Origin of the sequence: Microcoleus sp. D2_18a_B4 (genome assembly GCF_036702475.1) — a bacterium.
Lineage (GTDB): Bacteria > Cyanobacteriota > Cyanobacteriia > Cyanobacteriales > Microcoleaceae > Microcoleus.
Genome location: NZ_JAUBTL010000001.1, coordinates 236,716 through 294,386, shown reverse-complemented (window position 1 = coordinate 294,386; position 57,671 = coordinate 236,716). Strand labels below are relative to the sequence as shown.

Below are 57,671 nucleotides of genomic sequence, written 5' to 3'. Positions count from 1 at the left end.
CTGTAAACCGGAACGAGGAAAAACGGACTAAGGGTCAAGGGGATGTCGAACCCCGACGTAGGCTGGACGAGCAGCGGAACTCCCTGAGTTCGGGTAGGACAGACCGTAATTGGTCGCTCGGTGTTCAGAAAACATGAACTGGAGTAGAGAATGATTAGACACAGCAATAACGCTAGTGAATCCTGGAGAACGTTGCCGTGACTTATTCCGCCGTGACTTATTCCGCCTACAAAAGCGAGTGTTCAAAGCTATTCGAGAGGGCGACAGGCGGAGAGCAGCTTCACTTCAGAAGCTGATTCTTAAATCCACCGCAGCGAGGCTAAGGGCAATACGCCAAGTCACGCAGCTCAATGCTGGAAAAAAGACTGCCGGAATTGATGGTAAGGCTTCCCTCTCATTCGAGGATAGATTCGCTTTGAGTGAACAACTCAAACAATCAGTTAACAATTGGAAGCACTCAAAACTACGAGAGATACCCATCCCTAAGAAAGATGGTAAGACTCGTATTCTGAAAGTCCCCACCATTGCGGACAGAGCATGGCAATGCCTTGTTAAATACGCACTGGAACCAGCACACGAGGCAACTTTCCATGCGAGGAGTTATGGATTTAGGGCAGGCAGATCGGCACACGACGCGCAGAAATATCTGTTCGACAATCTGAATTCCAGAGTAAATGGGATAGAAAAGCGGGTCATAGAACTCGATATCGAAAAGTGCTTCGACAGGATAAGCCACAAATCAATTATGGAACGGCTCATTGCCCCAACGGGTATAAAGCTCGGAATCTTCCGATGCCTCAAAGCAGGAGTCAACCCAGAATTCCCCGAACAGGGTACACCTCAAGGGGGTGTGGTGAGTCCCCTACTTGCCAACATTGCGTTGAATGGGATAGAGGACATACACCCATCAGTTCGTTATGCGGACGACATGGTTAGCGCGACACGATGTCGCATGTTGTGAGTGAGGAGGTGACTTCTCTAGGTTAGTGTCCAAACCTATCCTCAATCTCCAAGGGCATCACTGGTAACGGTGGGGTCTTTTGCAAGGAGGTAACGTCTAAGGAGCGTCCAAGCCATTTGGACAAACCGGGCAAGAGGAAGACTGAATGGGTGAACGCAAGTGAATCTCTGATGAGGCTGCGTGACGTCTGGTCATCGAAATATGGCTGATACGGTGATGAAGCCCACATTCCGCACCCTCAACTGGCACACACACAGTTGGGGTGGGAAGGAAGAGTCGATGGGTCGGTGAGATTTGAGTAATAAATACTCAGAAAGCCGTGTGACGATCGCGATTTGTGGTCAATTTTGAAAAATACAGCCGACGGAAGTGCTTCTGTGAAAGATCGTTGGAGATTAAGTGCGCGCCACAACAACCAACCTGTGTCGCTCGAAAGCTTGGTAAAACGATTCAGGATGAAAATGTGCGATCGTGTAAATGAACAACAAAAACCAGTCGTCCCCTGTGCAGCGCTGGGGATAAAAATAGTCTAAACTCAGGTAGCAAACAACTCGCTCGAACTCAAGAAGCCCGTGCATCAAGCAACTGAGATAACCGTCTCTAACCTCGACCATCTTGGTCTGATAGCAGGTCTAGTTGATGAAATAGGAATTGTCCAAAAAATCAACGAGTTAATAGGGGAACAACCGGGTGAGATTGTCAGTCCGGGTCAGGCAGTCAAAGCGATGATTATCAATGGGTTAGGGCACGTTTGGGCTCCATTATACTTATTTCCCAAATTTTTTGAAGGCAAAGCAATCGAACATTTAATGGGTGAAGGTATTCAAGCATCACACCTTAACGAATACCGCTTAGGTAGAGTATTAGACAAGCTATATTTAGTAGGAAGGAGCCAAATATTTACTACTATCGCCGCTTCCGCAGCTCAAAAATTTGAGATCGATACAGGGACAGCCCATTTAGATTCAAGTTCCTTTCACCTGCATGGCAAATACGAATCAGAGCTAGCATCTGTATCTGTTATCGAGTCAGAAACGGCACTCGATCGCGGAGATCGCGATTCCACTAAACCTGTGTCATCGGCCGTGCCAATTAAGATTACCTACGGCTACTCCCGCGACCACAGGCCCGACTTAAAACAATTCATTTTAGATTTAATTTGTAGTAGGGATGGAGATGTACCACTATTTTTACGGGTGCGTTCGGGAAATGAATCAGATCGTGCCGTATTCACATCAATTTGTCAGGAGTTTAAACAACAGTTAAATCTGGACAGTTTAATGGTTGCTTCGGGTGCATTATATTGAGCCCCAAATTTCTCCATTTTAACCAATTTAAGATGATTAACTCGCGTACCGTTGAGCCTAAAACAAGCGCAGCAACTGGTATTTCAGTTAAATGAAACAGAATTTAACTCTAGTTCTGTGACGGGATATACTTGGTCAGAACACAAAAGTAATTATGGTGGAATTACACAAAGATGGTTAGTAGTAGAGAGCAGTTTACGTCGTGATGCCGACCCACGTAAATTAGAAAAAAAACTCAAAAAAGCTGAAATTGAGGGTCAGAAAAAGTTGCGAGAGTTGTCAAATATTGAATTTGCTTGTGACACCGATGCCTTGTCAGCAGCCCGTCGTTTATCTACAGAAGTAAAATATCATAATTTCACCCAAATTAGTAGCAGACAATCGACAGCAAAATCCGATGCTAATTCGACCATATCTGACATTTATAGCTCTAAGTTAATATTTAAAGTTCAAGCACAACTAGAATTAGATGAAGCGTGCGGTAGCCAAGGCAACAAAAGCTAGTGGTAGATTTATCTTAGCTACTAATGTGCTGGAGGCATCACAATTAAATCCTGATGAAATGATTGTAAAATTTAAGGAACAGCAGTCGGCAGAGAGAGGGTTTGGGTTTTTGAAAGACCCCTTATTTTTTACGGATAGCGTGTTTCTAAAGTCGCCGGAAAGAATCGAGGCTTTAACTTTGATAATGGGTTTGTGTTTGTTGGTTTATACTTTAGGTCAAAGGTTACTCCGGCAAAACTTGCAACTCACTAATAAAACCATAAAAAATCAGTTGGGTAAAGGAACCAATCGACCTACTTTGCGCTCGATATTCAAAATTATTCAATCGATTCATGCCGTTTTTATTCAAGTAATTCAACAAGTTTCTAAGTTGACATCCGAACGGTTAGCTATCTTAAATTTGTTGCCAGTCACCTGTCGGTTTTATTATTTATTGTTGTGAAATGAAGTCGATTATTGATTGGTAAAACTGACTTACATTTAAATAATTGTTGATTCAGCAGTGATGTATTATTGTCATAATGCAGGCGATATGCTGGAAATTAATAGTTGTTAATGGTCTGATTTTTGACGTTTTATGGGTTAAGAAGATTTAATTTATGCCCTCACGTCAATTTTTAGGAATTCCTAACTGGGTGATGATCTCGTTGCATAGATTTTTGGGTGTTTTTACTCACGCTCTATCTCAGATGATTCACTTTTTCCCCCTCAATCCGCCGGTAGTGCCAGTTGGGGGTGCGGAATGTGGGTTGTAATTCTCGCCTTTACTTTTTACACAAGTCTATCATATCTTTAAAAAAATGGTATTAGATATTATCGATCGCCTAACGGCTGCTGGCAATTTACAAGCCAATTTAATGAACCGAGGAGATGCAATTGAAGCATTAAAAATTACTAGAGGAAGTTTAGTCTGTGCTTTGAAAACAGAGAGAATTCTCAGGGAAAATCAGCAATTTATCGGTCGCCGTTACGAGTTATTTGCTAATATTGAAAGTAATTTGGCTGCTTTGATGGCGGTGGATGTGAGCGATCGGGCGACTGAATACGGGCGGTTGCTGAATGAGGCTTTGGAAATTGGGATGAGCGTACACAAAGAGGTAAGAAAGTTACAAAATGGGCGTTAGAGTTGCTGGAGAGTTCGTGGTTTATAGTAAAAATAGTAACTTCTATATTGCACCATGCTCAAGAACAGGCAAGATGCCTGTTCCACAAAGAGTGAATTTTCTTGTGGGAGTAGGTTTGGGCATCCTGCCCGCCCCTGAAACGCTTATTGAAAATGGTGCAATATAGAAGTTACTACAATTTTTTTGCCACCGGAAATTTCAATCCTCAAAAATATCCAACTGTTCGCCCTCCGACTCTTTTTTACCATTTTTTTTAACACCTTTCCGCAGCCCGATCGCAATTTTGCTATGTTTCTCAATCTGCTTCATCACCTGTCTCGCCCTGTCAATCACCGACGGCGGTAAACCAGCTAATCTGCCCGCTTCAATTCCGTAAGATTTGTCAGCACCTCCCGGCTGAACTTGGTGCAAAAATACGATTTGATCCGGCAATTCTTTCACTGTCACCTGATAATTTGCGACATTATCCAAAATAGAAGCTAACTCATTCAATTCGTGATAGTGAGTCGCAAAAATTGTCCGCGCCCGAATCTCGCTTGCTAAATATTCTGCCACAGACCAAGCAATCGACAGTCCGTCAAAGGTTGCCGTTCCCCTGCCAATTTCATCTAGTAAAACCAATGATTGCGGCGTCGCGTGATTGAGAATATTTGCAGTTTCGTTCATTTCCACCATAAAGGTAGATTGACCGGTTGCCAAATCATCTACTGCGCCGACGCGGGTAAAAATGCGATCGCAAATTCCCAAACTCGCAGCTTTCGCCGGCACAAAACTGCCCATCTGCGCCATTAACTGGATCAAACCCACCTGCCGCAAATAACAACTCTTGCCGCTAGCATTCGGCCCGGTTAAAATAATTAAATCTGGGCGGTTTAGCGATTCTTCCCGACCCAAAAAAGCAGAATTAGGTACAAAAAATCCCGGCGGCAAAGACTTTTCCACCACCGGATGACAACCTTCAATAATTTTAATTTCCCGACTTTCTGTCATAGTCGGGCGGCAGTAATTCTGGTAAACTGCTACTTCTGCCAAACCGCACAAAACATCTGCCGCCGCCACGGCGCGGGAAACGTTGCGAATAATTTCGGCGTGTTCTCCTACCTCCGATCGCACTTTAGCAAAAATATCGTATTCCAATTGATTTAAATCTTCCCGCGCTGTCAGAATTCGGACTTCTCTTTCTTTTAATTCTTCAGTGCTATAACGTTCTTCATTGGTGAGAGTTTGCTTGCGGGTGTAGTCCTTCGGCACTTGGTCTACTTTCGATTTGGTAATGCTGATGTAATAGCCAAAAGCTTTATTGTAGCCTACTTTTAAATTAGAAATTCCCGTGCGTTTTCTCTCGGTTGCTTCTAAATTTGCAATCCATTCTTGGTCGGCTGATGCAGTGTGGCGCATTTCATCTAGCATGGGATTGATTCCCGATCGAATCAAACCTCCTTCTTTTAAATGAATCGGCGGTTCGTCAACTAAATGAGCGTGAATTTTACTTGCTAATTCTTCTAAAAGTGGCGGTACATTTTGCAGCGCTTTCAAATAGGGCGAGCGCCCTTGGGCTGCGATCGAAGCTAATTCCGGCAGTTTCGAGAGAGAATCAGCTAAAGCGACCAAATCCCGCGCGCTAGCGGTTCCCGAACCGGCGCGGCCTGTCAGTCTTTCGATGTCGTAAATTTGGCGCAGCAACTGCTGCAAATCTTGGCGCAGACCGTTATTTTCTACTAATTCTTGAATCGTGTCGTGTCGGGCGCAAATGCCTTTAATGTTGAGCAAAGGTTGCAGCACCCAGCGGCGCAAAGCGCGGCCTCCCATTGCGGTGCTGGTTTTGTCTATAGCCCACAGCAGCGAACCGTGAAAAACCCCATCTCTCACTGTTTGAGTAATTTCGAGATTGCGGCGGGTTTGGTAGTCGAGTATGAGAAAATCGGTGAGAGTGTAAGTGTGTAGTCTTTGCAAAGAAACTGCTTTTTCCTTTTGAGTTTCTTCGAGATATTGCAGCAAACCGCCGGCGGCACGCACTGCGAGGGAAAGGTGGCCGCATCCCATACCTTCAAGCGATCGCACTTTGAACTTTTGCAGGATTCTCTGTTTTGCTTCGGACAAAGTAAACGGAATTTGCGATCGCAAAGAATAGCAAAACGAATTCGGCAAACAATCGGGCAAATGCTCGGATTTCTCTCCGGGCCTCAACATAGTCACCAAATCCGGCGCATTAGTCGGTACCAAGACTTCCGAAGGCTGCAAGCGCAGCAATTCTAGGGTTAATTGTTCTAAACTGTCTGCTTGGGTAGTGACGAATTCTCCCGTAGAAATATCTGTATAAGCCAATCCCCAATGTTCCCCAGCGATGACGACTGCTGCTAAAAAATTATTTTGTCTGGGTTTGAGCATTCCGTCATCAGTCAGAGTTCCGGGAGTGAGAATGCGGGTAATTTCTCGCTTGACTTGGCGGCCTTCTTTCGCAGCTATCGAGGCATCTTCTACTTGGTCGCAAACTACTACAGCATAGCCTTTTTCTACTAACATTGATGTGTAGCGGTCGAGTGCGTGGTGCGGCACTCCTGTCATCGGCACTCTGCCAATTTCTTTGCCGCTTTCTTTGCTAGTACAAACAAGTTCTAATTCCTGCGAAATAGTAACTGCATCTTGGAAAAAACACTCAAAAAAATCTCCGACTCGAAACAATAAAAGTGCGTGGGGATACTGTTCTTTCACTTCCACATACCGCTGCATCATCGGCGTCAGCTTGGTGAATTCTAGTAGGCGGTGGTCGGCATTGCGGATGTTGGGTTGATGGGGGTCTGTTGGGGTAGATGCAGTGTAAGGCATAAAAGGCGATCGATAAATTTTAATCTTTAACAACTTTAGCGCAAGCTCGGCTTTTAGCTCTAACTAATATACAATATTTGACGATTAATCCTCCTTAAGCAGGGTGCGTGATTCTCAATATTGGGGAACAGTGTTGAGCTATACAAAAGTCACGCACCCTACTTAATAATCGATAAACCCGCTTTTAGTTGAGAAGTTTTAGGTCGCTACTTATCTAATGTGAGTGAGGACACCGCTTTAGTGAGATTAAGCGCGAAAATTTTATTAATTGTGAGAGGGGAGCGATCGGCGATCGACAAAAACAATCTCATCCATCTCGCTGTTAGCTGTTATGGCAGAAGGAAGAAGCAAGAAGGAAGAAGGAAGGATTTCAGCAATTAAGAACGTCCTAACCGTCGGGCGTGGTTGCTATAAATGTTGGTGGTTAACAGAACAAGGTGAAATCTCCCGCACTTTAGTTGGAGGATAAACTTTACATTTTTGTTATTGAAAACAGCCGGAAGATAGATTTATAAATTATACCTCGGATAGAGAGAGAATATATTTTATATGCTTAAAATTAAAACATCCAAGCAGGTAATTTATCGGCGTAGTAAATTTAAGATTTAGAATCAAAAATCTGCTAGCTAGTAGTTAACTAGAGGAAAAAAAATAATGAAAGCTCTTTGCTGGCACGGAGCAAATGATGTGCGAGTTGATAATGTACCAGACCCAACAATTATCAACCCGCGCGATGCGATAGTTAAAATCACGTCTACAGCAATCTGCGGCTCAGATTTGCACCTCTACAACGGCTTGATCCCGACAATGCAATCGGGCGACATCATGGGCCACGAATTCATGGGGGAAGTAGTCGAACTCGGCAGCGAAGTCAAGAACTTAAAAAAGGGCGATCGCATTGTCATTCCTTTTACTATTTCTTGCGGCAGTTGCTTCTTTTGCAACCGCGATTTGTGGTCGCTGTGCGACAACTCCAACCCCAATGCAGGATTGGCTGAAAAAATCTACGGCCATTCGCCGGCTGGACTGTTTGGCTTCTCCCATTTAACGGGCGGCTATGCAGGAGGTCAAGCAGAATACGCGCGGGTTCCGTTTGCAGATGTCGGCCCTTTAAAAATTCCCGACGGACTTTCGGACGAACAAGTATTGTTCCTCACCGATATCTTTCCTACGGGTTACATGGCGGCCGAAAACTGTGACATTCAGCCGGGGGATACGGTAGCCGTTTGGGGATGCGGCCCAGTCGGACAATTTGCGATCAGAAGCGCGTTTATGCTGGGGGCCGATCGAGTAATTGCGATCGACCGCGTACCGGAACGCTTGCAAATGGCGGCTGCGGCCAAAGCTGAAATCATCAACTACGAAGAAATGGACGCTGGGGAAGCCGTCACCGAAATGACGGGGGGACGCGGGCCCGACTCCTGCATCGACGCGGTGGGGATGGAAGCCCACGGCACCGGTCTCGACGCTTTGTACGACAAAGCTAAGCAAGCCGTGCGGTTGGAGAGCGATCGACCCACTGCCCTGCGACAAGTGATAGTAGCTTGCCGCAAAGGCGGCACAGTCTCAATTCCCGGCGTTTACGGCGGCTTTGTTGACAAAGTGCCCCTAGGTGCAGCTTTCAACAAAGGCTTGACCCTGAAAATGGGACAAACGCACGTTCACCGCTATTTGCGGCCTTTGCTCGATCGCGTTCAAAAAGGCGAAATTGACCCGTCATTCGTAATTACGCACCGAATGAAATTGGATGAAGCGCCCCACGCCTACGAGATTTTCCTAAACAAAAAAGACAACTGCATCAAAGTTGTCCTCAAACCCTAACTCGCATTCAATTGACAAGGAGAAACTATGCTTTTACAAGAAAAAGAATCAGGCGACTTGATTGAAATCCTCGATGTAGATGCTTTAATCAGCCCTACAAAAAATGAAGTGCCGGGAAAAAATCAAGCTGGTCAAGAAGAGCAAGAGACAGCAACTTTTCCAAAAAGTAATTTAGTCTTTCCTTCCGGTGAAACTTTGCCGCGCTGTTGGACTGAGGAAAATTATCAAACTCATTGATTCTTCTGATTCTTCCCATCCCCTTTAACAAGGGGGGAGGGGAAGCTAGGGGTAGGAACAGGGCACATAGGTGTCAATTTAACCCGAAAAATCGCTCTGAGACTGAAGTCCCTGTCTAAAGGTTCGTAGTGGGGACTTCCGTATCCGATTGACTAATTAAATAATTGTGGACTAAAGTTTTTACTACCAAATAGTTTTTTGGAATAAGTCTAATAACTAACAACAAATAAGTTATGCAATTGCAAGCAGTAATTCTCGACATTGACGGTACTCTGACGCTCAGCAATGACGCCCACGCTCAAGCTTGGGTAGAGGCATTTGCGGCTTACGGCTACGAGGTGCCGTTCGAGAAAGTTCGCCCGCTAATTGGCATGGGAGGCGACAAAGTTATACCCCAAATGGTATCAGGACTTTCCGACGAAGCAGGCGACGGGAAAAAGATTGCACAGCGGCGCAAAGAACTGATTATTAACCGCTTTAGTCCCGAACTTTCTCCAACCCCCGGTTCGCGCGATTTGCTGTTAAAAATGCAGCAAGAAGGATTGCGGCTAATTATTGCTACTTCAGCTACCACCGAAGAACTTTCCGGTTTGCTGAAAGCTGCACAAGTTGACGATTTATTGGATCAAGCGCAAGCGGCGACATCGAGTGATGCGGAAGCTTCTAAACCGGAACCGGATATTGTGGAAGCTGCTTTGAGCAAATTGCAGATGGAAGCGAGTCAGACTGTGATGTTAGCTGATACTCCTTACGATATCGAAGCTGCGGGCAAGTGTGGGGTGCCAGTAATTGCTTTTCGGTGCGGAGGTTTCGATGATGCTTCGCTGGCAAATGCTGCGGCAATTTACGATCACCCTGCTGATTTGTTGGCGCATTATGACGATTCTATTTTAGGGAAAAAAAATTAGTAGCGCGTTGAAGTAAGATGGCTAACTGCGGGGAATCGCCCCTAAAGTAACCTAATCGGTTACGATCCGATCGACTTGATGCGCTTCTGTGATGTCTGGAATATCCAGCCGCGCAGCTAATTTGCGAATGACTGCTTCCGGTACTGTTGCTGTGCGCGATCGATTCCGCTGCAATATTTCTTCTAGAGGTACTTCTAAATAAACAATGCGAATGCGCGCTTGGTAAGCAGCAAAAAAATTAATTAATTGCTGCCGCATTTGTTTAGTGGTATTCGTGGCGTTCCACACAAAAGAACGCCCCTCATTCATGTATTCGCGCGCTCTTTGTTTGGCGGCTGTCACCACATTTCCTGGGGTTTCGTCGGGAGGGACATTCATCTCTTTTCGCAGTGCATCCAGCGAGATTACTGGCAAATTTGGGAGATTTTTCCGAATCCAATAATCTTTACCGCTTGCGGGCAAGCCAGACATCAAAATTACTTCGCATTTAGTGTCGTCAAATGCTTCGTAATCCGGGTTTCCATTCTCTTTGCGGAAGTAGATAAATCGGCTGTGTGCTGAGGGGAATTGTCGGGGAGAATCCAAACAATTATTTTCTTGACAAAACTCCCGAAATAGTTGTATTTTATCGAGTAATTCTTGTTTGTCGGCGCAGTGGCGGCCGCGCACGTCTGCTTCGGCTAAAAGTGCGAGGAAATCGCAGCGGACAACTTGACTAACTTTAATTACAGACTGCTGCGGGTTGGCTTTGTCGATCAGCCAGATGGGTAAACTGCCGAATTGGACGATCGCCACCACTGTTTCGCGAATCTCAAACTGCACGGGCGGCTCGAATTGAGATAAAATTTGTCTGACCATTCTCGCACCTTGGCGGGCGTGACCTTTTGAGCTAATTCTGCCGTCGGCTTCTATTTTTGTAAAGGCTGGTTTGGCGACATCGTGCAGCAAAGCGGCGGCAAAAAGTATCGATCGTTCTTTTTCGGGAAGTTGCCGCCAATTCGGGGAAGATATTAATGCTTCGCAGACCATTCTGGTATGAATTAAAACGTCTCCTTCAGCGTGATAAATCGGGTCTTGCTGACAGCCTTTTAAGTTTTGAATCCAATCGAAATGATTTTGAATGCTGTCCCAATCCAGAAACCAATCGGGCGGTTCGGGACAAAAGGGAAAAGTCCAAGGCGGCGCTAACAGTGTATTCATAACTTTACTTGTTGGATTTGACTGAAGAACTCATCAGTCCTATGGAAGAGGACTTTAGCTTTGAGTCAGGGGTTTAAACCCCTGCCGGACTTCGGGAAAGAGCGTGGAAAGTTGACGCCAAGGGTCGGCATTTCTTACTTTACTCACATCTTGCACCATTCTCAATTACTTGTTTAGGAACAGGCTTTTCGGCCTGTTCCACAATAAAACTCATTCTTTGTGGAACGGGCCGGAGAGCCCGTTCTTGACAATGGTGCAAGATATTAGGAACAGGCTTTTCGGCCTGTTCCACAATAAAACTCATTCTTTGTGGAACGGGCCGGAGAGCCCGTTCTTGACAAATGGTGCAAGATATCTCTTTACAAACTAAAATTAAATAAATCTGCACCTGGACGCAGAATATTGGGTACAATTGGGCGATTGAGCCAATGTCCGTCGGCGTTTTTAATCGCTGTTAAAAAACTGGCACGCACGTATTTGTAACGCGCCTTGACAATTCCGTCTTCCTCTACTTTAATATACAAACCTTCCATAATATCGCTCTTGTCAGTCTCTTTCAAGCATCGTTCTTCATCTAATCCCAATTCCCCGCAGTACAAACGCAAGCTTTCCAAATGTCCCGGTTGAATAAAATTAGATTTTCCCATAAACTGCATCATGTGCTTGGGCGATTTCAGCACTCCAGAAAACAGCACGGGAACCGACACTAACGGCAGTCCTGTTAACAACTTCTGGCGGGATTCTGTACTCAAAAATTGACTGGTTTCTAAGTCCAGCACGTCGTATTCCATAAAATAGTGCGGCAAAAAATCATAAAAAACAGTGTGTTTCGCATAAAGCCATTCGCCGTAAAGAATGTAGCGATTTCCCAGCACTTCTCCCAGGGCTCCGCTGAGACTGAAAGCCCACTGTTTGAATAAGTTAAAATGTTTTTCCCTCGGCCCGCCGGTGAGATAGTGGCCGCGACTTTGCAGCAGCATTTGTCCATCTGGTGCGAAGCTGATGCCTGTATTAGCGCCGTCTACCTTTTCTTCAATCACTGTCGGGCGATCGATCACAGCGCTAAATGGCACGCTGTCGAGGTCTTCATCACCCGGTTGGAAACGCGAACCTTCGATGTGATAAGTTCGAGGATATTTAACAATTTTGACCATCAGCCAATCCCTTTGAGATTTGAGACTTTAGAGGCGACCCAATCTATTTAACCATTATAATGGAATTATCACAAAGGAGCGTGTAAGTTGAAAACTCAAAATTTCCAAAGCATATCATCAGCAATCGCTGGGATTCTCTTAGTAGGCGCGCTACTCATCGGCTTAAACTCTTTTGTCGTCATCAATCCAGGTGAAGCAGGGGTGGTTAGCGTTTTAGGAAAAGCCACAGATGGAGCATTGTTAGAGGGGTTTCATCTCAGACCCCCGTTGATCTCCAAGGTAGATGTGTACGATGTAACAGTGCAAAAGTTTGAAGTTCCCGCCCAGAGTGCTACTAAAGACCTTCAGGATTTAAATGCCAGTTTTGCGATCAACTTTCGCCTCGATCCTGCGAGAATAGTTGATGTCCGAAGGACTCAAGGAACTTTGGAGAATATAGTCTCAAAAATTATTGCTCCTCAGACGCAAGAAGCATTTAAAACAGCGGCTGCACTGAGAACCGCCGAACAATCTATTACTCAAAGAAGTGAACTGAAGCGAGACTTTGATACTGCCTTAAAAGAAAGGCTATCAAAGTATGATGTAATCGTGCTCGATACGAGCGTTGTTAACATTCGATTCTCCACAGATTTTGCGAAAGCGGTTGAGGAGAAACAGGTTGCTGAACAGCGGGCGCAAAGGGCTGTTTATGTGGCTCAGGAAGCAGAACAGCAGGCTCAAGCTGACATTAACCGCGCTCAAGGTAGGGCTGAAGCTCAAAGACTTTTGGCTGAAACTTTGAAGGCTCAGGGCGGCGATTTAGTGCTGCAAAAAGAGGCGATCGAAGCTTGGAGAAGCGGCGGCGCTCAGATGCCAAAAGTGCTGGTGATGGGCAGCGGTTCGAGTCGGGTTCCTTTCATTTTTAATATGAACGATATTCAGGAAGAACCCGATCGCCCGCAAGTGACCAACGATTAAAATATGGCTGAGGGTAACAAACCCGGTGTCTGGGAAAATATGGGCTTTGCTAACCAGAAATCTCGGAATAAACCGGGTTTCCTCAGAAAGCGCACATAAGTCTTATGAGAGTTGCCGGAATATGCTACACTTCTGAAAGCCACAATATAACGACAGTTTGAAACCTGTCGTTATAAAAGCGAAGTCCGCAATTAACACGCAGGCAACACACTCATTTTAGGAAGCAAGGAAAAATCATGACCCGCGCTATAATGGAAACCGACAAAGGCACAATCAATTTGGAATTGTTTGATGCGGATGCGCCTAACACAGTGAAGAATTTTGTTGACTTGGCCGAAAAAGGTTTTTACGATGGATTGGCTTTTCACCGAGTCATTCCTAACTTTATGATTCAAGGTGGCTGTCCAAAAGGCAATGGAACGGGCGGCCCCGGCTACAAAATCAAGTGTGAAATCAACTCGAACAAACATTTGGCAGGAACTTTATCGATGGCTCACGCAGGTAAAGATACGGGTGGTAGCCAATTCTTTATTTGCCATTCTCCCCAGTCTCATCTAGATGGAGTTCACACAACTTTTGGCAAAACTGAGGATATGTCTGTCGTCAATGCTATCCGCCAAGGTGACAAGATTATTTCGCTCAAAATTGAGCATTAATTTTCTCTAATTAGTTGCGTTTGTAGTAAGGACTTTAGTCCTTATTGCAAACAAAACTTGTGAAAGTTAAGAGTTTTAAAATCTACAATTTATGACCAATAATTTCTTGATGGTACCCGCCACGTGATTTATCCGTGGAATCAATCCCAAATCCAAAATCCTTGCATCCCCAAGCCCCCGGATTTATCCGTGGTGTCAATCTAAAATCTAAAATCTAAAATCTAAAATCGAATGACTGTTATAAATGATTCTGCTGTGGTGGCTGAGTTAACTGAACTATATTTAAAATACGAAAAAGCTCTTTGTACGAATGATATTGAAACTCTCGATAATTTGTTCTGGGATGCGCCGGAAGTTGTGCGGTTTGGGGTGACGGAGAACCTGTACGGGAGCGATGAGGTGAGGGCTTTTCGCAAAGGGCGATCGCCTGTAAATGTCGATCGAGAAATCTTCAACCTCAAAGTCGTGACTTTCGATGCAGACACGGCGGCTGTGACGCTGGAATTCCGCCGTGCGATCGATGGAGTAGTGCGGCTGGGGCGGCAGAGTCAGATGTGGCGCAAGTTTCCTCAAGGGTGGAAGATTGTTTCCGCTCACGTTTCTTTTTTGCCGGTGTAGATGTTAAAGGTAAGGAAACAATAATTGTCTAAAGCAGGCGAACTTTATGACTGAATCATTCATCCTCTAGAGCAACGTCTAATAATTCAATTTCCCGACTTTCTTCCTGATCTTCATAATTAAATTCTAATCGGCTCTGCTTAATAATTTCGCTCAATATATTGCTTAAGTACCCTTTGGCAACAGCTTGTTCAAATCTTTCTATCATAATAGGAACATTTATTATTTCTTCTATACATTCCATGTACTGAGATACTATAGCATTTATTGAATACAGCTTTCGAGCTTGTGCTTCAATCTTTGATTTAATTTCACTATCTGAATCTAAAGATTTAACTACAAATGTTATCGGATACCTTTCAATTTTATCAATGTCTAGGAAATATTTATTTACATCTACAGTTTCAGTCACCTGAAAAAAACGTCCTAGGGGTTTCATTACAAAGTCAATTCCCCCATCATTAGCATTTGTCCTACCTGTTTTAAACAGCTTTAAATTTTCTTGCTGGAGGCTGTCTAGTGCATAACCCCAATAAATAACTCGGTCATTGTAGTAGTATTTTAATATACTGTAGCTGACAATCTCGAAAAATCGAGCATCTACATTTGGCGCTACCATTTGTTTTATAAATTCTCTGACTTGAACCTCTGTCAATCTTTGAGCATCTTTACAAGTTTGAATAAACTTTTCAAAGCTATCTCTCTTAGCTTCAACGTAAGCATCAATTATGTGGATTACTGTTTCTGCTATATTGTGTTCATTCTCATTGATTTTGACTTTTAATAAATTTTGGTTAAACCAATACCTGTTATTTTTCCTCAAAATTGGGATGAACTCACAAGTGGGAAAATATCCTTCAAATTCTTCATTCATCCTATGGTTCAAGCCATGATTTTGAAGCTTTTGCCCGAATGGTAATTCACGCTGTCTCTTAAAAAGATTCGTATAAACTGCACCTTCATAATCTGAATACATTCCTATCTGATGAAATTTTTTCACCAAATAATCTTCAACTAAAACATAGATTGCGTATAAGTTGGCAAAACTTCCTCTTGATTTTGAGCCTTTATTTGAAGATTTAGTCTTGATATTCAAATATAAAATTAGCTGGCTTTCACGCAAGATTTGATACCCAACTTCGCCAAACTTATCCTCTAAAATTGTCTTAATTATTTTTGTAAATTCATGTTCCATTTTTATTAGAGTTGTAAGTTTAGCGTTAGCTGCTGTGGCGAAACTTCACCGGAGTTGACTTCAGACATGAGAGCCTCTTCACTCTCATCCGGGGTAATTTGCAACCTCCGCAATCCTATTTGTAGATACTTTTCTTGTAATTCTATACCGATTGATTTTCTGTTAAGCTGCTTGGCAACAAATGATGTTGTAAAAGTTCCCGAAAATATATCTAGTACAACGTCGCCCTCATTACTACTGGCTTTGATAATTCTTTCTAACAACGATGTTGGTTTTTGGGTAGGATGTTCCTCATACTCAGGCATACGATATCTCACTCTCGGAAACTCCCACACATTACCTGGAACTTTTTTAGAATTATATACTGATGGTGTAGCCTTGCGGTAGTCAATTAGTTTTCTAACAGCTCCGGTTTTCGCCTCTACCAGAATATCTGAGGAATTAAATGTATAATTTCGTTTGTCCTTGACGCAATATAAAATTGGTTCGTAAAGAGAGCCGTAAAATTTTTTTGATTGTACGCCCGAACTGTCATAATACCACACTATTCGAGAAAGGATTGTTAAGCGATCGCGCAAATATAAATCAAAGTAGGGCATACTTTGAGTAGACGCCATCACATACAAACTGCCGTTATGCTTGAGCTTATTAACACATAAATTTAACCAATTATAACTCCATTCTAAATAATCGCTTTCAAATTCCCACTTGTCTTTAAAACCATTGAAATCTTTGCCAATATTATAGGGAGGATCGGCAAAAATTAAATCTATTGAGTTGTCTTGGATTTCAGTGCCAAGCACTTCTAACACATCTCCTAAGATGAGTTTGTGGCCGTCAATATCAAAGATTTTCATTTAGCATAGCCTCTTCCAATTAATATTGGCTCTTGTCAAGTGTAGTCAGATATGTTCTATAAATATTTAATACAGTTCATATTTGAGCAAAGTACACGGAATCGAGCCATTGAAAACAGGAATTCGCCGCGATGTCCTGAGTCCCACCTTTTTACCCAACTCCTTATTTCCCGTCAAAATAAACGCATTCCAACCTTTAAAACGATGCTTGAAAATATCGCCCAACATCTTGTACAAATCTCCCAATTCGCTAGCATCCCCCAGGCGCTCTCCGTAGGGAGGATTGCAAATGAGAACGCCTCTGTCTGCGGGGGCTTCCAACTGAGATAACTCGGTTTGAGCAAACTGAATCTTACCGGAAATACCAGCTTGCTGCGCGTTCGTGCGAGCTTGAGTTAACATATCGGAATCGCGATCGCACCCTGCAATCACCTCTTTAAGTTCCGGTAACTCACTATTTTCCGCTTCCGCCCACAATTTATCCCACAAAGGTTCGTCAAAATCCCGCCAACTCATAAATCCAAACTTTTCTCGAAACAATCCCGGTGCAATATTCAATCCCTTTAACGTCGCTTCCAAAGGCAAAGTTCCAGAACCGCACATCGGGTCTAAAAACGGCAAATCTGGCGTCCATTCTGCCATCTCCAACAAAGCCGCAGCTAGGGTTTCTTTGAGGGGAGCAAGCCCCATCGCCGGTCGATATCCCCGGCGGTGCAAACTGCCGCCAGAACTGTCTAAACTTAAAATAGCTCTATCTTGATGAATGTGAAGGTTAATTAGCAAATCGGGATGCTCTACATCAACATTAGAACGCTTGTTAAATTGCAGGCGCTGTTGGTCGGCGATCGCATTTTTGACCTGCAAAGCTGTAAAGTGAGTGTGGTTCAACTTTTCGTTGCCGCCGGTGCAGTTTACTGCTAAAGTATTTTCGGGGTATAAGTATTCGTCCCAAGGGATTTTCTGCACTTCGCGGTAGAGCATATCCGAGTTGTAACACCGGAATTCGGCGATCGGCATTAGCACTCGAAAAATAGTTCTCGACCACAGATTGACGCGGTACAATAAAGTGCGATCGCCCGCAAAGTAAACCCCAGTAAAATCTGGCTTGACATCCTGAGCCCCTAAACGTTCTAATTCTTGGGCGGCAATTGTTTCTAAACCGCGCGCAACAGTAGCAAAATATTGATTCATTGATAATTGGGAATTGGGAATTGGGAATTGGGCATTGTTACTAACAACAGACACCAGACTGATGACTATAATAGCTGGTTTTAATCCTAACTCTCACAATAAATACTCTACCTTTACGATAAATCACTCGCATTAATCTGGGTGGGGGCGGGTTTGAGAGATTGTTCTTTGTTGGCTGTAATTGTTTGTGAAACCCGCCCCTACAGATTGTGAGAAATGTCCAAGTCACAAACTGTCAGTGGGGGCGGGTTTGAGAGATTGTTGTTTGTTGGCTGTAATTGTTTGTGAAACCCGCCCCTACAGATTGTGAGAAATGTGCAACTCACAAACTGTCAGTAATACTCGTGAAATTAAAAGCTTTCACGCGCACTCCGGGGACGACACTACCGCCGTAACGCTTCACTGCACTAACTGCATCCACATCGCGCAACATATCAGGTAAAACTTGATTGAAACGCAGGTTTTTAATCGGGTAAGCTATCTTGCCATCCTCAATCCAAAAAGTACCGTCGCGAGTCATTCCCGTTACTTCCAATGTTTTCGGATTAACGTAGCGCACGTACCAAGATCGACTGACAAAAATTCCTCGCTCGGTTTGAGCAATTAAATCTGCTAAACTTTGGTCGGAACCTGTCATTACGATCGGGTAATAAGCACCTTTTGCCTCTTTGCCTTTTTGTGCGGCCCAGTAGCGGGAATAAGACAAACTTTGAGGCACGCCATCTTTGATGATTTCCAAATAGTTATTGCTCAATCCGTCGCCGAAAAAAGTATTCGATCGCAGCAAAGGATGAGCCGGATCGCGCTGCACTTGCACTAACGGGCTGAAAAGTTGTTCCCCCGCGCGGTTTCCCGCTGGTTTTCCCTCTGCATCGGCGATCGACATAAACGATCGCCCCTCATCCGCCGCCCTCGCATCCAGCCCCCAAATCACCCACGGTAGCAAGCCCGCAAAAGCAGCGCCGTCAAAGATTACAGGATAAACGCCGGGAGTGACTTCGCGCGGGTTGCGCGATGCGATCGCCCGATCGAGCACTTGTTCTGCTAATTCGGCGATCGGCAATTCGTTGATACTCCAAGCAGTGCTCTTCGCCCAACTAGAACCGTCTTCAACGCGAGCAGTAAAGCTGAAATCCGCATCTGTAGACTGGTTGCAGGCACGGAGTCCGGTTGACGAGGCGATCGCGTACAGCGACGCATCAGTGCTCAAAGTGCCCGAACCATGAGCGCCCCCCTGGGAGGATCTGGCGCACGCTTGCTGCACCATTTCGGCCCGCGCTAGAGGCGATACAGTTGCCGTTGCTGCGTCGAATGCGGGCGATCGCAAATCGTAGGTTTGAGGCGGCAGCAGCGGCATCCATTCGGGGTCTGCCGGCGCAATTCTGGCTAATTCTTCCGATCGCTTGACTGCGGAGGCGATCGCATCTTCATCAAATTCTGTAACAGCAGCAGAGGCGCTTTTGTTACCGAAATAGCTAGTAATGCTCAGGCTAAATACAGTTTTGCTGATATTTTGGCTGATTTGATTTTCCGAGAATCTCGAAAGAGATTCCTCGCCAGTAGAGAGACTGACAAATACTTCCTCTGCTTTGGAGAGTTTGACTGCTTTTTCTACTAAAGATAAGGCTTGGTCTTCACTTAAAAGTGCGGGCGATGTTGTTACGAGCATAAGCTAAAGTCCCGGAAGATTTGTTGTATTTGAAAATACGTTTAGCCGCAATACTACGGTTAACTCGCCTGTACTAAAGAGCGTACTGCTAACACTTCATCTGCTCGCAGAGGTTCCACATCTGAAGGAGAAACAGCCACAACTAAAATCGATTCTCCTAAAGCATTAAATATTTCTAGAACGCAGCCATCATCTTCGCCTTCCCTTGGATGAGGTACGCGATCGACTAGCATGGCTACATCACCTTTTTTGAGCTGATATAGCGGCATATCCCGACACAATGCTACACGCTGGTAAAGTTCAAGTTTCACGTCGAGACTCCTTTTTGGGTTTGAGAGTAATAAAATGAAAACTTCCGTCAATTTGCCACTGCAACCAAATTGTAACAACTGCTAAATTACGTCCATTAGCCCCTGGCAACTCACCTTCGGCGCGAAAGAACTTTCCGAATTCATTAGCACCATTTTCTACTGCCTCAGCCGACGCTATCAAAAACTGGATGGCTGCTAACAAAGCTTCTGGGTTATCTTGACTAAAACCCCCTTGAGCGAGAAATTTTGACTTGTCATCTTGTGCTTTGGCAACAAGTAAATAGCGCGTCAACTTTGCTTCGGGTATGATAGCATCCGCTGGAATTTTCACATTAAAAACCTACAATCTAATTAAGAATTTCCCCCAATTTGAATATCTCTCACTCGCACCGGCACACAAGCGTGAGTCATCTGAGCAACCTGCATCGGTTCACCTTTGCCGCACATATTCGTGCCGCACTGAACCAGCTCCGACGCCGGTCCGATCGCATCTATTTGATTCCAGAAATCAGTAGTCATCGCCTGATAAGTTACATCCTTCAACATACCGACAACTTTACCTTTTTCCACTTTCCAAAAAGCATCGCCGCCGAATTGAAAATTGCGCCGCTGCTGGTCGATCGAATAACTACCCATACCGTCGATTAAAATCCCGTCTTCCGTATCAGCAATCATCTCTGCCAAAGTAGCAGTATGGCTGCCGCCATCCGGGCCAGGCTCCAATCCCAAATTGGGAATTCTCACCATCGGCACGCTAGACCAACTGTCAGCGTAAGCAGAACCGTTGCTGCTACCGCGTCCGAGGCGATAAGCCGTCTCTCTGTCAGTGAGATAATCAACTAAAATTCCATCCTTGACAACGTACCACTCTTGTGATTTTACGCCCTCATCATCGTAACCCATTGTACCGCGGCCACCTGGTTGAGTGCGATCGCACTTAAAATTCACCCAAGGTGCAGCGTATTGCAGTTTATTTAACTTATCAGTAGTAGCAAAGCTCGTGCCAGCAAAATTAGATTCGTAGCCGTAAACCCTGTCTAATTCAGTTGGATGCCCGACTGATTCGTGGATGGTCAAATACAAATTTGTCGGCTTAAGAATCAGGGATTTGCAAATACCAGCAGGGATTTTGGGAGCGCGGACTTTCTCAATAGCTTCGGCGGCAACTCTTTCGACTTGACTCAACAAATCATCGGGATTAATATGTTCGTAACCGATATTCAGCGGCGGGCGTTCGTAACTGCGACTTTGGGCATCTCCGCCCGCAATTGCCGTACAGTCAAAACCCGGATAGCTGCGGTAGATTGTTTGTTCGATTAGCGAGCCTTCTGTAGAAGCAAAAACCTTGTCTTCGCGGCTGGACTGCAAAAAAGAAGAAGCTTTTTTGATGCCTTGTGCGCCGTGTGCTAGCAGCTTCTCGTTGATAGTTAGCAACAGTTCAGCTTTGTCAGCAACGGGTACAGAAAAAGGGTCAATGGTGATGGGAGTAATGTAGGTATCGACATATTTTTCGACAGGCACTAACCGCACCGGTTCCTTCTGAGTTAAGCGGCTGCCTTTCGCGATTTCTACAGCCAAAGCGACTATTCTTGCCACCTCTGCGGGTGTTTTGCTGTGACTGGCGGCAAACCCCCAAGCACCGTCTAGAAGCACTCGCACGCCAAAACCGGAACTTACATTATCTGACAGTTGACTTAAAGAGCGATCGCGCGCGTAAAGATTCTGCCTTCGATAACTGCAAAAACGCACATCACCGTACTCGCAACCTGTTTTCCGAATCAAATCTACAGCCAAATTTGCTAACTCGTTAGCAGAGATTTTTGCAGTTAATTGCACCATAGTTATTCGTCATTCGTCGTTAGTTGTCAATTATTATAACATATTTGAATAAACCGCGAAGACGCGAAGGACGCGAAGGAAGGAAAGAGAGAGGTCTTTCTCATATCGTTTACGGTTGTTTCGGAATGATTAAACCGCAGAGACCGCAGAGACCGCAGAGGAAGAAAAGAGAGAGATAAATAATTCCGATACCAACGAATTTGAGGTCATTTCTAAGTAGAGTTATTACCTAAAAACATCTTCTTCTTTCTCTTCCTTCGCGTCCTTCGCGGTTCGTTACATCCTACTCCATTTCCTGCAAAACGCCAGTCAAAATTTCCACAAGGCGATCGATATGTTCCTTCTCAATAATCAGCGGTGGCGACAAAGCAATAATATCACCAGTAGTCCGAATTAGCAACCCTTTTTCATAGCACTGCAAGAAACAATCAAAAGCCCGTTTCCCCGGCTTCCCAGCAATAGATTCCAACTCAATACCCGCCACCAGTCCCAGATTCCGAACATCAATTACGTGCCGCACCCCCTTCAAAGAATGCACCGCATCTTCCCAGTAACCAGCCATCTTATCGGCTCGTTCAAATAGCCTTTCTTCCTCATAAATATCCAGCGTCGCCAAAGCAGCCGCACAAGCTACAGGATGACCAGAATAAGTATAACCGTGAAAAAGCTCGATCGCATTTTCAGGAGCATTCATAAAAGCATCATAAATGCCTTCTTTCACAAACACCGCCCCCATCGGCACCGTACCGTTAGTTATCCCTTTCGCCGCCGTCACAATATCGGGAACCACCCCAAAATATTCCGTTGCAAAACTAGAGCCTAGTCGCCCGAATCCGGTAATTACCTCATCAAAAATCAGCAGAATTCCGTACTTGTCGCAAATCGCCCGCAGCCGCTCTAAATAACCTTTCGGCGGAATCAAAACACCTGTAGAACCAGCCACCGGTTCCACAATTACCGCTGCAATATTAGACGAATCGTGCAAAGCGACAATCCGCTCCAATTCATCCGCCAAATGCGCTCCCCATTCCGGTTGTTTGCGGCTAAAAGCATTGTGTTCGAGATTGTGAGTGTGAGGCAAATGATCGACTCCCGTCAGCAAACTGCCAAAAAACTTGCGGTTTGTACCGATACCGCCGACAGAAATTCCCCCAAAACCAACGCCGTGATAGCCGCGTTCCCTACCGATTAATCGTTGGCGAGTTCCTTCACCTTTTACCCGGTGATAAGCAATCGCAATTTTTAAAGCAGTTTCTACAGATTCCGAACCCGAATTAGTAAAGAAAACGCGATCGAAATTGCCCGGAATCATCTTTACCAAACGTTCCGCTAATTCAAAAGCACCCGGATGTCCCATCTGAAAAGCCGGGGAGTAATCCAAACGCAAAACCTGCTGTTTAACTGCTTCGGCAATTGTCTCGCGGGCGTGTCCTGCATTTACGCACCACAGCCCCGCAGTACCATCCAAAATTGAGCGGTTATCATCGCTTGTAAAGTGCATATCTTTTGCCGAAACCAATATTCGCGGATTCGCTTTAAATTGTCGGTTGGCAGTGAATGGCATCCAGTAAGCGTCCATATTTGTCATGTTTTTTTATCCTTTTATATTGATGCTTCTGCATCCAAACTATAACTTGTGGCTGAGTATCGCTCGCCAGACGCTTATTATAATTTTACAAATATCTTTTTTAAACGAACCGCGAAGACGCAAAGAGCGCGAAGGAAGAGAAGAAAGAGGTTTTTATCATTCCCAAGTAGAGTTTTTACCTGAAAACATCTGCTTTTCTTCCTCTTTCTCTTCCTTCGCGACGAAGGCGGTTCATTAAATAGATATTCTTTAATTAACCATCGCCTCCACAGACTCATGCTGCAACAAACCGGTCAGCATTTTCACAGGCCTTTCGTCGTAGGGCCAGGCGAAAGCATGGCGGAAAGCTGCATCTTGACACGCTTGCAATTGCCGAAAATCAATGATATCCAAAGTTAACAAATTCTCGTACTCGAAAGGCAGCCGCACGTTGTGCAATCCCGCGTTGTCGGTACAAATGGCAATATCGACACCAGCTTCAAAACATCGATCGAACACAACCTTCAATTCGCGCATATCTTGCAACGTCCCCGTTTTGAGATAGGTAGTCGGGCAAACTTCCAAGCATTGACCCCTGCGCGCGACTTCTGGCAGCAGTTCGGGATATTTTAACGGAATTTGAATCCCGTGGCCGATACGCATGAGATAAGGCAGAAGTTCGGGATAACAGCCAGAGGTAGTTTCGTAGAGGTGGCCGGTAGTTTTGATGCCGATCGACCTCGCGTACTGGTACAATCCAACAAACTCCTCTAAACGCTCCCCTATACAATCATCGCCGCCAGCTATATCGATCGCACAAACATATTCCCCCATTTGCGCCGCCAAATCTACGATCGCCCGATTCACCTCATAGGGTAAACGCGAGTGCATACACAAAATTTGGCTGGTAACAATCGGAGAATCGCTAATTTGACTTGCCTTGCCCACAACCTTTACAATTTCTGCCATCAAATCAATGCGTTCTGACTGATTCAAATGTTCTGGAGTCCGCAAATAAGGCGTATAGCGCAACTCCAAATAAGCCAGATTTTCAAACACGTAAGCGCCCCGCATCAACCGATAGATGAAATAAGGCAACGTCTCAACAGTTTGAACGCTTTCTACCAGCGTGTGCAGTTCCAAATACTCATTGAGAGTATTGCGCGGACGAGTGTAAAACTCCTCAAACTCCGAGTATTTCGGAAATCGATTAACCATCTCAGCATTGTGGCGATCGAAATACCGCCACAGCACCCTAGGAACGACAGAACCACCCAGATGGCGGTGCAACTCAGCGTGTAAAGTCATGGCAACAAAGCCTCTATTTTCTCAATGTTAACAAAAATTAATTAGTCAGTAGCCAGTAGTCAGCAGTCAGTAGTCAGCAGTCATTAGTCATTAGTCATTAGTCATTGGTTATTTGTGAGTTCCAATGCCTAATGCCCAATAGACATCTCCGATAATTCTTGTGGAACAGGCATCTTGCCTGTTCAAAACAGGCTCTTTGGGAGATGCCCCATGCCCCATGCCCCATGCCCCATGCCCCATGCCCCATGCCCCATGCACCATGCCCCATGCCCCATGCCCGTATCTAAAATCTAAAATCCAAAATCTAAAATCTAAAATTGATTGACATTTGGGAAGCATTCATAGATAATCGGAGATTGTGTCAACCTGAACAGAACGCGAGAAACCCTTGGCTAACGTAGTTGTAATCGGCGCCCAGTGGGGCGATGAAGGAAAAGGCAAAATTACCGATTTGCTCAGCAAATCCGCAGATATCGTTGTCCGCTACCAAGGGGGCGTCAACGCCGGTCACACCGTGGTAGTAAACGGTCAGACTTTCAAGCTGCACTTAATTCCATCCGGGATTCTCTACCCTGATAAAGAGTGTATTATCGGCTGTGGCACGGTCATCGACCCGAAAGTTTTAATTGCAGAGTTAGATCAGCTAGAGGCACTGAATATTTCGACAACCTCGCTGATGATTTCGGAGACGGCTCACGTAACGATGCCCTATCATCGATTAATTGATGTAGCATCGGAAACGCAGCGGGGAAATTATAAAATCGGGACGACGGGACGCGGCATCGGCCCTACTTACGCCGACAAGTCGGAACGTACCGGCATTCGGATGCTCGATTTAATGGACTTGGATGGGTTGCAAGAACAATTGGAATGGACGATTAATTGTAAAAATGTCCTTCTTGAAAAACTCTACAATTTGCCGCCTTTAAATCCGCAAGACGTAATTGATGAATATCGAGTTTATGCGGAACGTTTGCGGCCGCACGTAGTTGATAGTTCCCTGAAGATTTATGAGGGAATTTACAAGCGGAAAAATATTCTGTTTGAAGGCGCGCAAGGCACTTTATTAGACTTAGACCACGGTACTTATCCTTACGTTACTTCCAGCAATCCCATCGCTGGCGGTGCTTGTGTGGGAACCGGAGTCGGCCCAACAGCGATCGATCGCGTAATTGGCGTAGCAAAAGCTTATACAACCCGCGTCGGAGAAGGCCCCTTCCCTACGGAAATGGTAGATGGAATAGGAGCAGTTTTGGGCGAGAGAGGTGCAGAATTCGGCACAACAACCGGTAGGAAACGCCGCTGCGGTTGGTTCGACGCAGTAATCGGCCGCTACGCAGTCCGCATCAACGGCCTTGACTGTCTGGCAATTACCAAACTAGATGTGTTGGATGAATTAGAAGAAATAAAAGTTTGCGTTGCTTACGAAATTGACGGCGAAAAATGTGTTGATTTCCCGAAAAGTTCCCGGATATTTGCTCGGTGCCAACCTATTTACGAAACCCTTCCCGGTTGGAAACAGTCTACGGAAGAGTGCCGGAATTTGGAAGATTTACCGCCGCAAGCATTGGATTATCTGAAGTTTTTGGCAGATTTGATGGAAGTGCCGATCGCGATCGTTTCTCTCGGTGCCAGCCGCGACCAAACTATTATTGTAGAAGACCCGATTCACGGCCCGAAACGCGCTTTGCTCTCTGCTGACGGTACGCCTGTAGCAGCACAATCATAACAGGTTTAGTTATAATAGACAAAAAGGGTCTATCTCATGTGTGACGAGGCTCCAATGACCGATGAAGATCGTCTGATATACCAACTAACCCTTCATCGAGATTTGGTTGGCTGGGTAATCGGAAAGTTAGCTGAAGCTGGCATTGCATCCCAGAGAACTACGGGCAACGATCCGAAAGGAGACATTTTGATTGTCGCTCCCAATGAGGCCTCGCAAGTAAAAGAAATAATTCGGGATCTTCATAATCAATACACGAGAGAAAATATCAAAGATTCACAGTCAACCTTAGAGGAAAGAAAAACCAACTTACCGCATATAGAAATCAAAACCACATACCTTTCAGGAAAAGCAGTTAATGAAATTATTGATACTGCTACTGTCATTGCAGTTGTAAGTGCCGATATAATTTCGGGATCTGGCAAGGCAAAATTTATAAAAGCAGGTATAGCTTATGCCGAAAATATTCCTTTGGACGAGTTTCTAGATGTTTAGTAGCAGGAGTAATCCCAATGTTTGACATCAGTTTTTATTCAGCAAATGGTGAACCGTCCGATAGTGTAAGAATAACAGCAGCTACTTACGAATGGTTAGCAAAATCAGCATTTTCAAAAATAGGTGGCGAATCAGTCGAAACCCAAATTTACCTAGATGAAGAAAATGTAATTCTGCCTCTAGTTGAATTAAATCAAGATATTCGCCAGCAGTTCAAGAAAATTTTCAGCGAAGCAATCATCAGTGAAAGCGATGCAGTTCTTACTAAGCTTGGTGATTACCCTTCAAAAGAAGAGTATCAATCAGGAACGTACCGTCTCAGAAAAATGCTGGAATTGCTGAAGTGTGTGGAAAACGAAAATTATCAATACCTTCAGCGAATTTAATCGGGACTTACGCAACTGGTTCAATTCGTAGGGTGCGTCAGTTGATAAGACCTAAATTTTTTGTCATAAACTCAATACTGACGCACCATACAAGCTAGTTAAAGTGTGACCGTTGACCTGAGTCTGATTAATGTTCGATCGCAATATCACAATTCTGGTAAAATGTGAAAACAATCAGCAGAAAGTCAGAAAATGGAACTCGCAGTAGAATGTCAAAAGCGGGCAGAAGGCAGCAAACCTAACGCCCTTCGCCGCTCTGGATTGATTCCCGCCGTCCTCTACGGGCACAAAGGATCGGAATCCATTTCCCTTACCATCAAAGCCAAAACAGTTGAACACCTGCTCAAAAAGCACGTAGTCAACAATACCCTAATTGACCTCAGCATTCCCGACCTCTCTTGGAGCGGAAAAACCTTGCTGCGGGAAGTTCAAGTTCATCCTTGGAAGGGCTATCCTTACCACCTGAGCTTTTTCTCCGTGGCGACTCAAGACAGCCTGGAAGTTGAATTGTCACTGCGTTTTGTTGGCGAACCCGTCGGCGTCAAGTTAGAAGGCGGCATCTTGGATACCGTGCTGACGCAACTCGCAGCTAAGTGCAAACCAGACAGCATTCCTGAAGCAATTGAAGTAGATATTTCTCATTTAAAGGTTGGGGATGCGCTGCACATTCACGAGTTAGTTTTGCCTGCAGGAGTGGTAGCTCTCGGCGAACCAGATCAGGTGGTTGTTAGCGTGCTGGGAATTCAAGCAGGTTCTGAAGCCGAAGACGCAGAAGAAGACGCAGCCGCAGCAGCTTAATTAGTAATTGCTAATAGTTGTTAACTAATGGTTGCAAAAAAAGGGCGATCGCTTTCTCCCAAAAGGGCGATCGTTTTTTGCTAAAAAGGCTATTCTAATTTGGGTTCGATCGCACATCTTGCACCATTGTCAATTAGCCTTTTATGAACAGGCAAGATGCCTGTTCCACAAATAGTGAATGACTTTCTTGTGGGGAGTAGGGGTTGGGCTCCTAGCCCGCCGCTAAAAAGCCTATAGAAAAGGGTGCAATCTCCCTTGCCCAGGCCACAAGAAAGCATCTTACAACTGAGATGTTGCACTATTCTCAATTTCTTGTGGAACAGGCAAGATGCCTGTTCCACAAGAAAATTCATCTCTTGTGGAACGGGCCGGAGAGCCCGTTTAGGAACAGGCAAGATGCCTGTTCCACAAGAAAATTCATCTCTTGTGGAACGGGCCGGAGAGCCCGTTCTTGAGAATGGTGCAAGATGTGAGTTACAAGCAAGAACCGGCAGTGTTTACTTTCCTTTACAAGACGGGCGATCGACATCTTTAGCTACAAAAGTCGGGACTGGCGCGCAAATCCGCCAGAAACCGTACTGATTCTTACATATTTAGCCGTAAAATCAAAAAAATCAGCCGAGAATCCCGGTTCCTCGCCAGCACCGAGAGTCAAAAAAATTAAGAATTAGGGGAACAAGCCCGCTACTCTTAGTGTCAAACGCGAGTATAATTGTGAAACGTTTTGACTACCCTATTTAATTCCTGCCTCTGGAGCCGCCGCCCATATGCCATCAACAGTGAATACAGAATCAACAGCGGTTCAATTTAACCAACAGGGAGAAACATACTTATCCCAAGGAAAAATAGAAGAAGCGATCGCATCCTGCGAGCAAGCTTTGAAGATTCACCCCAATTTTGCACCAGCTTACAAGACTTTGGGCAACGCGCTGCAAGCTCAAGGCAGGATGGAAGAGGCGCGGCACTGGTACGCTAAAGCGATTGAAATAGAACCGAATTTTGCGGAAGTATATGCGAATTTGGGCAGCCTGGGCGCGCAGCAGCAAAAATGGCAGGAGGCGATCGGATTTTATCAAAAGGCGATCGCGATTAAGCCGAATTTCGCGGGAGTGTACCGGAATTTAGCAAAAGTATTCGGACAAATTGGCAAACCGGAAGAAGCCCAGCAGTACTGGTATCAAGCATTTAGTTTGGAACCGGAAAAAGTAGCGCCGGGGGAACACTTGAATATGGGCGACGCTTTTTTTCGGCAGGAAAAATTCCCCGAAGCGATCGCCTGTTACGATCGCGCCATAAAATTAAATCCTAATGTGGCTACTGCTTACCAAAATTTGGGCGAAGCGCTCAAAAAACAAGGCAAGTTAGAAGAAGCGACAGCATATTATCGCAAAGCTATTGAACTGAACGCAGCTAATGCGAGAAATGGCAGCGAGGGAGAGCAAACTTTGGCGGGTGCAACTGCGACAAACGGTGCAGTTAAACAGCAGCCCGCAGCTACCCCAGTGCAGCAGGCAGTTAAGCCGCCAGTGCAGCAGGCAGTTAAGCCGCCAGTGCAGCAGGCAGTTAATTCTACAATTAATATAGAAGATCCAGAAGCATACAAAATACTGGCAGAAGGCTATTTTGCTCAGGGTAAATTGGAACAGGCGATCGCAGCTTGCAAAAAAGCGCTACAAATAAAGCCGGAAGCGCCGCTTTACAAAATGCTGGGCAACGCGCTACAAGCTGGCGGCAAAAGTGATGAAGCTAAAAGTTGCTATGTCAAAGCAATAGAAATTAACCCTAATTTTGCCGAAGCTTATGCTAATTACGGCAGCATTTGCGCGCAGCAAGAACAGTGGCAGCAAGCGGTTTCTGCTTACGAAAAGGCGATCGCCCTGAAACCGGATTTTGCCGGTGCTTTCCGCAATTTTGCGAAACTGTTGACGCAGTTAGGCAAGTCGGAGGAGGCGGCTGAGGCTTGGTATCGAGCATTTGCGATCGACCCGAAATCCGGCACCGCTGAGGAACACGAGAATTTAGCCAAAACTTTGATCGAGCAAGGTAAGGTAGAGAAGGGAATTGAGTGTTACCGGCGCGCGGTTGAGTTGAACCCAAATGCTGGCGCAGCTTATCACGAATTGGGCGAAATTCTTAAGGGTCAAGAACAGTGGGAAGCGGCGGTAGAAGCTTACACTAATGCCATTAGAAACAATCCCGATCTCTCTTGGTCGCACAACAATTTAGCTGAGTCGCTGGTTAAGTTGGAACGGTGGGAGGAATCTGTAAATGCTTACCGCAAGGCGATCGAATTAAATCCAGATTTTAGCTGGTCTCACAACAATTTAGGAGATGTGCTGCTGAAGTTGGAACGGTGGGAAGAAGCTGTAGAGTCTTACCGGAAAGCAACAGAGTTAAATCCTGATTTCAGTTGGTCGCACAACTATTTAGCAGACGCGCTGATTAAGCTGGGAAGGTGGGATGAGGCAATTTCGGCTTACCAAAGGTCGATCGAACTCAATCCCGACCATTTTTGGGCGCACAACAATTTAGCAGAAGCGCTGGTGAATTTGGAACGTTGGGATGAGGCAGTTGTTGCCTACCGGCGTGCTAACGAAGTTAATCCGAATTTCTTCTGGTCGCAGAGCAAATTAGGCGACGTGCTGCTAGAAATGGAAAGGTGGGAGGAGGCGATCGAGGTTTACCGACGCGCGGCCGAGTTGAATCCTGATTTTCCGTGGACTTATTACAACATGGGAACGGCTTTTGAGAACCTGGAACGGTGGGATGAGTCGATCGCCGCTTACCGCCGCGCTGCGGAAATTCAGGCGGATTTGCCGTGGCTTTCGCAAAAGTTGGCTGATGCTTTGAGGATGCGATCGCAGTGGGATTTGCGGGATGCGATGGGTTTGTACAGAAAGGCGATTCAGGGGAATCCTGATGACGTGCAGTTGTATCACAAGGCGTTGGAGATTGCGCCGAATGATGCTGACCTTTATGTTGAGTTGGCGGATGCTTTGGTGCGGAAGAATTGGCCGGATGGGGCGATCGTCTTTTATCAGATGGCGTTGCAGATTCGGCCTGATGACAAGGCTATTTCTGGGCTGTTAGAAGAGGTGTTAAAAAAAAAGGGTGTAAGTAGGGCGGCGGAAAAGAGCGATCGGACTCCTGGGGATGCTGTGGATTACCACAAATTAGGCGAGAGTCTTCAGGGAGAAGGTAAAATAGATGAGGCTATTGTCGCATACAAAAAAGCAATAGAAGTTAACCAGAATTACTTTGGAACTTACCACAATTTAGGAGACCTTTATCAGCAAAAGTACAAGTTGGATGAAGCGGCAACTTCTTACCAGATGGCCATTGAACAGAATCCAGGCTTTGCGTGGTCATACCACAACTTAGGGGATACTCTGTTGCGGCAAGAAAAATTTGAAGAAGCCGCTACCGCATATCGCAAAGCCCTTGAAATTGAGCCAAACTTTGCGTGGGCAAACTACAATTTGGGGCGAGTATTAAACCAACAGAATAAGCTATATGAAGCGCTAGGTTACTACCAGAGAGCTAATGAACTCAATCCTCAATTATTTCCTCTAGACTTGGATATTTTGCGGGAAGGGCTACTGCAAAGCCAAGATGCTTATAGCAGGTGGCGGGCTAAGAATTGCCCCAGAGAAGCCGACTTGCGGCAAATGGCTGAAACAGTAAAATTGTTGAATTACAAGCCTCTGATCAGCGTGATTGTACCAGTGTACAACACGCCGGAAAATTTTCTGATGGAGGCGCTCGAATCAGTTCGGAATCAAGTCTATCCTTACTGGGAATTGTGCATCGCTGACGATGCTTCAACTGAGCCTCACGTCAAGAAAATTTTGACAGAGTATGCGGATAAAGATGCTCGAATCAAAGTTGTTTATAGAACCAAAAATGGTCACATTTCCCGCGCATCTAATTCAGCATTGGAAGTGGCAGAAGGGGAGTTTGTTTCGCTGCTAGATCACGACGACTTGCTGACACCAGATGCACTTTATGAAGTGGCGTTGATGTTGAACAGCCATCCAGAAGCGGACATGATCTATTCCGATGAAGATAAGCTGACTGCTGACGAGAAGCTCATGGGGCCGTATTTCAAGCCTGATTGGTGTCCCGACTCGTTCCTGTCTCGGATGTACACTTGCCATTTGGGGACTTACAGGCGATCGATTATAAACGAAATTGAAGGTTTTAGAGCGGGTTTTGAAGGTGCTCAGGATTATGATTTGGTTTTGAGGTTTACAGAAAAAACTAACAAAATTTATCACATTCCCAAAGTCCTCTATCACTGGCGAATGCACTCGGGTTCGACTGCTAGCAGTTCGGAGGCAAAGCCTTATGCTTATCAAGCCTCAATGAAAACTCTGCAAGAAGCTATAGAAAGGAGGGGCGAACCGGGCAAGGTGGAGGGAGTGCCGGACTATTTAGGACACTACATCGTTCGCTACAAAATCGCTGACTACAAGCTGGTAAGCATCATTATTCCTACACGCAATCTCGGCAATGTTTTAGACAAATGCCTAGAATCTATCTTCACTAATAGTCTGTACCCAAATTATGAAGTCATAGTTATCGACAACGGTAGCACAGAGTTAGAGACGGCTCAAGTAATTGCTAAATGGACAGCGAAGGAACCCGATAGATTTACCTGTTACCCGTTCGACGTTCCCTTCAATTTTTCTAAGATTAATAACTACGGGGTTAGCAAAGCGCAGGGAGATTATTTGTTATTTTTGAATAATGATACAGAGGTGATTACTCCCGATTGGCTCGACGCGATGGTGGAGCAAGCTCAAAGGTCTTCTATCGGCGCTGTGGGAGTTAAGTTGCTATATGCTGACAACACAATCCAACACGTTGGAGTTGTGCTTGGAGTTGGCGGCGTTGCCGGCCACATATACCTCGGTTTTCCCGCTAACTTCCCTGGATATTTCAGCAATGTGGTGGGGATGAACAATCTGTCAGCGGTGACAGGCGCGTGTTTGATGTGCCGCCGTGAGGTATTTGAGAGTGTGGGGGGATTTGATGAGGAACTAGCAGTTGCCTATAATGATGTGGATTTATGCTTGAAAATGGTTCAGCAAGGCTATCAAAATATTTACGTGCCTCATGTTTCTCTCTACCACCACGAATCAAAAAGTCGTGGTTACGAAGATACGGCGGAAAAAAAGGCGCGGTTGCAAAAAGAGGCAGATACTCTAGGAAAAAGATGGCAAAAATTTATTGAAAACGATCCTTGTTATAGCCCGCATTTAACTAGGGATCGTCAGGATTTCAGCATTAGAGCATAAGACCAGGCCGACCAAAAAGTCAAGTACACAATAACTTGGTAAACATGAATAACTCATTACAAGTGCATGAAGAGACTGCTTCTAATTATTTTCATAGAGGCAACCTTCTGAAACAGTCTGATGAATTAGAGGAAGCCGCCGCCGCCTACCAGCGGTGTACTGAACTAAACCCAGATTTTTCAAGGAATCAGCGAGGTTTAAAAGTTATCGCCTAGATATTCCGTTCAATTTCTCTAAGATTAACAACTACGGTGCTAGCAAAGCCGAGGGAGATTACTTGCTGTTCTTGAATAACGATACAGAGGTAATTACTCCCGATTGGATTGACGGGATGGTTGAACAAGCTCAGAGAAGCTCGATCGGGGCTGTGGGCAATTTGTTGATATACTCAGATAACAAAATCCAGCACGCAGGAGTGGTGATGGGACTCGGCGGCGGAGTTGCCGGTCACAGCTATTACCATATGCCGCGATCGATTCCTGGCTATTTCGGGAATGTGGTAGGCATGAGCAATGTTTCAGCGGTAACTGCTGCGTGTTTAATGTGTCGCCGCGAAGTATTTGAAAGTGTTGGGGGGTTTGACGAAGAGCTAACAGTGGCGTACAATGATGTGGATTTGTGTTTAAAAATGCTAGAGAAAGGGTATCGCAATATTTACCTGCCTCATGTAGTTCTCTACCACCACGAATCTAAAAGCCGGGGTTATGAGGATTCGCCTGAAAAGAAAGAGCGGCTGAGGAAGGAATCAAAGCTGATTGAAAGCCGGTGGCAAAAATATATTGATAATGACCCTTACTACAGCCCCCATTTAACCAGAGCTTGTCAAGACAGCGGTATCAGATTGGAGGACGAGAATTGGCGGGGGAGTCATTAGGAACATCCCGATGAGTTTACGGTTTAAACCTAAGCCTAAAGCCCTCTGTCACTCTGGTTTCTACTAAAGTCTCGCTCCCTCTGGCATCCGCCAGTGGTATCAACTGAACAGTAAAACCCTCTGTCTCTCTGGAATCATCGACCCTACGCTTAAGGAACCAATTAACTCAGGATTCAGCAATCTGAAATGAAAAAAATGATTGACGTTGTAGAAGTGCTTAGTGTCCCCCTCGCAGAATCTCAAGGGTTACTAGCGTTTAATCTCGATGCACCAGAAACAGGAACTCAAACTGATGCTGGGGCTGTTGAGTTTCGGGGTTGGGTTCTGGGGAAAATGTCTCCCGCGATCGCGGTTGAAGTGATTCATCAGGGGAGAGTGCTGAAAACTATTGCGGTGAATGTTCCTCGTCCTGATGTGATCCAAACTTATCCCCAAGCTTCAGAAGCAGGAATTAGTGGGTTTCAGGCAATTTTAGACTTGAGCAGAGTGATTGATCAGCAAGACCAGTTAACTGTATATTCGATTTTGCGGGATCAAAGTCTTGCTAAGATGGCAGAAGTAACGGTTAAATTAGGATCTGAATCCTCTACTATGGAGATTCCCCTGCCTCAACAGAATGCGGAGTCAGGGGTAGATGGAATACAGTTAAAATTACAAAGGATTCAAGCAGATTTGGAGCGCTCTAAAGTGTTTGTGCAGACTGTGAAGACAGATTTGCTGAACCGGGAACAGCTAAATCGTTAGAAACTGGGAACTTTTGAGTGGGTTAATCGTCCTTCTGCTAATCGCCCCTGTGGGTTTCTATGTGGAAATTGTGATAAGATGTTTGACGTTGACTAAAGCCCAGACTAGCAACCCTTATTTTTTAGAGTATAAAACCCATGACGGTGACAGCCTTTCAGCAAGCCAACCAATTGTTAAGAGAGGGAAAGTTAGAAGAGGCGGTGGTGGCTTATCGACGGGCGATCGAGCAGAATCCTAATTCCTATCTGTATTATCAGAATTTGGGGGAAACGTTGGGGAAGTTGGGACGTGTAAATGAAGCGGTTGAAATGTATGGGAAAGCGATCGAGTTGAAACCGTCAGCGGGTTGGTTGCATTTGAATTTAAGTTGGGCTTTGCAACAGGTGGGAAGGCTTGATGAGGCTCAACAGACTGCGGAAAAAGCAGCGAAGATGGAACCTAAGTTGGCTAGGTTTGTGGGAAATTGGCCAGGTATAAAAGAGAATATCTTAAAAGTTAATAGTGCTAAACATAATCCAGAGAGCCAAGCTGGAATCATTGTAGACAAAAAAATAAGGGAAGTAGTAGCACCCCCTAACGCTTTCAAATCAACACAATTTTATTCCGATTTGGAGCATTTATTTATCTTGGGCAATGGTGAGTCTATCGATGTGGTGAGTAGGAAACTGTTCTTATCACAAGCCCATGCAGCAGAAACTGGTCTTCACATAGTAGCCGCCCCGTCGTCTCAGTGCGAGGCGTTAAGCAGTGACATGAACCGTTGCAATTCAATACTGGTTCTAGCGAATAGCTTAAAGGATATTGCCGATCAGAAGACTGAGATTAGTGGTGGTTATTGGAAAATTTTGCAACTTGACTCTGAATCAGTATTGCTTTCAATTTTTCTTCAACCAGGACGATTGATGACACAAGGGAGTTTTGCGGATATTCTTGGACGGCTTCAGTCATTTGGCAGTTCTGATTTACTTGAAGTAAAGTTACCCTCGCTGAAGTTCCTAATCGAAGAGTTATTAGCACATCGAGGTGATGCGTACATAGAAAGTGTTGAGAACAAACTGGAGCAAATAATTGATCTCGTTTCTAGTTCAGTAAAAATGCACCGAAGTTCAATGGTGGAGGTATTAAATATACTGATATTTTCTTCAAAAATTGATGCAGTTCAAGTCAAGCTCCACAACTATTTGAATAAGAATGTTACAGAGTTGGAAACTACCATAGATGATTTTCACAAGAAAGTAATAATATATCGGCGTATTGATTCTTGTATCTATTTTGCATTCGAGTTGTCTGGAAAAAACTCTGTCGGCACGCTGGCTCCCATTTTCAAGCAAGCATTTGATATAATGATTTCCCGATGCTTCCCAGCGCCCATCCTATCGCGAGGGTTGCGTCATAGTTTCTTGAAAGCAATTGAGTTAGCTCAATCCCTTCCTACGCTGATTGACCTGGCAGAAATAACTAATACAGACGACAGCATTGAATTTCTTGCCCTCCACAGTATCCTGCGCCGTAGGTCAATAAATACAGAGTCCGACCTTCTTAAGACTTGGCTGCTACTCAAGAAAATATTTGAACTACCTAAAAAAAACCTAATTTCCCTTGTACGAGACCTGCGTCGAACTGTTCCTTCTTGTTTGGGTATTCCAGTAAGCCTATCTACAGAGATAATCTCAGCGTTTGAAATAAGTGAGAAAGAAACTCCTGATCGCGAAACTTGGTTGGCTAGGTCTCTACTATTACTCTATGCAGATTGTTTTGATTCGAGACTATTAAATTGGATTACACATCATAACCGAATAGACCTGACTAGCGAGGACAAAGAGATCCTTTTGGCACTTACCGGATACGATATTCCATTAATTGATCGTGTTAACAAGACTCTTCTGGAGGAAGGTTTTAATTACAAAGTTCTCTACCCTTCCGAATATTGCAAGATTACCGACTACATGAAGGCAAACTTAGCTGAATGGGGGAAGCATAGCCAGATATCTCATCAAAGCTATACAGGTAAGGGTGAGAGTTTACCCATGATTTCAGTTATACTCACGACCTTTAACCCAGATATGAAGCTATTGAGACTTTCTCTCGAATCTATTATTCATCAAACTTACCCAGCACTTGAGATCATCGTTATCGATGACCATTCACCACTCGATTCAAGCCTCCTGATCGATTTACTGGTTAGTGAAATGCGCCGAAATACTCCGCATCTGATTGTCTATCAGCGCAACGAAAAGAATGTTGGTCAATATGTTTCCCGCAACAGGGCTATAGCCATCTCAAAAGGGGAGTTTATTGCTATTCAGGATGATGATGATATTTCTCATCCAGAGAGATTGCAGCATCAGTTGCAGCCGATGCTGGCTGACTCCAGCCTGATGGCTACCCATACTAATCATCTCAGAATCAGCGAAAATTCACGATTAATGATTGATGGTGATGCCATCGGCGCAGTTTTGGGAGATGCCCCAGTTTCATTTATTTGGCGCAGACAGGTTTTTCAGGAAATCGGGAACTTTCTTCCTACCAAGACGCGGGGCGATGTCGAATTTCGTTCCAGGATGCGGCGGCACTACTCGGATCGAGCCATACAGATCATTGCACAACCTTTAGTGTTGATGCGTGGTGGTATGGGTACTGTCTCATCCAACAAGGAATACTATTTCCGAAGTGCCCTGAATGTCTGGCGCTATATGATGAATCATATACCAATAGGAATCTATAGCTCTCAAGAAATGGTGCGTTGGATTCCGACGGTACTTAGATAAGTTACTTTGTTTCCTACTAAACAATCAAACAAAAATATTTAGCCTGTAGCCTTAATGCACAACCTTATTATAAGCCTAACGACCATTAGTTCTCGACTAAATCATATCCACCTCGTGATCCAATCCTTGCTAGATCAGGATTTTCCCAGTGATGCTTACGAAGTACGTTTGTACCTGTCAGAACAGCCCTACCTGCTAGATCAAGGCTGCCCCACAATCACTAAAGACTTCAGTCGTTTGCTCGATCAGAATCCTGATAGAGTGTATGTGAAGTATGTTGAAAACACAGGATCTTACCGCAAGATTCTTCCTGTCCTTGATGAGCTCTATAGGGGAACCTCAGCTCAATTCTGTAATACCCTCATAGTTACCGCAGATGATGACACGGCTTATCCTCGGTGGTGGTTATGGCAACTCTATGAAAATTACTTAAAGCATCGCTGTGTTGTCGGGTTTCGTGGACGGGCTATGGGTTTTGAAAAGGAAAAGCTAATCTCCTACAGAGCATGGTCTAAAAACATTACTGAAAATCCTTCGATGTTGAACACTCCGACAGGTAAGGATGGGGTGTTATACTCGCCACTGCACCTCTACCCGAGAGTGAGATATCTTCATGCAGCAACAGCTTATGCACCGAAAGCTGATGACCTTTGGTTAAAGGCTCATACGCTGCTTACTGGGGTTCCATCGTTCATTATTAATACAACATTGAAGCAGGAGTTTCCTTCGGTGACTGGACGAGAACCCGCTGTGTCGCTTTATCGAGCATTTAACCAGCTTGGTGGTAATGATGATGCTCTTGCAAGAATCGAAAATTACCTGGAGACAAATCTAGGCGTCAGGTTTTGGAACTTGTGCTATAGTTATCAGGAGAATACTGCTTACCTCCGCCAGGCCATTACCTCTGTATTGCAGGGAAGATCGTATGTGGAATGAAATGAAGGACTATGTACCGAGTGACTACCCTCACCAAGTAACTGCAGAATGGATGGTGCGGCGGGTTTTGGCTCAACTACCCGCCAAGTCGGTGATTGTAGATGTTGGGTGCGGGGCAGGAAACTCTGTAGATTTCTTTAAAGAATTGCTAGCTGAATCTACTTGGATTGACGTTGATATTGCAGAATCGCCGGAGGTTCAGCAGCGGAAACGAAGCGATGCGATCTTCATGGAATTTGATGGAATCAACATACCAATGCCATCCGATAGCATCGATCTGGTATTTAGCCGACAAGTGCTAGAGCATGTTCGATATCCAGAGGCGCTTTTAAAAGACATGGCTCGTGTCCTTAAGCGTGGTGGCTATTTGGTCGGTTCCACCTCACATCTGGAACCCTATCATTATTTTCAGTTCTGGAATTTTACTCCTTATGGCTTTAAGGAGATTGTTCAGGAGGCTGGATTGACACTAAAGGAAATCCTGCCTGGTATTGATGGCTTGACCCTGGTCAAGAGAACTTACGAAGGGCGGCATACAACTTACAGTAAGTATTTTACTGACGAGTCGCCCCTCAATTTTGAGATAGACTGCTGGGGAGAAGATACAAAACGTAGTAACCGCCAGATATTAATGAGAAAATTATCTGTATGCGGTCATTTTTGCTTTATTTGCATAAGAAATTAACAAGATTGGAATTTATTAATGTCAACTATTAAGCTAAGTCAGATTCTCGCCCTCTCTGGAGATCAAACTCTCGATCTTTCAGGCGCAGAAAACACAATGGTAGGAAAAACACTATTGCAGTCTGGTCTTGTGTCCTATGAGTCATTAACGCTGGCGACTTGTATAATTCTTCTGAAGCAGTCGTCCAATAAAGTGTTTTTTGATATTGGAGCAAATATTGGAATTTATTCGTTAGTGTGTGCAAAGGCAGTGCCTGACATTATTATCCACGCTTTTGAGCCTGTTCCTGGTTTGGTCAATATATTCAGCAACTTGATAAAGTTAAACCGTATAGAAAATATATGTTTGCACCAGGTGGCACTAAGTAACAAATCCGGTATTGCACCAATATATATTTCAGCTCGAAGTGATGCCTCGAATTCACTGCGCAAGGGATTTAGACGCGCAAAAGAGGTAGTTGACGTAGAACTCGATACCCTTAATAACATCTGTCAGACATACGCTGTACCTGGTGTAATCAAAATAGATACCGAGTCAACGGAGCCAGATGTGATTGCTGGTGGCATGGACTTAATAAAATCTGCTCGTCCTTTTATTCTTTGTGAAGTGCTTGCTGGTCGTACTGAAAATGCACTAATGGAAGCACTGCGTCCACTGAATTACACTTACTACCATCTAGCTAAAGGTGAGTTTGGTATTTCAAAGGAAGTCATCAGCGGCGATGCAAGTTATGAATGCAGGGATTGGTTGTTCTGTCCCTATGAAATGCCTGTGGCTTTTTTTGAATCTGTAGGTGAATTCCATGAAGTAGCTTTTGAGGCTTAAAGCTATTTCATATCTAGCCCAGGATCAATACTTCGGACAGTTTTATATCTAGTCGAGTCTCCGAAACCCTTACTGTCTATATAGTGGGCTATTTTTTCAAGGTTTAAGTCCAGCCCTAAGTTTCCTAAAATGCGTTAAAAATGGCAGGGCTTCCTCCGTAAGGCTTACAGGAGCGTTAAAAAACTGTCCGAACTATTGCAGGATGTTACCGGATGTGATATAATCATCAGATGCAAGGTTTAATGGTGCATAAAATTTTGAGTTTAGGTAATTCACATGAGTACAGATTCTAAAATACTTCAGCAGGAAAAAGTTTTTGGTTTCTTTGTCTATTCACTACCAAAGAGCGCCTCAGTTTTTCTATATCAGCTTTTCAAAGATTTTTCTATAGAGAAGAATATGCCATATTTCTCTATTCATAATCAACCTAAAGTAGAAAATAATCTATACAACCATAAGCAACTGAATTCTAATATTAAGGAAAGTTTTTGTTTTTGTCCACAACGAAATTTTTTGATTCACAAAGATGAGGAATTTGTACATATTTCTGAGCTTCAGCATATTCTTCAAGTCAGAGATCCAAGAGATATACTAGTCTCTCAATATTTTTCAGAGGGTTGGATTCACAACACTAAATCCTGGAACGAAAAACGTCGTGAAGAGCGAAAGAATATACAAAAAATGAGTATTGATGACTATTGCATAAGCAGGGCAACTGATAAAGGTCTAATTATCGGCAGCGCCAAAGTCGATCCATCAATGCCATTTTCCTTACTAGAAAGATATCAACCTGCTGTTCAAATCAAAATGTTGCCTATGCCAAATTGCACTTTCGTAAAGTATGAAGATATGGTGACCAACTTTAGAAATTGGCTTTCTCAAGTGATATCTCCCTTGCAATTCTCAGATGATTTAAGTGTGGTAGAAAAATACTATCAGAAATATAAGGATGAGTTTATTTTAGAGGAAGAACAGATGTCTCATAAAAGAAAGATTACTCCTGGTGACCATAAGGAAAAATTAAAACCTAAAACGATAGAAAAGCTTAACGATATTTTTAGTGATGTACTAGACAACTTCGACTACTTGAGGTAATCCATCCAATCATAAACTTAAGTAGGTAGGCGATGTAAAACACAATTATGTAAACGATGGTAAAGTATCCAAATGCCCTAAACGTGGCTAATTACTGAAGCCACTTAACTACACTTTTTATCATTTAAGCAAACGTGAGTTTGGTATTGTAAAGGAAGTGATTAGTGGCGATGTAAGTTATGAAAACAGAGATTGGCGGTTCTGCCCCCAGGAAATGCCTATGGCTTTTTTTGAAGCTGTAACTGAGTTCCATCAAGTAGCTTTTGGGGACTAAATTTATATCGTATCGATACCCATTTTTTTAATAGATATGCTAGAAAAAATCAATCTTCCTGGTTATAAGACGATTTCAAAACCTGATGCGGATGTTCTCTTTCATTTGAAGGAAATTATCAATATGTCGCCGCCAAATGATAGATATCCTATAGTGGGAGAAATAGGAGTTGGAATTGGTGCAACAACACTTCCAATGGCAGAGATTTTATCTAATTATGGAGAGATTCATATATTTGATTTTGAAACTTCTGTGCAAGAACTTCAAGCCGATCTCAAACAACGAGGATTTACAAACATAGTTGCTCATGGAAATACTGATCGGTACTGGGACTCATACCACTGGTCGTTAGCAGAAATGATAAGGAATCCTATAAAAAATCAAACTTTTGATTTAATTTATATTGACGGAGCGCATACATATCTACATGATGCTCTCGCCTTTTTTCAATGTGATCGTCTACTAAAAGTTGGCGGTTTAATGATATTTGATGACTACAATTGGCGATATGCTGACTCTAACTATATGAAAGGAAAACGATTGCTTTATATGACTCAGGAACAAGTTGATGCCTTCCAAATAAATATGTTTATAGAAGACCTTGTTTCAACACATATTGGTTACGAAACAGTTAAGAAAAATAAAATTTTCCGTAAGATTTTGGCAACACATCAGCTTGATAAATCTAACTAGGCTTTGACTAAAGTCAATTATTATGACTTTAACTTCAGGGGATCACAAGAGGGCTACAAAGGTTGCTGTATAAGCTTCATAGCCTTCAATCCCTTAGTTATCAAATTGAGTCTCTGGATTATCAAGATTTTCAGGCTATGACAGAGAAAGATTTATCATCTTTATAAACTGTCAGCATCTTTCCTAAATATTTAGCCAGAGAAATCGCCACATCCAGATCATACTTGCGATTCACATCATCCAAAATAATCGGCACAGTCCAATTTTAAAACGAATATAATACGAATAAATATAAAAATTTATTTGGCAATGATCCATAACTATCACAATTTTCCTATTGATTTTTTGATAAAATATAGTTTTGCTTTAATTAAAGTTATCCCTCTTCTGTCACTCTCGGAGAGGTCAATCTCTAGAAGCTTTATCAGCCAGTCAATACAAGCTATCCTATTACAAAAACTTGGTTATCGTATTTGTTATTAGAAAGAAATCGGGCGAATGCTTCCTATACAAAAGCTCTAGAATTCAGAAATAGCAAAAGTTTTCGGAGAGTGACAGAAGAGGGATAGAACAACTGATTTTAACTCTGCAACGGCAATGCCTGACTCTCTGCGTTTTTGGAGCCAAATATCCCTGGAGGGGCTCTTGCCAAAAGTAGTAGCCATGGGATTATGGTTTGGAGGAAATGCCCTTGCTCGTCAAGGTTTTAGATTAAGTGTTTAATATTTAATAAAATATTTTACGATTTTGATGCTATATATTAACATTTGGAGAAGCAATTAAGATTTACACATCGCGTATTACAGAAAATTAGTAATCTATTATGAACGTGAGTTCGATGAAAATGCAAATTTTGAGTCTTTCAACGAAAGAATGAGATTTTCATCCGACGAAAAAATGGGAGTTTCAATCTCTGTCGAACTCACGTTATTATTAGGCTTTTTTATTTTTTACGATAAATATAAAAATCCGAAAAACTTCCTTCGTGTTCACCTAACTCTATTGCCGGGTATATATTCTTTACAACTTTCCAAAGTTGCCAGTTTTGAATTACTTGTTCTATATCTTGGGTAAATTTTCTGGGTCTAATATGAAATTTAAATTTTTCCTGGTTTTCAAAATTCCATGAGTAAATCACTACAAATTTTTTAGCAGCTCCAAATAAATGGTCTAAGTAAGCATAATAGATATCATCTTCTATTAAATGAAACATAACATCTATGGAGATCGAGATATCAGCAACAAAAACTTTAAATTTATCTATAAAATAGAGGGAATCATATAGAAAAAAACTTTTTGTGTAATCATTTTTAAAAATTTCTTTACATTTATCAATAGCCGTTTTGGAAACATCTAACCCAATGTACTTAGGGTATTTGGCGAAAGAAAGCTGGCGACCATCACCACATCCAAATTCTATTATAGATTCGATATTCTCTTTCTCCACTAAATCATTAATAACATTTGCTTTAAATTGTGCCAACTTATCATTGTAGGTTCCTATACCGGAATTTCCTCCTTGATAATATCTATTTTCCCAATATTGTACTGAGTTCCCAGACTCTAGCTTAAAAATTAATTCTTTGATCTTATCTTCACACTTTGCAAAGCTCCCCTTTTCTTTAAAAAATTGTTGACAAAAAAACAAAGCATCAGATAGCTTATTCTTTTTACAAGCTACAATCGCTAGTTTGTAGTAAACCCAAGAGGATAATCTTGAATCTTGAAGGGTTGTCAACTGAGTAGAATAAATTTTAACTAAGGATTCAAACATTATTATTTTTTTTGGTCTATTTTTAGAAAAACTGCGAAAACCTATTCTTAGAGAAACGGCTTTTGATGGTGTTTTAAAAGAAATACAAAATTTTGACAAAATTGGGCTAGCAATAGCTATGTATTTGTGTAAGCCCAAATTTTCGGAATGATTGAAATATTCATGGGAACCAGATAATATTTTATTATTTTGATCAAAAAATTCAAATTGAATCAAAGCATTTTTGAATAAAGGAGCATTTTCACTACTAATTTTTCCCTCTATAAGATAAATAGAATTTTCATTTACTGCAAAGCTAATCCATTGAGACTTATCTGGTAGATATCCATAATCTTTTTCTGGAAATAAATAAAAATTGTTGACTTGATATATGTTATTTTCTATTTTTTTATAAATTTTATTGAGCAAGTTACATAAATCTATTTTCAAATTGACTGATTTCTGAAAGTACACTGATGCCAAATCAAGCTTTCCTTGTTCAGCCAAAACTTCTCCTAACTGATAGTGTAACCAAGCCGAATTGGGATTGATTTCAAGAGCCCGACGATATTCAATAACAGCCCGCTCTAAATTCCCCTCCTTCACTAAGGCATCACCCAAATTATTATAAGCCCAAGCAAAATGGGGGTTAATCTCGATCGCCTGATGATAAAGTGCGATCGCCTCATCTAACTTCCCCGCCCGCTTCAAATGATTAGCCTGCTTTAGCAACTGACCTGCACTCATCGCTTGATTCTCCATGACAAATCCAACATTAACCTACACTAACAGAAAGATATGAGCCACTCATGAATATATAGAAATATTATCAAAAACCGAATGTACTATGCAATCTCCTGATATAAAAATTGCTTCACTAATATTATAAATTATTTTTTTCGGTGAGATTTAAAAGCTTTTACTTGTGAACACATCTATAAAACTCATCAATTTGAGAAGAAGTATAAAAATGTTTTGTATATTTTGATTTTAACATTTGATCCAAATATTCTTCAGAAATTATAAGTTCTTTCTTAAATTGTTTATACAGATTACCGTACCACTTCTGGGAACTAATATTATGGTTTTCTATTTCAAAATCTCTCATCCCAGTAAACCCTCGAAGAATCTCCTGTTTTTGACTATCAATAAGTTCAGCTTGCATAATCAAGATATGATAGGACTGATGGAAATAGGTTTTCCATCCCAAAGTCGAAAAAGGTTGCGAATAAACATCAAAATTAAAAGATTTATTAAACTCTCGCTCAAACCAACCCAGGGGATAATTGGGGTTTAGTGTCCAAAATCTGTCAGTCAGTTCTTCAACAGTTAACTGCTGGATTTGTTCTCTGGTTAAATGGGGATAATAAATCTCGATATTTTGAAAAAATCCCGCAATATTGACCTCAATCGGATTTCTGACCAGTGAAATAACTTTCAAGGGTTTTCCCAACCAATTTTTTAACACAAAATAGCCATCTACACAATGACCCTTGTGCATATTATTATGCAAATAGGTTTCGTCTAAAAAATGAATATCATAGACCTGTATAGCATACTTTTTTAAAGACCTTGAAATAGAAGTTGAACCTACTTTTCCCATTGTATAGACTAAAAATCGCTGCTGATTGGCTTTTTCTTCAATCTTATGATTGTTTACACTTTGAATCGTCTGTTTATAATTTCTTAGTTTCTGCAAGCAGCGGGCTTTTTCATCCTTTAAATTCATTAAATCGGGTCTAAAATTAATACACTTTTCCCAAATCTCTAACGCCGCTTCATACTGTCCTTGATTAAATAAATCAATAGCATTTTGTCGCATTCCCCTGAGATATTTTCGACCCGTAAACCTGACTTTATCAATCACTGCTTCCGCCTGAATATTAACTGTAACCTTCGTCGGATGGTGTAGAGGAAAATCAATAGATTGGGTGGGTAAATTGGCAATTTCATCTACTTCCCAAGTTGTATGGGCGGCATCTTCCCCAAAACCCACATTAGAAATTAAATTCTGATTAGGGACTGCACATAAACCTTGATTAACAAAACAAGTAAACGTCCAAGCCCATCCCCAAGAATTAAATCCATTATAAGTTAAATCAAAGATTTCAGCCCAATATTGAGCCGATGGGTAATCTCCTAAATAGTCTTGTAACCATTGACTTTCCCGTACCGGGAGCCATTGTTTCAAACTTCCATCAAAATATTTCCAAGCTCGTTTCCAAGTAGCCCAACCCCAATAAAAGCTATAGGCTGAAAAGTAATAACTAGAATCAGAACAACGGTATCCATGAGTGTTTTCTCCTGTAATTTGAAAAACACGCTCATTATGGCGATATCGCTCTAATAACTCCTGACAAAATTCAAAAAAACCAATTTCTGGAATACAATCATCTTCTAAAATAATTGCTTCTTCAACTTGGCTAAAAAGCCAATCTAACCCAGTAGAAACCCGTTGTTTACACCCTAAATTAATATCCGAATAAGTTTTATAAACTTCACACTTCCAGTCAACTCGATCGATGATCGCCCGTGTAGCTGCACATTTTTCAAGTTCTCCAGGGTGATCAGGGTTGGGGCCATCAGCAATGACGAATAACTGAGAGGGTTGTAATGTTTGAATCACCTCAAAAACCTGCTTGGTTGTATGAGGTCTTTTAAAGATAATCAAAACGATAGGTGTTGTGAAAGGCGACTGATTCATGGTAAGATCACGACATCAAAAAATCTTCAAGCATTAGTTAATTTAATGGTATGGAGCAGTATATCATCCTTAAAGGAATAGCAGGACTAGGAAATAGACTATCGGCTTTAAGCGCAGCTATTAAATATGCTCAAACCACTAACAGAAAACTAATCGTTGAGTGGAATGATCAGTGGTACAGTAGCCATTCCTCCAAAAATGTCTTTTTTGAATTTTTTCAGCTTGTCAATATAGATAGTAGTCTTCAGCATACCTATGATATTCCCCATTATAGCCAAAAAACTGTTGCTCCTGCAATGTGGTTCAATCATTTAACTGACCCTAGCGATCAAGTTATGCAATTTCCTCTTGTTTGGAAATTAAACGATCAATATTTAGGTCAAAAATGTGTTGTGGAATTAGATCGTTCTTACACAGAAGATATTGTCATCTTTACTTCCTATGGAGGATTAGATAGAAAAATTCTGCGTCATCATCTAAAACTTAAACCCGCTGTTCAAAAAATCGTGTGTGAATTTGCTGAAAAATATTTTTCAGAAACTGTAATTGGTGTTCATGTACGTTTTACCGACAAACAACCTAAACAACCTTTAAAGACGGTTTTTCAAAAAATTGATGACCTTTTATCTGTAGAACCTACAGCTAAAATTTTTTTAGCTACTGATAATCCTGAGATCATTATTGAATTTAAACTCCGATATGTTAATCATATGCTAGTGAGAAATAAATGGTTCCCCTCCGATCACACACCAATCCATCGCTATCAATCTGGACGAATTCCTGAAGAAATTCTTCTAGACGCTGTTGTTGAAATGTTTTTACTCAGCCACTGCAAATATTTAATTGCACAAGGTAATTCATCGTTTTCTAGGATATCAACTTGTTATTTTAAATCAGATAGCAATAATATCATGCTTTGGTAATTCATGCTAAAGTTGCTTTTCCTCATTCTATCCCCTGATACAATAAATCCAAAACGCATTAAAATTCAAGGCTTCCTCCATGAAACTCGACTTCCTCAACCTCTGTCAACAACACGCCATTACCCCACGCGGTATTATCTCCATAGGCGCTTACGATGGCAAAACCCTCAAACGCCTCAACCTCCCCAATACCATTAAAACCCTACTTATCGATGCCAACCCCACTGCTGTTGAAAGATTGCAAGAGAATTTTGCCGATCGCCCCAATATCCAAGTCGTTCAAGCTGCCATTGCCAACCACAACGACACCGTGACCCTGCATCTGAGTTCCCTAGAGTCTAGCAGCTCCATCCTACCGTGGCAACAGTACAGCAAAATTTACCCCAATATTAAAGAAACTCAACAACTCACCCTCCCTTCCCGCACCCTGGATACTCTCCTGGAAGAACTGGATCTGTCTCCCACTGACTTTAATATTCTGATTCTCGATATCCAAGGCGCTGAACTCCTCGCCTTAGAAGGCGCTACCCAACTCCTCAATACCATAGATGCCATTTACACCACCGTTCATTATCAAGAACTGTTTAAAGGCGGGGCTTTAGCGGAACAAGTCGATCAGTTCCTCACCGACTACCAATTCCAGCGTGTAGCAGAGGAGACTCCCTACCATCCCGCTTGGGGAGAAGCGTTCTATGTCCGTCAGCCTGTTAGAACTGAGGATGGGGTGCTTCCCGTTCAACCCCTATCCCCAACCTCTCAACTGCTTCAGGAAACCCAACAGGAGTTAGAAACTTTACAGTTACAATACCAAGAAACTTTGGGAACGTTGGAACAAACCCAAGATCAACTGCAACAAAAAGCAGAGAATCTAGCTGAGTTAGAATCTCAACGGGATCAAATATTAGTAGAATTAGAACAATCTCAAATCCAACAGGAACAACTCCAAACCCAACTTCAACAAACCCAAACCGACCTTAAACAATCTCAAATCCAACAGGAACAACTCCAAACCCAACAGGAACAACTCCAAACCCAACTTCAACAAACCCAAACCGACCTTAAACAATCTCAAACCCAACTTCAACAACTCCAAACCGACCTTAAACAATCTCAAACCCAACAGGAACAACTCCAAACCCAACTTCAACAAACCCAAACCGACCTTAAACAATCTCAAACCCAACAGGAACAATTACAAACCCAACTTCAACAAACCCAAAAAGAATCTGATCAATCTCGTTCTGAACTCCATGAAGTTAGAGAAGAATTGGAACTAACCCAATTCCAACTGGATGAAGTACAAGTTGAGTTAGAACAATATGTTGCTAAGTTCCATCAACAGAAAGAAGAAATTACCCAACTGCAAACGGAACTGGAACAAACTAAAACCCAATTAACTCAAGTTCAACCCCAACCTGAACCCACCGTTAGCACAAAATCTAAATCAGATAATGCAGCGATAGTCAAACTCTTGGCCAAAGTTCTAGCAGAAACCCTAGAAGATTAGTGAGGATAGATTATGACAGCTAGCCCTTTATCAATTCTTCCTAATCTTCAACCCACACTAAACCTCACAATTTTTGCAGTCCCTAAACCCTTTCGAGGTCAGATTGGTATTATTCAACGGAATGCAATTCAAAGTTGGTTACACTTGCAACCCCAACCGGAAATTATCTTATTGGGAAACGATGAGGGAACAAGAGAAACTGCCAGAGAGTTTGGTTTACGCCACATTCCCAACATCCAACTCAATACTCAGGGAACTCCCCTGTTAAATGATATTTTTTTCCAAGCTTACCAACAAGCGAAATACCCGATATTAACCTATGTTAATTCGGATATTATCTTAACCAGTGACTTCCTGCCAACGGTTCAACAAGTTGCAAACCAATACCAGCAATTTTTAATTCTAGGAAGACGTTGGAATCTGGATATCATTGAAACCTTAAACTTTCATCATTCCCATTGGGAACAAAATTTACGCGATCGCGTTCATCAAGCCGGAACCTTCAGTGGCGTTGGAGCCTTAGATTATTTCGTTTTCCCCAAACCTCTATTTTCCCAACTACCAAAATTTGCCGTTGGACGCGCAGGCTGGGATAACTGGATGGTAGGAGAAGCCCTCAAACAGAAGATTCCGGTCATCAATGCTAGTCAATTAATTACCGCGATTCATCAAAACCACGATTACAACCATTTGCCAGGACATCGTTTAGAAGCATTTCAAGGAACCGAAGCACAACAGAATCAAACCTTTCTCCAAGGTCATTTTGCCGGCAATAGTGCCGATGCGACTGTTTACTTAACTCCCCTCTCTCCCAACCACACTCCTAGAGTTAGTGTGATTATCCCCACCACCCATGTAAAGAACCACGATTTTGCATCTCTCCCTCTGCGTCAAAGCATTGACAGTGTTTACCAACAAACCCTGACTGACTTTGAAATTATCGTCGTTGATGATAGTTTTACGCAGGAAATGCGATCGCAACTCAAAGCAGAATATCCCTCAATCCGCTACATCCATCAACCCTCTCAAGGGATTGTAGCCGCTTTTAATCAAGGTTTGGACATCGCCCAAGGGGAATTTGTGACTTTTTTGAATACCTCAGAGGTATTTTTGCCAGAAAAACTTGCCCAACAAGTCGCTTGCTTTGAACAGAAAGCAGGTTCTTTAGAAATGGTTCTCAGTGCTTGGCAAACCCCTTCCGGCAGTAGGAGTCAGGCCATTAATATTGCAGCCTTTAATTCCGTTTTACAAGGACGGGAAGGGTTGCATGGCGTTCATATTTGGATGTTACCAACACTGTGGCAATTCATCCGAACTAACACAATTCTATTTCGGCGCAGTTGGTTACAGCGTTATGGTGGCTTTAACCCCCAACTCTCTCAACAAGCCGCTACCCTTGACCTGCTACTAAATTTATCCTCAAGGGGGGCGGCGGCGGTTTGTTTAGAACAGCCAACAGTTTGCTGTCCTGAACCCCAACCCTATACTCCTGAAACCATCGCTCAAATGGCGCAAGAGTCAGAACAACTTCTGCAAAACTATTTTTCACGCCCCACCGTTAAACCTTGGATGCGTCCCTTGGAGTCCCAGGCCTATACTCAAACATTCCTATGGCTAGTACGCTTGATGTCAGATATCGGCAATGAACAGCAGAAAGCAAAATTCCTAGGCCGTTATCATTCTTATCTGAAAAGGAGTTTATCAATTGACACTAATGATTTAGATTCGATATCAAAGTCTAGGTGGGAATCTCCTAATCTCAAATAGCTTGCTCAAGTTCTAACAACGCTTCTCCTAAATTCCGATAGAACCATAAATGAATCGGTTCGCCCTGCAATTCCATCCCTTTGCGGTAACAATCAATGGCTTCTTTTAAACAGCCTTGACGATGCAATTCTTGTCCCAGCTCCTGATAAATCTCAGGAGCATTAGGACTGTTCTTCAATATCTCTTGATATCGAGAGAGGGGATCTAAATTAACTCCCTTTTTTTTTTGAAATCACACGACTCATCCCTTCATAAGCCAAATCAAACTCCGGCTTGAGGTTAATTGCTTTTTGGAAATAAGCTATTGCCTCTTGATAATTTCCTTTCTGTTCTAATGCTTCTCCCCAATGTAAATTAATATCGGGAGAATCTGGATAAATCTCACAAGCGCGGCGATAACAACTAATCGCTTCATCCCACTTTTGAAGCATAGCAAAAGTATGACCTAAAACATGATAAGCAACGGCCGAACCTGGGTTGAGAATATAAGCGCGACGTAAAGCAACAATAGCATTTTCAATTGCACCTTGTTGTCGGAGGGTTTGTCCTAAGTTTTGATAGGACTCAAAGGAATCACGATTAAAATCTTGACTGCGACGGTAGGAGGCGATAGCCTCTTCAAATTGGCGTTGTTTGCCTAAAATTTGTTCTAAGCGATTTTCAATGGAACGCGGATTGGCTGGATTTAATTCTAAGGCTTGGCGATAGGCAGCGATCGCTTCTTCCCATTGATAAAATTGTTCTAACGCCTGGCCCAATTCATCATATAACTCAGCCGAACTTGGGTTCAAAGCACAGGCTTGATGATAAGCAGTAATCGCTTCTTCCAAGTTATGAGTTTGCACCAGTGCTTGAGCTAAACCCCCTTGATGCTGACTATAATTAGGATGCAGTTCAACGGCTCGACGATAAACCCTAACCGCTTCTTCCCATTCATTTTGTGCAGCTAAAGCTTTCCCTAACGGGTCATAAGCCTCGGCTAAATTAGGATTAAGTTCACAAGCTCGCTCTAATGCTGTTACAGATTCTTTCCATTCCTGCTGGTGCATTAATGCCGTCCCCAAATTATAGTAAGCAGTTGCAGAGTTAGGATTCACCTGACAACACCGACGAGAGAGACTAATAATTTCCTCCCATTGTTCCTGATCTTCTAATAATTTTCGTGATTTTTCGTAAGCTTCTATTAAATTAGGATTGAGTTGACAAGCACGACGATAATGTTTGAGTGCTTCATCAGTTTGACCGCACTGTTCTTGAACTTTTGCTAATGATAAATAACATTCTGACCAATAAGGATTAATCTCTAAGGCTTGATGGTAAGTCGCGATCGCCTCTTGCCCTTGGTTCTGTTGCGCGAGAGCCAGTCCTAGATTATAATAGGTTTCGGCATCCTTGGGTTTAAGCTCTAACGCCTTGTGAAACGAAGAAATCGCTTCTACAATATTGCCTTGCTGGGTGAGAGCGATCCCCAAATTCGTGTAAAATTCATAAAAGTTCGGCTCTAAGGCAATGGCTTGTTGAAAGCAACTGATCGCTTGGCTCAAATGTCCGGCTTGCAGTTCCACAGTACCTAAGCGGTCATAGAACCAAGGGGAATTAGCGTTGAGTTCAACAGCTTTCTGATAAGCTGATATCGCGTCCTCAAAACTTCCCTGTTGACTGAGAGCTTCCCCCAAGTTATAATAAAGCCAAGGGGATGATGGGTTTTCTTGTATCCCCTGCTCATAGCTGAGAATTGCCTTTTCCAACTGACTTGTCCGTAACTGTTGATTTGCTGTCTCAAAATGGCTAATACTCATATCACAACTCTCGATTATTTCTAGGATTCAATTATATCATGTCTGCTAGCATTGAGCGTGTCAACAACTTATTACAACTTCTTTGAGCCGTTATCTGATTCCATCTGCCTTGAACAGCAGTTAAATCTTACCAGCAAGAAGGATGCCAGCAGACACAATAACATTATATTGGTTATGGACACTTGAGGGAATCTGCAAACAGTCACTCAACCTTTAGAGATGGATATGCCTGTCACTACCTGATTGTTTCCGTCCCTTTTTTACCCTTCTCTACCGGTTGTTAATAACTTTATATATATGCCATTCCCTTCAGAATTGCCAGAAATTAAAAACAAACTAGAGCGATCGCAGTCGTGGCTACAGCAAATTCAAAGCGAGATGGCATCTTGGGAATCGCTAACAACTCTACCACCCTCATCCCCCTTAGCGGAACCCTCTCGTCAGTCGATGTTATTTTACCGAGATTATGGCGGTTTTACAGGTGGGCACTTAAAGGTTTGGGACTATTTTAATCATGTCAAATTTTCCCACAGTTATGCTCCCTTTATTTATTTCACACCTCAAAGCAGTTGGGAGCAAAACAATCCTTGGTTAAATTTAGATAAAACTTTCCTCTTATCTGAGCCCTTAGTAAATCCCGATCTAATTTTTATGGAGGGATTGGATTGGCATTTCCTTGATGAACACTATAAAAATAATTCACATATTCCGATTATTAATTTAATTCAGCACGTCCGACACGCCTATCCTGATAATCCTCGTTATTCCTTTCTCAAATATAGAGCAATTCGGATTTGTGTCAGTTCCGAAATCAAAACTTATTTAGAAGAAACTCATCAAGTCAACGGAGAACTATTCGTTATTCCCTGTGGCTTGGATCTGAGTGAACTCCCCCAACCTTTAGATTGGGAACAAAAAGATTGTGATATTTTAATTTGCGCGTTGAAAGAACCTATTTTAGGACAACAGTTAAAAAAAGAATTAGAAAAAGCCGAAAAAAAAGTGGAACTTCTCACAGCACAACTTTCCAGAGCAGAATATTTACAAAAGCTAAATAGTGCAAAGATGACGGTATTTCTTCCTAATCAACAAGAAGGAGAGGGGTTTTATCTTCCGGCTTTAGAAGGGATGGCGCTAGGAACACTGGTGATCTGTCCCGACTGTATTGGCAATCGATCCTTTTGCCTTTCATGGTATAATTGTATCCGTCCAGAGTATCGGGTAGAAAGTTTATTGAATGCAATCCAACAAGCATTACAATATCCTCGAAGTAAAATTCGGGAAATTTTAACCCAAGCGAAACAAACCGCCAATGAGCATAATCTTCTCAAAGAGCGTCAGGCTTTTTTAGAAATTATCGATAATATTCGGCAAATTTGGTAAAATTGTCTTACCTAAATTATTTAGAGTTTTGATTTACAGTCATCTAAAAATAGAACTCCATAAACCTTTACCTGAAGAAAACCCTTCTAAAATCATGCAAAAATCCAACACCGAACAAAGCGTTTTCATTATCACCGGAATGCACCGTTCAGGAACCTCCTTAACCGCATCTATTTTGCAGAGTGCCGGTATTCACATTGGTCGAAATTTGTTAGGTGCAGATCAGGTCAATATTAAAGGTCATTGGGAAAATATTGACTTCTATGAATTTCACATGAATATTCTTGACTCACAAGGACTCAGTAGTGCGGGCTGGACATTACAGGACAATTTAGAAATTAAGGAAGAATTTATTGATCGAGCTAAACAAATTATAGAAAATAATGCTTTAAGTTCAGTTTGGGGATGGAAAGAACCTCGAACCACTCTCTTTTTAGACTTTTGGGCAAAACTCTTACCCGAAGCCAGGTTTTTATTAATTTATCGTTCTCCTTGGGAAGTGGCTGACTCTCTCTATCGGCGACAGGACGAACTTTTTCAAAGTCAACCAGAATTAGCCATTAAATATTGGCAGCATTACAACCAAAAAATTCTCAATTTTTATAACCAGGAACAAAATCGTTGTCTACTTGCGAATGTTAAAACGATTATTCAGTACCAAGCCGCCTATATTGATACGATTAATCACAAGTTCAACGTTAATTTAAGTCATCCTTCTCCTACAGCTTACGATCCATCGATGTTGAAAACAGAGGTTTCATCCAACAGTCAGCAACCAACTGTAATTGATTATTACTTTCCTGAAGCCATTGAACTTTATCAGGAACTAGAAGGCAGAGCATGGCATCCTGAACAAACGCCAGATTTTTCTTGGCAAGAATTATTAAAACCGTCTCTCTATCGAACTTGGGCTTTTCAAGATTGGGCGAATTTGCGTCGATTAGAACAGGATAATAAATCCTTGAAAACTCAATTGCACGCACAAGAACCGGAATTGCAAAATTCTCATTCTCGTCAAACTGAATTAGAACAGACAAAAGCCCAACTGAAAACAGCAGAAAATCTCCTCGAACAATCTCAATCCCAGTTACATGAAACTGAAAGCGTTTTAGAGAAATCTCAAACTCAGTTACAACAAACCGAGTCCGTTTTACAACACTCCCATGCTCAACTTAATCACACTCGCAAGGAATTAGAACATACAAAAACTCAACTTAGTCAAGCTCAATTTGATGTTATGCGTTATCAATCGCAGTTACATCAAACTCAAGAAGAATTAGAATACTATGAACTGCACCGCCAAGCTTGGGAGGAATCGCAATCTAAACTTTATGCAGCCGAGGTAGCTTTAAGTCAGTTGATGGATCAGTTACAGAAAACCGAAAAAAGTGAAGAGCGTTTACATATTCAACTACATCAAACTCAAGAAAAATTAGAATACTATGAACTGCACCGCCAAGCTTGGGAGGAATCGCAATCTAAACTTTATGAATCCGAGGTAGCTTTAAGTCAGTTGATGCATCAGTTACAGCAAGCAGAAAAACGAGAAGAACGAATCAACCTTCAACGGCATCAAACTTTAGAAGAGTTAGAACAAACCGCAACTAAACTTAAACAAGAGCAAGAGAATTTTCAACTGGTAAATCACAAATTTATACAACTAAAAATAGAGCTAGAAGGAGATATCAAACAAAAAGAAGCACAAATTCATCAATGGCAAACAGAATTCAAACAGTCGCAATCTCAACTCCACGAACTACAAGGGGAATTAGCTCAAGCTAAAACCTATATTGAGCAAATCACACAACGGCACAAGCTAGAACAAATCGTAGCTGAATCTCCCCAAAAGCAAAGCGAAATCGATTACAATCTGTTAGTTTGGGATGCCTGGAATGCTTACTGCAATGGTCAAATGCCTGTGATGAAGCAGCACCTTCAAAACGCTTTAAAATTAACTAAAACCTCAGCAAGCGAAACAATTATGAATTGGTTAGAGAGTTTTTCTAAATTTTCCGTTGCCCAAGGGTTGGAACTAGATTCCGAAAGTTTAACTAATTCCCTGGAATGGCAACAGTTAATGCGCCAAGTTATGGTAAAAAAAATGACGCAATTGCCTATGATAAAACATTGACTATAAACCGCATAAACATTGATCCAAAGCTATTGGATAATGAACCTGTAGCCGTGAGTGAAGGGTTCTCCTGAGTTTTAGGTGATCATAAAAATAAAAGTTCCCGTGGTATCGGCCAGAAAGCCTGCGTAAGGGAGACGCTCACACTACCGCTTCTACCACAAATCCAGGAGAGCCAATCAAACTAAGTTCTGCACCTGAATCAACCATAATTTTCACTGCTACGGTATGCTGAAATTTCAATAACAACTGGTATTTAGGTTGCCAATCGTGAGATTTTCATATTCTCATTCTGACTGGATAAAATATGACTGGATCGACAAGCTCGCTTCCAAATATCCGTTCAATTACATAATCTAAACCAGATAAACTCGGATCGAGCGCATCCTTCATCTTTCGTAAGGATTCAGGTCTAAAAACTTGCGGCTCCAACGCTTGTCTGGCAAGGGTTTTAGGGCAAAATAAGGGTTTTTGTCTTTCGTGGTTAATTGTCAATAAACGAGGAGAAGTGACAGTTTTTCGTGGTTTATTGAGAATAGAGATTGATTTAGTATCAAGCTCCATATCTAAAGTCTTTGCCCAGCAAGGAGTTCAGTGACCTGAATCCTTACCATCTTTCGATAATCGCGATCGTGACTAATCACCCCTTTGTTAGTATAAGCTATCCAATCGCCCGATATTTTTTTTAACTCCACGCGATCAGGTTTATACCAATGATTAGCTGTAGTATATTGTGGCTCCATAATCAAACCACTTTTTTGTATTTTATAAAATCATCTGTGCTTGAGTTAATAATATAAAAAAAAAATAAAAGATAATGTACGCCAGTCGCGATCGGGCTTTGGCACCTCATTCTACTAAATAGAATAAGTTTTGCCCCATCGCCCCCACTAAACCCAAGCCCTCGTCTTTTCAACCCGATCGGATTTCAGCCCTCTGAGGATGTTCCCGCACGCACCATGTATTATAGATGGGCGATCGCCCCCAAGCCAGCTTGCCATCGAGCTTAACAATAGATATTACCCCAAAAATCAACACAGGAAGACGATCGCACTCAATCGATCGACATTCCCCGCGCGATCGGGTAAACTAGAAAGGTCGATCAGGTTCTACCCGCGTGCCCTTGACTCAAAGCCCAACTTCTGCATCAGAGTGAAGCACTGGACTCGGCACATACAAAATTAACTTAAACTCGATCGAGGCAGTTCACTGCGATCGCCGCTTAAAAATAATCGTCTCCTCAGCTTGCTTAAATTCTATATCAAACAAGTCAAATACTACCTCTCTCCCTAAAAGAACCTCTTGACAAAAATCAGTTTGTGCCCAAGCTACAGGAGCCGTAAAAATATGACCATCCAACTCCATTTCAATATCTCGTAACAGATATTCAATACTGCCGCCAACTCCCTCAGCTTTACTGATAATCTCTCCAGTAGTTCTACTCAAACCCAAATCTTCACCAAGCTGCTTAGTAATTAAGCTGAGTTCGGCTCCAGAATCCACCAGCATTTCGACTCTTGCGGAGTTTTGAGCTTTTAGATGCAGTTCATATCTTGGCTGCCAATCATGAGCCTTTAATGCCCTCATTCTAACAGGATAAAACCTGACTGGTTCAACAAACTCGCTTTCATATATACGACCGATTACATAACTTAAATTAGGCACATCAGTCGGAATCGCATCCTTCATCTTTCGATAATCGCGATCGTGACTAATCACCCCTTTGTTAGTATAAGCTATCCACTCACCCCGATATTTTTTTAACTCCGGTCGATGAGCTTTATACCAATCATTGGCTGTAGGATACTCGGGTTCCATAATTAAATCACTTTCTTGTATTTTAGAAAATCATCTATCGTTGGGTTAATGATATCTGTCGCTACAAAATTTTATCA

50 protein-coding genes and 2 pseudogenes are annotated in these 57,671 nt (G+C 42.8%); 30 read left to right on the top strand and 22 right to left on the bottom strand.

Annotated features, from left to right (window positions below; all coding sequences use genetic code 11):
• Positions 1–175 precede the first annotated feature (175 nt).
• On the top strand, positions 176–961 hold the full coding sequence (locus QUB04_RS01310) for a reverse transcriptase domain-containing protein (RefSeq protein WP_445251354.1): 786 nt from the start codon (positions 176–178) through the stop codon (positions 959–961).
• 395 nt (positions 962–1,356) lie between these two features.
• On the opposite strand, the gene QUB04_RS01305 is transcribed toward QUB04_RS01310, so the two are convergent.
• Complete coding sequence (locus QUB04_RS01305; RefSeq protein ID WP_333280177.1) at positions 1,357–1,539, bottom strand: hypothetical protein; 183 nt, start codon at positions 1,537–1,539, stop codon at positions 1,357–1,359.
• Between QUB04_RS01305 and QUB04_RS01300 the strand changes: the two are divergent.
• Both QUB04_RS01300 and QUB04_RS01295 read left to right on the top strand, forming a co-directional pair.
• Positions 1,534–3,214, top strand: a pseudogene (locus QUB04_RS01300) (IS1634 family transposase). The gene QUB04_RS01305 and the pseudogene QUB04_RS01300 overlap by 6 nt on opposite strands.
• A 358-nt stretch (positions 3,215–3,572) precedes the next feature.
• Positions 3,573–3,896: a hypothetical protein gene (locus QUB04_RS01295; protein ID WP_333280175.1), complete on the top strand. Its 324-nt coding sequence runs from the start codon at positions 3,573–3,575 to the stop codon at positions 3,894–3,896.
• Between the two features lie 198 nt (positions 3,897–4,094).
• Here the strand turns inward: QUB04_RS01295 and mutS are convergent, their stop codons facing one another.
• Positions 4,095–6,722 carry a DNA mismatch repair protein MutS gene (mutS, locus tag QUB04_RS01290; protein WP_333280173.1) on the bottom strand — a complete coding sequence of 876 codons (2,628 nt, stop codon included), beginning with the start codon at positions 6,720–6,722 and terminating at the stop codon, positions 4,095–4,097.
• 240 nt (positions 6,723–6,962) lie between these two features.
• Between mutS and QUB04_RS01285 the strand changes: the two genes are divergently transcribed.
• The 4 genes from QUB04_RS01285 to QUB04_RS01270 all read left to right on the top strand — a co-directional run bounded on the left by QUB04_RS01285 (position 6,963) and on the right by QUB04_RS01270 (position 9,688).
• Positions 6,963–7,103, top strand: coding sequence for a hypothetical protein (locus QUB04_RS01285; protein ID WP_333280171.1), 141 nt, complete (start codon positions 6,963–6,965; stop codon positions 7,101–7,103).
• Positions 7,104–7,376: 273 nt separating this feature from the next.
• On the top strand, positions 7,377–8,543 hold the full coding sequence (locus QUB04_RS01280) for a zinc-dependent alcohol dehydrogenase (protein ID WP_333280169.1): 1,167 nt from the start codon (positions 7,377–7,379) through the stop codon (positions 8,541–8,543).
• Between the two features lie 27 nt (positions 8,544–8,570).
• Positions 8,571–8,780 (top strand): acetyltransferase, encoded by a 210-nt coding sequence (locus QUB04_RS01275; protein ID WP_333144887.1) that lies wholly within the window; start codon positions 8,571–8,573, stop codon positions 8,778–8,780.
• A gap of 233 nt (positions 8,781–9,013) precedes the next feature.
• Entirely contained in the window at positions 9,014–9,688 is a 675-nt protein-coding gene (locus QUB04_RS01270; RefSeq protein WP_333280167.1) for an HAD family hydrolase, read from the top strand.
• A gap of 51 nt (positions 9,689–9,739) precedes the next feature.
• Here the strand turns inward: QUB04_RS01270 and QUB04_RS01265 are convergent, their stop codons facing one another.
• From QUB04_RS01265 to QUB04_RS01255, 3 genes are all read right to left on the bottom strand, one after another.
• A complete protein-coding gene (locus QUB04_RS01265) occupies positions 9,740–10,888 on the bottom strand; it encodes an AAA family ATPase (RefSeq protein ID WP_333280165.1) in 1,149 nt (382 codons plus the stop codon).
• 139 nt (positions 10,889–11,027) lie between these two features.
• Entirely contained in the window at positions 11,028–11,192 is a 165-nt protein-coding gene (locus tag QUB04_RS01260) for a hypothetical protein (protein ID WP_333280163.1), read from the bottom strand.
• Positions 11,193–11,247: 55 nt separating this feature from the next.
• Positions 11,248–12,042, bottom strand: coding sequence for an RNA ligase family protein (locus tag QUB04_RS01255; protein WP_333280161.1), 795 nt, complete (start codon positions 12,040–12,042; stop codon positions 11,248–11,250).
• A gap of 87 nt (positions 12,043–12,129) precedes the next feature.
• Here QUB04_RS01255 and QUB04_RS01250 point away from each other — a divergent pair, with 87 nt between their 5' ends.
• From QUB04_RS01250 to hpxZ, 3 genes are all read left to right on the top strand, one after another.
• Entirely contained in the window at positions 12,130–12,999 is an 870-nt protein-coding gene (locus QUB04_RS01250; protein ID WP_333280159.1) for a prohibitin family protein, read from the top strand.
• Between the two features lie 236 nt (positions 13,000–13,235).
• Complete coding sequence (locus tag QUB04_RS01245; RefSeq protein ID WP_332982885.1) at positions 13,236–13,655, top strand: peptidylprolyl isomerase; 420 nt, start codon at positions 13,236–13,238, stop codon at positions 13,653–13,655.
• Between the two features lie 231 nt (positions 13,656–13,886).
• Positions 13,887–14,273 (top strand): oxalurate catabolism protein HpxZ, encoded by a 387-nt coding sequence (gene hpxZ, locus QUB04_RS01240; protein WP_333280157.1) that lies wholly within the window; start codon positions 13,887–13,889, stop codon positions 14,271–14,273.
• 55 nt (positions 14,274–14,328) lie between these two features.
• Here hpxZ and QUB04_RS01235 read toward each other — a convergent pair whose 3' ends face one another.
• The 10 genes from QUB04_RS01235 to QUB04_RS01190 all read right to left on the bottom strand — a co-directional run bounded on the left by QUB04_RS01235 (position 14,329) and on the right by QUB04_RS01190 (position 24,549).
• A complete protein-coding gene (locus tag QUB04_RS01235; protein WP_333280155.1) occupies positions 14,329–15,468 on the bottom strand; it encodes a restriction endonuclease in 1,140 nt (379 codons plus the stop codon).
• Positions 15,469–15,473: 5 nt separating this feature from the next.
• Positions 15,474–16,325, bottom strand: a complete 852-nt coding sequence (gene yhdJ / locus QUB04_RS01230) for an adenine-specific DNA-methyltransferase (protein WP_333280153.1) — start codon at positions 16,323–16,325, stop codon at positions 15,474–15,476.
• 66 nt (positions 16,326–16,391) lie between these two features.
• Positions 16,392–17,516, bottom strand: coding sequence for a THUMP domain-containing protein (locus QUB04_RS01225; protein WP_333280151.1), 1,125 nt, complete (start codon positions 17,514–17,516; stop codon positions 16,392–16,394).
• Between the two features lie 322 nt (positions 17,517–17,838).
• Entirely contained in the window at positions 17,839–19,185 is a 1,347-nt protein-coding gene (locus QUB04_RS01220) for a TldD/PmbA family protein (protein ID WP_333280149.1), read from the bottom strand.
• A 59-nt stretch (positions 19,186–19,244) separates the two neighbouring features.
• Positions 19,245–19,496 carry a DUF4926 domain-containing protein gene (locus tag QUB04_RS01215; RefSeq protein ID WP_333144873.1) on the bottom strand — a complete coding sequence of 84 codons (252 nt, stop codon included), beginning with the start codon at positions 19,494–19,496 and terminating at the stop codon, positions 19,245–19,247.
• Positions 19,486–19,827, bottom strand: a complete 342-nt coding sequence (locus QUB04_RS01210; protein WP_333280146.1) for a DUF6883 domain-containing protein — start codon at positions 19,825–19,827, stop codon at positions 19,486–19,488. The genes QUB04_RS01215 and QUB04_RS01210 overlap by 11 nt, the downstream gene beginning before the upstream one ends.
• Before the next feature lie 20 nt (positions 19,828–19,847).
• Positions 19,848–21,335, bottom strand: a complete 1,488-nt coding sequence (locus QUB04_RS01205) for a TldD/PmbA family protein (protein WP_333280144.1) — start codon at positions 21,333–21,335, stop codon at positions 19,848–19,850.
• Between the two features lie 283 nt (positions 21,336–21,618).
• Positions 21,619–22,923 (bottom strand): aspartate aminotransferase family protein, encoded by a 1,305-nt coding sequence (locus tag QUB04_RS01200; RefSeq protein ID WP_333280142.1) that lies wholly within the window; start codon positions 22,921–22,923, stop codon positions 21,619–21,621.
• A 249-nt stretch (positions 22,924–23,172) separates the two neighbouring features.
• Complete coding sequence (locus tag QUB04_RS01195) at positions 23,173–24,210, bottom strand: adenosine deaminase (RefSeq protein ID WP_333280139.1); 1,038 nt, start codon at positions 24,208–24,210, stop codon at positions 23,173–23,175.
• 108 nt (positions 24,211–24,318) lie between these two features.
• Complete coding sequence (locus tag QUB04_RS01190; protein ID WP_333280137.1) at positions 24,319–24,549, bottom strand: hypothetical protein; 231 nt, start codon at positions 24,547–24,549, stop codon at positions 24,319–24,321.
• Between the two features lie 49 nt (positions 24,550–24,598).
• On the opposite strand from QUB04_RS01190, the gene QUB04_RS01185 reads away from it, so the two are divergent.
• From QUB04_RS01185 to QUB04_RS01115, 15 genes and pseudogenes are all read left to right on the top strand, one after another.
• Entirely contained in the window at positions 24,599–25,939 is a 1,341-nt protein-coding gene (locus QUB04_RS01185; RefSeq protein ID WP_333280134.1) for an adenylosuccinate synthase, read from the top strand.
• A gap of 54 nt (positions 25,940–25,993) precedes the next feature.
• A complete protein-coding gene (locus tag QUB04_RS01180) occupies positions 25,994–26,431 on the top strand; it encodes a hypothetical protein (RefSeq protein ID WP_333280132.1) in 438 nt (145 codons plus the stop codon).
• 17 nt (positions 26,432–26,448) lie between these two features.
• Positions 26,449–26,817 (top strand): hypothetical protein, encoded by a 369-nt coding sequence (locus tag QUB04_RS01175; protein ID WP_333144866.1) that lies wholly within the window; start codon positions 26,449–26,451, stop codon positions 26,815–26,817.
• A gap of 192 nt (positions 26,818–27,009) precedes the next feature.
• Positions 27,010–27,615 carry a 50S ribosomal protein L25/general stress protein Ctc gene (locus QUB04_RS01170; RefSeq protein WP_333280129.1) on the top strand — a complete coding sequence of 202 codons (606 nt, stop codon included), beginning with the start codon at positions 27,010–27,012 and terminating at the stop codon, positions 27,613–27,615.
• 396 nt (positions 27,616–28,011) lie between these two features.
• A complete protein-coding gene (locus QUB04_RS01165; protein ID WP_333280127.1) occupies positions 28,012–28,197 on the top strand; it encodes a hypothetical protein in 186 nt (61 codons plus the stop codon).
• A 185-nt stretch (positions 28,198–28,382) separates the two neighbouring features.
• Positions 28,383–32,915 carry a tetratricopeptide repeat protein gene (locus tag QUB04_RS01160; protein ID WP_333280125.1) on the top strand — a complete coding sequence of 1,511 codons (4,533 nt, stop codon included), beginning with the start codon at positions 28,383–28,385 and terminating at the stop codon, positions 32,913–32,915.
• Between the two features lie 44 nt (positions 32,916–32,959).
• A complete protein-coding gene (locus tag QUB04_RS01155; RefSeq protein ID WP_333280123.1) occupies positions 32,960–33,130 on the top strand; it encodes a tetratricopeptide repeat protein in 171 nt (56 codons plus the stop codon).
• A pseudogene (locus QUB04_RS01150) lies at positions 33,097–33,789 on the top strand (glycosyltransferase family 2 protein); the annotation flags it as partial. The gene QUB04_RS01155 and the pseudogene QUB04_RS01150, both read left to right, overlap by 34 nt.
• Positions 33,790–33,984: 195 nt before the next feature.
• Positions 33,985–34,533, top strand: coding sequence for a hypothetical protein (locus QUB04_RS01145; RefSeq protein WP_333280121.1), 549 nt, complete (start codon positions 33,985–33,987; stop codon positions 34,531–34,533).
• A 137-nt stretch (positions 34,534–34,670) separates the two neighbouring features.
• Entirely contained in the window at positions 34,671–37,301 is a 2,631-nt protein-coding gene (locus QUB04_RS01140; protein ID WP_333280119.1) for a glycosyltransferase, read from the top strand.
• A gap of 126 nt (positions 37,302–37,427) precedes the next feature.
• Positions 37,428–38,237, top strand: coding sequence for a hypothetical protein (locus QUB04_RS01135; RefSeq protein ID WP_333280116.1), 810 nt, complete (start codon positions 37,428–37,430; stop codon positions 38,235–38,237).
• Complete coding sequence (locus QUB04_RS01130; protein ID WP_333280114.1) at positions 38,227–38,922, top strand: class I SAM-dependent methyltransferase; 696 nt, start codon at positions 38,227–38,229, stop codon at positions 38,920–38,922. Before QUB04_RS01135 ends, QUB04_RS01130 begins: the two co-directional genes overlap by 11 nt.
• An 18-nt stretch (positions 38,923–38,940) precedes the next feature.
• Positions 38,941–39,747, top strand: coding sequence for an FkbM family methyltransferase (locus tag QUB04_RS01125; RefSeq protein WP_333280112.1), 807 nt, complete (start codon positions 38,941–38,943; stop codon positions 39,745–39,747).
• Positions 39,748–40,023: 276 nt separating this feature from the next.
• Positions 40,024–40,842, top strand: coding sequence for a sulfotransferase domain-containing protein (locus tag QUB04_RS01120; protein ID WP_333280110.1), 819 nt, complete (start codon positions 40,024–40,026; stop codon positions 40,840–40,842).
• Positions 40,843–41,152: 310 nt separating this feature from the next.
• A complete protein-coding gene (locus QUB04_RS01115; protein WP_333280108.1) occupies positions 41,153–41,809 on the top strand; it encodes a class I SAM-dependent methyltransferase in 657 nt (218 codons plus the stop codon).
• A 130-nt stretch (positions 41,810–41,939) separates the two neighbouring features.
• Here the strand turns inward: QUB04_RS01115 and QUB04_RS01110 are convergent, their stop codons facing one another.
• The 3 genes from QUB04_RS01110 to QUB04_RS01100 all read right to left on the bottom strand — a co-directional run bounded on the left by QUB04_RS01110 (position 41,940) and on the right by QUB04_RS01100 (position 46,266).
• The gene (locus QUB04_RS01110) at positions 41,940–42,065 is read right to left on the bottom strand and encodes a hypothetical protein (protein WP_333280106.1); all 126 of its coding nucleotides are present in this window, start codon (positions 42,063–42,065) and stop codon (positions 41,940–41,942) included.
• A 687-nt stretch (positions 42,066–42,752) separates the two neighbouring features.
• Positions 42,753–44,309: a tetratricopeptide repeat protein gene (locus QUB04_RS01105; RefSeq protein ID WP_333280104.1), complete on the bottom strand. Its 1,557-nt coding sequence runs from the start codon at positions 44,307–44,309 to the stop codon at positions 42,753–42,755.
• A 172-nt stretch (positions 44,310–44,481) separates the two neighbouring features.
• Positions 44,482–46,266 carry a putative capsular polysaccharide synthesis family protein gene (locus QUB04_RS01100; RefSeq protein WP_333280102.1) on the bottom strand — a complete coding sequence of 595 codons (1,785 nt, stop codon included), beginning with the start codon at positions 46,264–46,266 and terminating at the stop codon, positions 44,482–44,484.
• Positions 46,267–46,316: 50 nt separating this feature from the next.
• On the opposite strand from QUB04_RS01100, the gene QUB04_RS01095 reads away from it, so the two are divergent.
• The 3 genes from QUB04_RS01095 (at position 46,317) to QUB04_RS01085 (ending at position 50,463) form a co-directional block, all read left to right on the top strand.
• Entirely contained in the window at positions 46,317–47,189 is an 873-nt protein-coding gene (locus QUB04_RS01095) for a nodulation protein NodZ (RefSeq protein ID WP_333280100.1), read from the top strand.
• A gap of 79 nt (positions 47,190–47,268) precedes the next feature.
• Entirely contained in the window at positions 47,269–48,696 is a 1,428-nt protein-coding gene (locus QUB04_RS01090; protein ID WP_333280097.1) for an FkbM family methyltransferase, read from the top strand.
• Positions 48,697–48,708: 12 nt separating this feature from the next.
• A complete protein-coding gene (locus QUB04_RS01085) occupies positions 48,709–50,463 on the top strand; it encodes a glycosyltransferase (protein ID WP_333280095.1) in 1,755 nt (584 codons plus the stop codon).
• Here the strand turns inward: QUB04_RS01085 and QUB04_RS01080 are convergent.
• On the bottom strand, positions 50,456–50,641 hold the full coding sequence (locus tag QUB04_RS01080) for a tetratricopeptide repeat protein (protein WP_333208682.1): 186 nt from the start codon (positions 50,639–50,641) through the stop codon (positions 50,456–50,458). The genes QUB04_RS01085 and QUB04_RS01080 overlap by 8 nt on opposite strands.
• A 31-nt stretch (positions 50,642–50,672) precedes the next feature.
• Positions 50,673–52,262, bottom strand: a complete 1,590-nt coding sequence (locus QUB04_RS01075; RefSeq protein WP_333280093.1) for a tetratricopeptide repeat protein — start codon at positions 52,260–52,262, stop codon at positions 50,673–50,675.
• A gap of 447 nt (positions 52,263–52,709) precedes the next feature.
• Here QUB04_RS01075 and QUB04_RS01070 point away from each other — a divergent pair, with 447 nt between their 5' ends.
• Positions 52,710–53,645: a glycosyltransferase gene (locus QUB04_RS01070; RefSeq protein ID WP_333280091.1), complete on the top strand. Its 936-nt coding sequence runs from the start codon at positions 52,710–52,712 to the stop codon at positions 53,643–53,645.
• A 94-nt stretch (positions 53,646–53,739) separates the two neighbouring features.
• Positions 53,740–55,776 carry a sulfotransferase gene (locus QUB04_RS01065; protein ID WP_333280088.1) on the top strand — a complete coding sequence of 679 codons (2,037 nt, stop codon included), beginning with the start codon at positions 53,740–53,742 and terminating at the stop codon, positions 55,774–55,776.
• Positions 55,777–56,055: 279 nt separating this feature from the next.
• On the opposite strand, the gene QUB04_RS01060 is transcribed toward QUB04_RS01065, so the two are convergent.
• Both QUB04_RS01060 and QUB04_RS01055 read right to left on the bottom strand, forming a co-directional pair.
• Positions 56,056–56,340 carry a hypothetical protein gene (locus tag QUB04_RS01060; protein ID WP_333280086.1) on the bottom strand — a complete coding sequence of 95 codons (285 nt, stop codon included), beginning with the start codon at positions 56,338–56,340 and terminating at the stop codon, positions 56,056–56,058.
• A gap of 642 nt (positions 56,341–56,982) precedes the next feature.
• Positions 56,983–57,594, bottom strand: coding sequence for a DUF5678 domain-containing protein (locus tag QUB04_RS01055; protein WP_333280084.1), 612 nt, complete (start codon positions 57,592–57,594; stop codon positions 56,983–56,985).
• Positions 57,595–57,671 lie beyond the last annotated feature (77 nt).

What these genes read in the sequence shown, in the direction of transcription:
- hpxZ (WP_333280157.1), top strand. Translation starts at nt 13,887, where the DNA reads ATGACTGTTATAAATGATTCTGCTGTGGTGGCTGAGTTAACTGAACTA.
- QUB04_RS01265 (WP_333280165.1), bottom strand. Translation starts at nt 10,888, where the DNA reads ATGAATACACTGTTAGCGCCGCCTTGGACTTTTCCCTTTTGTCCCGAA.
- QUB04_RS01245 (WP_332982885.1), top strand. Translation starts at nt 13,236, where the DNA reads ATGACCCGCGCTATAATGGAAACCGACAAAGGCACAATCAATTTGGAA.
- QUB04_RS01085 (WP_333280095.1), top strand. Translation starts at nt 48,709, where the DNA reads ATGACAGCTAGCCCTTTATCAATTCTTCCTAATCTTCAACCCACACTA.
- QUB04_RS01160 (WP_333280125.1), top strand. Translation starts at nt 28,383, where the DNA reads ATGCCATCAACAGTGAATACAGAATCAACAGCGGTTCAATTTAACCAA.
- QUB04_RS01235 (WP_333280155.1), bottom strand. Translation starts at nt 15,468, where the DNA reads ATGGAACATGAATTTACAAAAATAATTAAGACAATTTTAGAGGATAAG.
- QUB04_RS01195 (WP_333280139.1), bottom strand. Translation starts at nt 24,210, where the DNA reads ATGACTTTACACGCTGAGTTGCACCGCCATCTGGGTGGTTCTGTCGTT.
- QUB04_RS01295 (WP_333280175.1), top strand. Translation starts at nt 3,573, where the DNA reads ATGGTATTAGATATTATCGATCGCCTAACGGCTGCTGGCAATTTACAA.
- QUB04_RS01255 (WP_333280161.1), bottom strand. Translation starts at nt 12,042, where the DNA reads ATGGTCAAAATTGTTAAATATCCTCGAACTTATCACATCGAAGGTTCG.
- QUB04_RS01175 (WP_333144866.1), top strand. Translation starts at nt 26,449, where the DNA reads ATGTTTGACATCAGTTTTTATTCAGCAAATGGTGAACCGTCCGATAGT.
- QUB04_RS01280 (WP_333280169.1), top strand. Translation starts at nt 7,377, where the DNA reads ATGAAAGCTCTTTGCTGGCACGGAGCAAATGATGTGCGAGTTGATAAT.
- yhdJ (WP_333280153.1), bottom strand. Translation starts at nt 16,325, where the DNA reads ATGAAAATCTTTGATATTGACGGCCACAAACTCATCTTAGGAGATGTG.
- QUB04_RS01070 (WP_333280091.1), top strand. Translation starts at nt 52,710, where the DNA reads ATGTTATTTTACCGAGATTATGGCGGTTTTACAGGTGGGCACTTAAAG.
- QUB04_RS01130 (WP_333280114.1), top strand. Translation starts at nt 38,227, where the DNA reads ATGTGGAATGAAATGAAGGACTATGTACCGAGTGACTACCCTCACCAA.
- QUB04_RS01095 (WP_333280100.1), top strand. Translation starts at nt 46,317, where the DNA reads ATGGAGCAGTATATCATCCTTAAAGGAATAGCAGGACTAGGAAATAGA.
- QUB04_RS01200 (WP_333280142.1), bottom strand. Translation starts at nt 22,923, where the DNA reads ATGACAAATATGGACGCTTACTGGATGCCATTCACTGCCAACCGACAA.
- QUB04_RS01115 (WP_333280108.1), top strand. Translation starts at nt 41,153, where the DNA reads ATGCTAGAAAAAATCAATCTTCCTGGTTATAAGACGATTTCAAAACCT.
- QUB04_RS01065 (WP_333280088.1), top strand. Translation starts at nt 53,740, where the DNA reads ATGCAAAAATCCAACACCGAACAAAGCGTTTTCATTATCACCGGAATG.
- QUB04_RS01090 (WP_333280097.1), top strand. Translation starts at nt 47,269, where the DNA reads ATGAAACTCGACTTCCTCAACCTCTGTCAACAACACGCCATTACCCCA.
- QUB04_RS01055 (WP_333280084.1), bottom strand. Translation starts at nt 57,594, where the DNA reads ATGGAACCCGAGTATCCTACAGCCAATGATTGGTATAAAGCTCATCGA.
- QUB04_RS01155 (WP_333280123.1), top strand. Translation starts at nt 32,960, where the DNA reads ATGAATAACTCATTACAAGTGCATGAAGAGACTGCTTCTAATTATTTT.
- QUB04_RS01145 (WP_333280121.1), top strand. Translation starts at nt 33,985, where the DNA reads ATGATTGACGTTGTAGAAGTGCTTAGTGTCCCCCTCGCAGAATCTCAA.
- QUB04_RS01075 (WP_333280093.1), bottom strand. Translation starts at nt 52,262, where the DNA reads ATGAGTATTAGCCATTTTGAGACAGCAAATCAACAGTTACGGACAAGT.
- QUB04_RS01305 (WP_333280177.1), bottom strand. Translation starts at nt 1,539, where the DNA reads ATGCACGGGCTTCTTGAGTTCGAGCGAGTTGTTTGCTACCTGAGTTTA.
- QUB04_RS01260 (WP_333280163.1), bottom strand. Translation starts at nt 11,192, where the DNA reads ATGAGTTTTATTGTGGAACAGGCCGAAAAGCCTGTTCCTAATATCTTG.
- QUB04_RS01190 (WP_333280137.1), bottom strand. Translation starts at nt 24,549, where the DNA reads ATGCTTCCCAAATGTCAATCAATTTTAGATTTTAGATTTTGGATTTTA.
- QUB04_RS01270 (WP_333280167.1), top strand. Translation starts at nt 9,014, where the DNA reads ATGCAATTGCAAGCAGTAATTCTCGACATTGACGGTACTCTGACGCTC.
- QUB04_RS01140 (WP_333280119.1), top strand. Translation starts at nt 34,671, where the DNA reads ATGACGGTGACAGCCTTTCAGCAAGCCAACCAATTGTTAAGAGAGGGA.
- QUB04_RS01165 (WP_333280127.1), top strand. Translation starts at nt 28,012, where the DNA reads ATGCCTGTTCCACAAGAAAATTCATCTCTTGTGGAACGGGCCGGAGAG.
- QUB04_RS01170 (WP_333280129.1), top strand. Translation starts at nt 27,010, where the DNA reads ATGGAACTCGCAGTAGAATGTCAAAAGCGGGCAGAAGGCAGCAAACCT.
- QUB04_RS01060 (WP_333280086.1), bottom strand. Translation starts at nt 56,340, where the DNA reads ATGGAGCTTGATACTAAATCAATCTCTATTCTCAATAAACCACGAAAA.
- mutS (WP_333280173.1), bottom strand. Translation starts at nt 6,722, where the DNA reads ATGCCTTACACTGCATCTACCCCAACAGACCCCCATCAACCCAACATC.
- QUB04_RS01125 (WP_333280112.1), top strand. Translation starts at nt 38,941, where the DNA reads ATGTCAACTATTAAGCTAAGTCAGATTCTCGCCCTCTCTGGAGATCAA.
- QUB04_RS01105 (WP_333280104.1), bottom strand. Translation starts at nt 44,309, where the DNA reads ATGAGTGCAGGTCAGTTGCTAAAGCAGGCTAATCATTTGAAGCGGGCG.
- QUB04_RS01205 (WP_333280144.1), bottom strand. Translation starts at nt 21,335, where the DNA reads ATGGTGCAATTAACTGCAAAAATCTCTGCTAACGAGTTAGCAAATTTG.
- QUB04_RS01120 (WP_333280110.1), top strand. Translation starts at nt 40,024, where the DNA reads ATGAGTACAGATTCTAAAATACTTCAGCAGGAAAAAGTTTTTGGTTTC.
- QUB04_RS01100 (WP_333280102.1), bottom strand. Translation starts at nt 46,266, where the DNA reads ATGAATCAGTCGCCTTTCACAACACCTATCGTTTTGATTATCTTTAAA.
- QUB04_RS01220 (WP_333280149.1), bottom strand. Translation starts at nt 19,185, where the DNA reads ATGCTCGTAACAACATCGCCCGCACTTTTAAGTGAAGACCAAGCCTTA.
- QUB04_RS01275 (WP_333144887.1), top strand. Translation starts at nt 8,571, where the DNA reads ATGCTTTTACAAGAAAAAGAATCAGGCGACTTGATTGAAATCCTCGAT.
- QUB04_RS01180 (WP_333280132.1), top strand. Translation starts at nt 25,994, where the DNA reads ATGACCGATGAAGATCGTCTGATATACCAACTAACCCTTCATCGAGAT.
- QUB04_RS01225 (WP_333280151.1), bottom strand. Translation starts at nt 17,516, where the DNA reads ATGAATCAATATTTTGCTACTGTTGCGCGCGGTTTAGAAACAATTGCC.